Genomic DNA, 55602 nt, shown 5'->3' with positions numbered 1-55602 from the left:
TGATCGAGGCCGCCACGCTGGCCGCGGCGAGGGAGAAGCTGTGGGCAGCGCGAGCGCTCTCGAGCGCTGCTGCGAAGGACTGGGACATGGTGGACCTTTCTGAGACAACGGGTATCGCTGTCCACGCTATGGTGGCGGTTCACCCCTTGCCACGTCCTCCCGAAACGGAGACGAACAGTGACGGATCAGCACCGCTACCGCATCACCCGCGGTGGTTTCGACGTGGTCTCCGTGTTCGGCTCGCTCGGGGCGAGCGCAGTGCCGGGGCCGGTGATCACCTCGGTGCTCGCTCTCCACGGCTACAGCGAATCCGCTGCTCGCAACCAGGTCGTGCGCCTCGTCTCCCGCGGTCTGCTGCACCGGTCCCAGGTGGGCAGGATCGCCGTGTACCGCCTCGCCGAGGCCCTGCGCCCGAGCTATGGGCGGCTCGCCGGGCGGGTGGAGCACACGGAGTTCTCCGGGGCGTTCGCCGCCGTCGTCCTGTCGATCCCCGAGGCTCGTCGCTCCGATCGTGACCGCGTGCTCGACCTTGCACGGAGATCCGGCTACCGGCCGCTCCGGCCGGGAGTGCTCATCGCTCTCACCGAGGCGGTCGCCGGGTTCCGGGCCGAGGTCGGTGCGGACATCGGGGTCGAAGGCAGGGCCTGGCTCGAGTTCTGCTCCCTCGTGCCCGAGGACATGGACCAGGCCCGGCGCTGGGCCGACCGGGCATTCGGGATCGCCGCGCTGCGAAGCATGATCGGCGATGCCGAGGCGCGGGTCGCCGCAGCACTCGGCGGCTCCGAACTCGGCCTGGTCGACTACTTCGATCTCTACTATGCAGTCTCCGGCGAGCTCATGAGCGCACCGGTCCTGCCGGCAGACCTCGCCCCCGGCCTCGCCATCCACACCCGGCTGGGCCGCTGCATGGGCATGCTCAACGAGTACTACTGGGCAGCGTTCGGCCCCGCCGTGCTGAGCCGGGTGCAGGCGCTGCCGAATGCGGACCTCATCGAGTGGGATCCGCAGGCGCCTCCTGCCGGCCGTCGATCGCCTCGGCCATCCGTTCGACGATCTCCGTGAGGACCGCCCGCGGGGTCGCGGTGTTGATGCGCACGTGCCCGGCGCCGGCCTCACCGCACTCGCGGCCGTTCGTCAGCGCGATCCCGGCGGACTCGCGGAGGAACCGGGCGGGGTCCTCGCCGAGGTCGTAGGCCCGCAGGTCGACCCAGGCGATGTAGCTCCCGGCGGACGGCAGGTGTCCCGCTTCCGGCAGCCGCTCGGCGAGCAGGGCCGCGAGCGCTGCGCGGTTGTCGTCGAGGTAGGCCAGCAGCTCCGCCAGCCAGTCCCCACCCTCCCGGTAGGCCGCGGTCGTCGCGACGATGCCGGGGCTCGCCGTCGAGTGCGCGACGAACTCGCCGAGCTCGGCGAACCGGGCGGCGTCGACGCGGTTCGTGAACACCATCTGCGCGCACTTGAGGCCCGGGATGTTGAACGCCTTGGAGGCCGACAGCGCGGTGATCGAGTGCTCTGCGGCAGCCTCGGACACCGTGGCGTAGGGGATGTGGCGGGCGCCCGGGAAGACGAGCGGGGCATGGATCTCGTCGGCGAACACCCGGGACCCCGTGGCCTCGACGATCCGGCTGATGGCCTCGAGCTCGGTGCGCTCGTAGACCTTGCCGATCGGGTTGTGGGGATTGCAGAGGACGAGCAGCCCGCCGCCGGCGAGCGCGGACTCGAGGGCGGGCCCGTCGACGTCCCAGCCGTCGGCGGTGCGGATCATCGGCACCTCGCGGATCTCGCGTCCGCACAGCGGCGGCACCTTGAAGAACGGCATGTACGCCGGGGTCATGAGGACGACCGGGGTGCCCGGTGCGGTGAACAGGTCGATCATCGCGCGGTACGCGGTGATGACATCGGGCACCGCGGCGACCTGCGCGGGGGCGATGTCCCAGCCGAAGCTCCGTGCGCAGTGCTCGGCGGTGGCCTCGCGGAGATCCCGGAGCATCGCCGGCGGCGTGTAGGTGAAGAGCTCCTTCTCGGTGAGCTCGGCGAGGGCCGAGTGCACGGCCGGGGCGGTGCCGAAGTCGGCCTCGGCGATGAAGGCGCCCAGGGTCTCGGGGATCGCGGTCCACTTGAGGCCGCCGCGGGCGCGGAGCTGGTCCGGGGTGTACTCGGGAATCGTCATGCCTCCACGGTACCGCTCGGTCGGCGGGGCCTCAGCGCAGGCGGGGGCCGACATTGACGCTGATGAACGTGCGGCGGAGCTGGGCCGCGGAGAGGAACAGATCGGTGCGCCGGGGTTCGCCCTCGGTGCCGCCGAGCGGATTGTGCACATGGACCCGCAGCGGCCCGTGCGGGTCGGGCGAGCCGTCCTCGCTCAGCCGGGCGACCCGCCGCACCACGTAGACGTGGCCGTCCATGACGGCGACCGAGCGGTGCGGGTCGTCCTCCCGCGGCACCCGGAACGATCCGCCGGGTCGCACGAGCGTCGAGGCGACGACCGGACGTCCGGCCGCGAGCCAGTGCTCGATCCGCGACAGGCGCAGCGGGACCGGCCGGGCCGGGCACCACCGGCCGGTGAGGAGCCCGAGCGCGACGCCGGCGAAGTCCCCCTGGATCCGCCGGTAGGAGCCGCGCCCGTAGGTCAGTGCGGCCGCCTTCTCCACGAGCGAGGCGGCGTTCGGTCGCAGCCGGCGGTCCCCGGCGCGGTGCGCGGCGGGCACGCGGGGGCTCAGCGTCACCCAGCGGGCCCCCGGCGTGTGGAGCCGCACCTCGACGAGCCCGTTGTCGGTGGGACGGACGAGCGAGGCGGTGAATCCGGGGCGCATGTGCTCGCAGGCGGCGAGCACTGCGATGAACCAGCAGTCGCTCAGCCGTCCCTGCCGGATCGAGAGCGGTCGGACGGGCCGGTTCCGTGCCCCCTCCGCCGGCCGCGCAGCGGCGGACCCGGGGGCGGTGAGGCCGCGCAGCGGCACGGGGACCCAGCGGGCCGGCCCGCGCGGCACCGGTTCGAGCGCCGGCACGGTGTCGAGGGCGCGGGCCACCTCGGCGGCGGAGAGGTCGTGGGCGGCGGCGAGGAGCCGGGGGCCGCGCCGGCCATCGATGCGCAGGCGGCTGCGGAGGCGTCCCGTCAGGGAGGAGGGGCGGCCGCGGGCGGGACGGAGCTCGGCGGACAGGGCGCCGAGATCGGCGCGGGGGAGCGGGTCGACGGCGAGCAGCGTGCGGAGCAGACGGAGATCCTCGGCCCGGCGCGCCGCCAGGGAACGGTGCCGGCGGACGCGACGACGCTCGGTTGGCATGCGCGACCCGATTCCGGTAGAGTAGTTCACTGGTCTGTTATGGGCAAGGAATGAACCCGCCGTGTCGCACCCGAGCTTAGCGCACGGAGGCCCGCCGGCGGTGGATTCCCCACCTGCAGATCCCGGTCGAATCGGAACCCGCCCGGGAGACCGAAGAGGATCCGAGATACGAACGATGCGTGGCCGTCCTGCGGCCACGGGAAGATGAGGTTGACGAACGATATGGCCAAAAAAGAAGGGGTCATTGAGATCGAGGGCTCTGTTGTGGAGGCTCTGCCGAACGCCATGTTCCGCGTCGAGCTGACCAACGGGCACAAGGTGCTCGCGCACATCTCCGGAAAGATGCGCCAGCACTACATCCGCATCCTCCCCGAGGACCGCGTCGTGGTGGAGCTGTCTCCCTACGACCTGTCCCGCGGACGTATCGTCTACCGGTACAAGTAAACGGTCTTTTCGACAGTTTTCGCCGCTCACAGCCCCCGGGTCCTGGCCCGGGGTCTTCGCGGTGAGAAGAAGGATTAACGATGAAGGTCAAGCCCAGCGTCAAGAAGATCTGTGAGAAGTGCAAGGTCATCCGGCGCAACAGCCGCGTCATGGTGATCTGCGACAACCCGCGCCACAAGCAGCGTCAGGGCTGATTCGCTCACCTCGAGCAGATCGACACAGCTGTGCCGCACCCGCGGCGCCAGTGAGCACCACACCCAAGCAGGCCTCGCCCCCTGGACACAGGACGACACCCGCGGCTCGGAGGCCGCGGACCGGTGAGAGCACCGGACAGGTCTGAGCAAGCACCTCCGAACAACCCATGGAGTACACACAATGGCACGTCTTGCCGGAGTCGACCTCCCGCGTGAGAAGCGCGTGGAAGTCGCCCTGACATACATTTTCGGTGTGGGCCGCACTCGTGCGAGCCAGACCCTGACGGAGACCGGGATCAACCCGGACACCCGCGTGAAAGATCTGTCCGATGCCGAGCTCGTGCAGCTGCGCGACTACATCGAAGGCACATTCAAGGTAGAGGGCGACCTCCGTCGCGAGGTCGCCGCCGACATCCGCCGCAAGGTCGAGATCGGCAGCTACGAAGGCCTGCGCCACCGCCGGGGACTCCCCGTCCGCGGCCAGCGCACCAAGACCAATGCGCGCACCCGCAAGGGCCCCAAGCGCACGGTGGCCGGTAAGAAGAAGTAAGCCCTCCAGCCTTCGAATCAGGAGAATCCACACTTATGCCTCCCAAGACACGCGCAGCCTCCGCTGCCCGCAAGACCCGCCGCAAGGACAAGAAGAACGTCGTCAACGGCCAGGCCCACATCAAGTCGACGTTCAACAACACGATCGTGTCGATCACCGACCCGACCGGAGCCGTGATCTCATGGGCTTCCTCCGGTGAGGTCGGCTTCAAGGGCTCCCGCAAGTCCACCCCGTACGCTGCGCAGATGGCCGCGGAGTCCGCCGCCCGCCGCGCCCAGGAGCACGGCCTCAAGAAGGTCGACGTGTTCGTCAAGGGCCCGGGCTCCGGACGCGAGACCGCGATCCGCTCCCTCCAGGCCGCCGGCCTCGAGCTGGGCACCATCCAGGACGTCACCCCGACGCCGCACAACGGCTGCCGCCCGCCCAAGCGCCGGCGCGGCTGACCCGGACCGGCCGGACGATCCGGCGGACCCCACGGGTCCGCTGCGATCGGACGCCGGGCCACCCACCACCGCAAGCGTCACGAGTAGCGATACTCTCAAGTGCATTGCGAGCGTCATATAGCGGATGCTCGCCGAAAGGAAGCCCACGTGCTGATTGCACAGCGTCCCACGCTCACGGAAGAGGCTGTAGACACCTACCGGTCGCGGTTCGTCATCGAACCGCTCGAACCGGGCTTCGGCTACACCCTCGGCAACTCGCTGCGGCGAACCCTGCTGTCCTCCATTCCCGGTGCCGCCGTCACGAGCATCCGGGTCGATGGTGTGCTTCACGAGTTCACCACGGTCCCGGGCGTGAAGGAGGATGTCACCGAGTTCATCCTCAACCTCAAGTCCCTCGTAGTCTCCTCGGAGTTCGACGAGCCCGTCGTGGCCTACCTGCGCAAGCAGGGTCCCGGCGCCGTCACCGCCGAGGACATCTCCGCCCCCGCCGGAGTGGAGATCCACAACCCGGAACTGTTCATCGCCACCCTCAACGAGGACGGCCGCCTCGACATGGAGCTCACGATCGAGCGCGGTCGCGGCTACGTGTCCTCGGCGCAGAACAAGAACGCCGACGCCGAGATCGGCCGGATCCCGGTCGACTCGATCTACTCGCCGGTGCTCAAGGTCACCTACAAGGTCGAGGCCACCCGTGTCGAGCAGCGCACGGACTTCGACCGCCTCGTCGTCGACGTCGAGACGAAGCCCTCCATCACCCCGCGTGATGCCGTGGCCTCGGCCGGCAAGACCCTCGTCGAGCTGTTCGGGCTGGCCCGTGAGCTCAACGTCGAGGCCGAGGGCATCGACATCGGACCGTCGCCGGTCGATGCCGCCCTCGCCGCCGACCTCGCCCTGGCGATCGAGGATCTCGATCTCACCGTCCGCTCGTACAACTGCCTCAAGCGCGAGGGGATCCACACCGTGGGCGAGCTCGTCGGTCGCAGCGAGACCGACCTCATGGACATCCGCAACTTCGGTTCGAAGTCGATCGACGAGGTCAAGCAGAAGCTCAGCGAGCTTGGCCTGAGCCTCAAGGACAGCCCCGCCGGCTACGAGAGCCCGGTCGACGGCGAGGACGTGTCCTTCGTCGAGGACGAGCAGTTCTAAGAATTCCAAGGAGATAAATCATGCCTACGCCCACCAAGGGTCCCCGCCTCGGCGGCTCCCCGGCGCACGAGCGGATGCTGCTGAACAACATGGCGTCCCAGCTGTTCGAGCACAAGTCGATCACCACGACCGTGACGAAGGCCAAGCGCCTCCGTCCCGTCGCGGAGCGCCTCATCACCTTCGCCAAGCGCGGAGACCTGGCCGCACGCCGCCGCGTGCTCGGCCAGATCGCCGACAAGTCGATCGTGCACGAGCTGTTCACCTCGATCGCTCCGGCCGTGGCCGAGCGTCCGGGCGGCTACACCCGCATCACCAAGATCGGCCCCCGCAAGGGCGACAACGCCCCGATGGCCGTGATCGAGCTCGTCCTCGAGGCGTACTCGCCCAAGCAGGCGACCGTCAAGGAGGCCGAGGCGGCCACCGCCGCGGCCGCGCCCAAGGCCGAGGAGTCCCAGGACACCGGCTCGAAGGACGCGGAGTCGACCGAGGAGACTCCGGCGACCGAGCCGGACGTCACCACCGAGTCCGATTCCGAGGACGAGATGGCCGAGGCGGAGTCAGCCGAGGAGAAGTCCGAGGACAAGTGACCTGCTGATCCGCTCCCGCGGATCGACGATCGCCCCGACGGCGGTGCGTGCCGAGTGCACGCACCGCCGTCGTCGTCCTCCCCGGGGATCCGCGCTCCCGTGCGGCGGTGCGGCAGTCCGCGACGCTGTGGCGCGCCGCTGACCCGGGGCGGCATGGCGGATCCGGGATAGGCTCGGGGCAACCGAGGACAGGAGATCCCCGATGCCCCGCAGCCCCTCGCGCACCGACGTTCGCCCTGCTGCGCGCCGGCGCCGTGGACGCCTGCGGCGGATCCTCATGCTCGTCCTCGCCGCGCTGCTCGTCCTCGTCCTCGTGCTCAGCGGGGTCGCCGCCTGGTCGGTGGTGCGGGCCTTCCCGCAGACCGACGGCACCCTCGAGGTGCCGGGCCTCCAGGAGACGGTGACCGTGCAGCGCGATGCCCGCGGCGTCCCCACGATCACCGCCGCCCGCGCCGACGACCTGCTGTTCGCGCAGGGCTTCGTCCACGCCCAGGACCGCTTCTGGGAGATGGGCTTCCGCCGGCACATGACGAGCGCCCGGCTCTCCGAGCTGTTCGGCGAGTCCCAGGTCCCCACCGACACCTTCCTCCGCACACTCGGCTGGCACCGCACCGCACAGGCCGAGGTCGCCGCACTGCCCGCCGAGGAGCGCGGGTACTACGAGGCCTACGCCGCCGGGGTCAACGCCTATCTCGAGGAGCGCTCCGGCGGCGGACTCGGTCTCGAGTACTCGGTGCTCGGGCTGCAGAACCGCGGGTCCTCCCCGGAACCGTGGACGCCGGCGGACTCCGTCGCCTGGCTCAAGGCGATGGCCTGGGACCTGCGGACGAACATCGAGGACGAGACCGCCCGCGCGCTGCTGGCCGGTGACCTCGATCCGGAGCGGATCGCCGATCTCTATCCCGGCACCCCTTCGACGAGCATCCGGTGATACTGGCCGAGGATCCCAGCGGCGCCGGGATCGGCGACGGCGAGGTGCCGCAGCCCGCCGGTGCTCCGGCGGAGCCTGCGCAGCGCGGCGGTGGAACCGCCGATCATCGGGAGCCGGGGAGCGCAGCGGCACACCCCGAGGCGGGCGCGCTGTTCGCCGCGGGCGGCCTGGCGGAGATCCTCGCCGAGGTCGACGCGCTCGTCGGCGGACAGGGCGAGGGCATCGGCTCGAACTCCTGGGTGGTGTCCGGTGAGCACACCGCGACCGAAAGCCCGCTGCTCGCCAACGATCCCCACCTCGGCGCCTCCCTGCCCTCGGTGTGGACGCAGATGCAGCTCCGCTGCTCCGAGGTCACGCCGGACTGCCCGTTCGACGTCGCGGGATTCTCCTTCTCGGGGCTGCCCGGGATCGTCATCGGCCACAACGCGCCGGTCGCCTGGGGGTTCACCAACCTCACCACCGATGTCGCGGACCTCTACGTCGAACGGGTCGACGCGGACGGCTACTGGCGCGACGGCGAGAAGGTCCCCTTCGAGACCCGGGAGGAGACCCTCCGGGTGGCCGGCGGCGAGGACGTCGAGATCACCGTGCGGACGACCGGGCACGGCCCGATCGTCTCCGGGCTCACCCCGGAGTTCACCGGGATCGCGGCCTCCCCACCCACCGGAGCCGATGCCGGGGCCGATGCCGGGGCCGGGCCTGGTGCCGGGGGCGGGGCCGGAACCTCTGCCGGGGAGAGCACGGACGCCGCGGACGACTGGTCCGGCGAGCACGCGCTCAGCCTGCGCTGGACCGCGCTCGAAGCCGGTACCACCGCGCAGGCGATCTTCGCCCTCAACCGGGCCCGGGACTTCTCCGACTTCCGGGCCGCGGCCGCGCTCTTCGACGTCCCGGCGCAGAACCTCGTCTACGCCGACGTCGACGGCAACATCGGCTACCAGGCACCCGGCCGGCTGCCGATCCGCGGCGCCGGGGACGGCTGGATGCCCCAACCGGGCTGGGACAGCGCCTACGACTGGCAGGGATTCATCCCGTTCTCCGAGCTGCCGGTGGAGTACAACCCGGACTCCGGGATCATCGTCACGGCGAACAACGCGATCGTCGACGACGCCTACCGGCACCCGCTCAGCCGCGACTGGGACTACGGGGACCGTGCCGCCCGGATCGTCGATCTCCTCGACGAGGCCGTCGCCGCCGGTCCCGTGACCGGCGCGGACCTCGCCGCGATCCAGCTCGACACCGTCTCCCCGGTGGCCGCACCCCTGCAGCGCGCCTACGCCGAGCTCACGGTGGACGACCCGGACGTCACCGAGGCCCTCGAGCTCCTCGCCGGCTGGGACGGACGCAACGACGCGGACTCCGCAGCCGCGGCCTATGCGAACGTCCTCTTCGACCGCGTGACCGCCGCGCTGCTCGCCACGCAGGGCACCGACATCCCCCGTGACGACCAATCGCGCATCGCACTGGTCCTCGACCAGCTGCTCGACGACCCGGGATCCCCGTGGTGGGCCGGGGACCGGGACGCCCTGCTGCGCACCGCGGCAGCCGAGGCGCACACGGAGCTCGTCGAGCTCCAGGGGGAGGACCCGGCCGGCTGGAGCTGGGGCGAGCTCCACGCCCTCACCCTCACCCACGGCTCCTTCGGGGAGAGCGGCATCGCCCCGATCGAGGCGCTGTTCAACCGCGGCCCCTATCCCGTGGGCGGCGGGTCCGGGGTGGTCAACGCGACCGGATCGGACCTCGACGCGGGCTTCGCGACGACCACCGTGCCCTCCCTGCGGATGGTCATCGACGTCGCGGACTGGGACGACTCGACCTGGCAGAACCTCACCGGAGCGAGCGGCCACGCCTTCCACCCGCACTACACCGACCAGGCCGAGCCCTGGGCCGCAGGTGTCCAGGACCGCTGGGCCTGGTCCACGGCCGCCGTCGACACCGCGACCGAGGACACGCTCACCCTGCGCCCGCGCTGATGCCGGGCAGGCACGGCAGGTGGCCGGGTGCGGGCATCGCGGACCGGCCGCTCAGACCGGCAGGCGTGGAGCCCGGGGGACGGGCGAGCTCGAGCGGCCGGCGGAGAACACCCCGCACGGCTCACCCTCCCGCCCGCGGCGTCCCAGGAAGGCGCGGAGCCCCTCCCGGGTGTCCGGGCAGTCCTTGAGCTCGGAGTGCGCGGCCACCCGCAGACCGTGCCGGCCCAGCACGAGCCACAGCCGCAGCAGGTCCCGGCCGCGCGCGATCCCCGCTATCGGATCCGTGCCGGAATCCTCGGCGCGGCCCCACACGACCAGGCGCGCCGGCGGGCGGCCGATCCCGGGCAGCACGGCCCGGACGGCAGAGCTCGCCGCCGTCGCGGCGGGCAGGGTCTTCACGGTGTCCGCCGTGCAGAGCACCCGGCGGGCGAGCGGCTGCACCCGGGCGAGCGCTCGGGCGACGACCGGGGCCGCCCGAGCACCGAGCACCGGGGCGAGCATCCGGGTGCCGGCGGGCAGCCGCAGGCAGTCGGCGGTGAGGCCGTCGCGCTGGTAGGCGGGGTCGCGCGGGTCGAGGCGCAGCCAGCCGAGCGTCTCCGCCGCCATCGCCGGAGTGGAGAGCACATGGGTGGCCGACTGCGCCTGCAAGTGGGAGAACAGCGGTTCGGGCAGCTGGCTGAGCGCGAGGTCCGAGCACCCCGGCAGCGCGGCGAACTCCGCGACCGCGGCATCGAGCGCGCGGTCATCGGGGAGGAGCCGGCCGCGGTCCACCTGCCGGGCGCGGAGTTCGCGCACGGTGAATCCGGTGAGCGCAGGAGCGGACGTGCGGGTGAACCGGAAGTCGAGGACGAGGTCCGGCCCGACCCCGGACACCGGGCCGGTCTGCAGGGACCACCCGGACTCCGCAGCCGCGATCGCGAGCGCCTCGACCCAGCAGCCGAGCGAGAGGTGGAGGTCCTCGTGCCGGGGATCGGCCTCGGGCAGGGTGCGCGCGGGGTCGACGGTGAGCCGCACCCCGGATCCGGTGGGAACGGGCCGCCACGGCTGGGTGTTGTGGGCCGAGGGCGCGCACCCGGCGACGGCGATCCAGCGCTCGCGCAGCGCGGGAGCGGGCTGGGGGCGGGGTGCACTCATCGCAGATCCCGGACGTAGGTGGTGAGCCCGTGGAGCGGCCGGCCGCCGGCCCGGTCGAACACCGCGGCCGACCCCGGGTTGTCCCGTCCGATCGAGGTCACCCGGAGGCGCCGGTACCCGCCGGCGATGAGGTTCGCGTACACCTGCCGGAGGACGAGGGTGAGCAGCCCGGAACCGGAGTGGTCGGGGTCGGTGCCCTGGATGAGGAGGATCGCGTCGCGGCCCCGGGTGCGGTGGGACGTGAGGAGCTCCGCGACCGCCCGCGGGCCGAGCCTGCCGTCGTGCCGCTGGAGGATCGCGGTGGGGTCGGGGACCACGAGTGCGAAGCACCTCGGGGGAGCGGCGGGAGGGTCGTCGAGACCGTCGGCGGTGACGATGAGTGCCGGGTCCATGAGGGCTTCGAGGCCGGCGGTCTGCCCGGCCATCTGCGCCGGCCCGATCTCCGTGTAGTACGGCAGGGCGGCGAACGCCCGGTTGAGGGTGGGCCGCAGGCGGCGCACGAACCGGCGGGTGCCCACGCGGGAGGGGTGGCGCAGACGCACCCCGGCGGCGGCCGCCTCGGCAGCGGTGGGCGCGGTGGCGCGGGCGGCCGGGACGCCGCCGAGGTCGACGATCCAGGAATCGGCCTGAGCCCAGCGGGTGAAGCCGTGCGCCTCGTAGGCCGCGGGCACGTGTGCCGGGTTCCACGGCGAGTCGAAGAACCCGCGCTCGGCGAAGCCCGCGGTGACGACCCCGCCGGTGGTGTTCGGCAGCGGCGACACCGGACCGAACAGGTGGGTGCAGCCGGTGTTACGGGCCCGCGCGCCGAGCGCCTCGAAGAGCTCTGCGGCGGCGTGCTCGTCGGCGAACTCGGTGGCCCCGAAGCACAGGGCGCGGACCGTGGGCGCGAGCGCCTGCGGCCCGGTCGACAGGCGTGCGTCGAGCGCGGCGCAGCGGTGGGCGGTGGTGCGGCCGGTGACGGTGCCGCCGGTGCGGGCCAGCAGCAGCTCGATCGGCGCCGGGAACCACGTGCGGCCGGTGTGCCAGGACCGGATCTCCGAGCGCAGCAGCGGCACCCGCAGTCCGGACGTGCCCTCGTCCCGGCCCAAGCGGGCCGGCAGCTCGAGGAACGCCGCGAGGTCCGCGCGGGTGCGGACGGGGGAGACGGTCACGAGCGGACCGGGCGGTCTGCTGCAGAGGTGCCGGCCGGCGGGGTGCCGGCGGGTGCAGTGACGGCGGTACCCGGACCGGCCGCGGAGGTCCCGGGCCCACCGGTGGTGGGTGCGTCCGCGGACTCGCCGGTGACCGGGGAGAACCGGTCGATGAGGCCCAGGCGGCCGTCCTCGGCGCGGAACTCGCCGTTCGTGTAGCCCCACTCCTCGGCGTCGAGGATCCGGATGAAGCCGCCGCGTGCCGGTGAGGACCCGTCCCCGCCGACCAGCCAGTGCATGATCGTGTGGTGCTCCGGGGTGCGGGCGAAGCGCAGGAGGTCGTCGCGGGTGGCGAAGGCGACGAGGAGGCCGATCCGGTCGGGGAACTCGTAGTAGCTGCGGTGCCACAGGTACCCCGGTGCGTGCTTGAGCGCGCGGGCGAGCTTCGGCCAGCGGCGGATCTGGCCGAGCATCGCGAGCGGGCTGCGGTAGCGGTTGCAGCCGAGGAAGAACGATCCGGCCCGCGCCTGCGGGGGTGCTGCGGAGAAGTCGTTCGAGCGCATGTCAGGCCTCCAGGTAGACGTTCTTGATCGTCGTCGTCGGGCGGGAGAACGGGCCGGCGCCGTGGTCGTGGACGCGCACCCGCAGGTCGGCGGCGCTCGGGTCCTCCTCGAGGGATTCGGCGAAGTCCCGGGACACCGCGGTGAGGTGGGCGACGACCCCGGCCCGCACCGTGTCGGCGAGCTCGCCGCGGGCGGCGTCGTCGAGGTCGGCCGCGGGCTCCGTGGCGGGGTCGCGCAGCTGCAGGTGGAGGGTGGGGCGCTGCTCGAGCTCCCCGACGTCGTCGAGGCTGATCCGGAAGCCCTCGATGAGATGGGCGCGCGGGTTGTCGGCGTAGATCCCGTTCTCCACATCGAGCGGGTAGATGTTGGCTCCCATGTAGGAGATCGTCGAGTCCGAGCGGCCGAACAGGAGGACGAACGGCAGCTTCATCCGCTGCCGGGCGAACGCCTCCGAGCACGCCGCGGCGAGCTCCGGGCGGGTGCGGGTGAGCTCGACCATGGTGGGGAAGTCGATGAGCCGGGCCTCGTCGCCGATGTTGTAGCGCAGGCGCGGACTCATCACCGCCGCGGAGTTGATGGTGACGACGAGATCGCCGTCATCGGTGGTCTCGAGGTAGGTCTCGAGCGGGTTGTACTGGAACACCATCGGGGTGCGCGCCTCGTCCTCCCCGAGCACCTCGGCCCGGAACCCCGGGTCCTCGGCCAGCGCCCGGCGGATGACGACGGACAGGTCGGACTCCCCGGCCATCCCGATCGTGAGGTCGGAGGCGCCGTAGCCGGAGTACACCCGGGCGAAGCGCTGCTCGAGGTGGTCGCGCAGGCCCTCCGTCATCGCCTCCCCGCCGACGAAGCCGTTGAGGGTGTAGGCGTCCCACACCTCGGGCTCGGCGGCCATCCGGTCGACGACGTGCTTGAGGAAGGGCGGGTAGGCGCTGATGAGGTAGGTGAAGCCGGGGCCGAAGTGCCGCAGGGTGTCGAGGATCTTGTCGAGGTCCGGCCCGGTGTTCTTCACCATCGCCACCTTCGCCATCGCCTGCCCGGTGTTCGTGCCGGTCGCCCAGGCGCCCATCGAGAAGGCGTTGATGCAGAACAGGTTCTCGCTGCCGAACAGCATGGTGACGTAGCCGGCCACATTCTTGTGGACGGTGTCGAGCTCCTTCTTCGAGCGCATCCAGTTGAACGGCGTGCCCGAGGATCCGGAGGACTCGTCGACGACGGTGCCGGCGATCTCGATCTCCCCGTTCCAGCAGCGCGCGGCCTCCGGGTAGGTGCGGACGTAGTCGTCCTTCGAGGTCGGGGTGTAGCGCTCGAGGTCCCACCAGGCGAAGGAGTACCCGGAGCGGGCGAGGTGGTCCTGGTAGGCCGGCACGTCGAGGCTCGCGTGCTGGCAGATCATCCAGGCGTTGAGCTTCGCGAACCGCTCGAGCGCCGGGTGGTAGTGGCGGGCGGTGAGGCGCCACACCGCCGGGTGCACGCGGTAGGCCCCGTAGACCGTGGTGAGGCCGGCGTTGGCGAGCCGCAGCAGCGCCTGCCGGGCGAGGTTGACGGGGCGGCGCGGGATCGGGAGCGTCCGGAGAGGTGTCTGTGCCATGCACCCACGCTAGACCGCCGGTCGCGCCCGGCGGAAGCGTGCGAAGGCCGATGTTCCGGATCCGGTACAGCGGTGGCGGATCCGGGCAGGAGCGGGGCCGCCGGGCGAGTGCCGGGCCCGAGGTGCGGCCGGCGCCGGGGTGGCCGGCGGGTGACGGACCCGCCGGTCAGCGGAAGACGACGGTCCGGTTGCCGTCGAGGATGACCCGGCCCTGCGCGTGCCAGCGCACCGCGCGGGCGAGCACGGACGCCTCGACCTCCTGCCCCTGCTCGACGAAGTCCGCCACCGGCTGGGCGTGGGTCACCCGGGCGACGTCCTGCTCGATGATCGGGCCCTCGTCGAGGTCGCTCGTGACGTAGTGCGCGGTCGCGCCGATGATCTTCACGCCGCGGGCGTGGGCCTGGTGGTAGGGGCGGGCGCCCTTGAAGCTCGGGAGGAAGGAGTGGTGGATGTTGATCACCCGGCCGCGCATCCGCTCGCACACCGCCGGGGACAGGATCTGCATGTAGCGGGCGAGCACGACGAGCTCGACGTCGAGCTCCTCGACGAGCCGCAGCAGCTGCGCCTCGGCGTCGTCCTTGGTCTCCGGGGTGACCGGGATGTGGTGGAAGGGCACTCCGTGGAACTCCGCCAGCGCTACGAGGTCGGGATGGTTGCCGACGACGCCGACGATGTCCGTCGGCAGCGCCCCGGTGCCCTGTTGGAAGAGGAGGGTGTTGAGGCAGTGGCCGGCCTTCGAGACCATGACGAGGGTGCGCTGCCGACGCGAGGCCGGGTGGAGCTCGATCGACATGCCGAGGCGCCGCACGACCGGGGCGAGGGCCTCGCGGATGACCTCCTCGGGAGCACCCGTGCGGAACTGGAGGCGGAGGAAGAACACCTCGGTGTCCTGGGAGCCGAACTGCTGGGACTCGGTGATCGTGGCGTCGACGTCGACGAGCACGCCGGTCACCGCGTGCACGATGCCGCCGCGATCGGGGCACGAGATCGACAGCACCCATTCCTGGTCGGTGAGCATGCCTCCCATGGTAGGGGCGGGCGCCTCGGCTCCGGGAGCCGGTCCGGCAGGCGGACCGGGTGCGGGGCCGGCTGCGGGCTCGTGGCGGCGACCGGGGTGTGGACTAGGATTGGGCCCGTGCGGTCGGCCGGCCGCAGCTGCACCGTCGCAAGGAGTCACAGGAATGAATGAAGCACCCGATTCGATGACCGCCTCGCTCGGCGCAGTCGACCCGGAGATCGCCGCGGTCCTCGACCAGGAGCTCGCCCGCCAGCGCGACTCCCTGGAGATGATCGCCTCGGAGAACTTCGTCCCGCGCGCCGTGCTGCAGGCCTCGGGCTCGGTGCTGACGAACAAGTACGCCGAGGGCTACCCGGGTCGCCGCTACTACGGCGGCTGCGAGGCCGTGGACATCGCGGAGAACCTCGCGATCGAGCGGGCGAAGGCGCTGTTCGGCGCCGAGTACGCCAACGTCCAGCCCCATTCGGGCGCCTCCGCCAACGCCGCCGTCATGCACGCCTTCGCCCGGGCCGGCGACAAGCTCCTCGGCCTCGACCTCGCCCACGGCGGCCACCTCACCCACGGGATGAAGATCAACTTCTCCGGCCGCCTCTACGACATCGCCTCCTACGAGGTCGACCCCGACACCTACCGCATCGACATGGACGTCGTGCGGCAGCGGGCGCTCGAGCACCGGCCCAAGGTCATCGTCGCCGGCTGGTCGGCCTACCCGCGGCAGCTCGACTTCGAGGCCTTCCGCTCGATCGCCGACGAGGTCGGGGCGGCCCTGTGGGTCGACATGGCGCACTTCGCCGGTCTCGTCGCCGCCGGACTCCACCCGAACCCGGTGCCGCTCGCCGACGTCGTGTCCTCCACCGTCCACAAGACGATCGGCGGCCCGCGCTCGGGCTTCATCCTCAGCCGCGACCCGGAGCACGCGAAGAAGCTCAACTCCGCGGTGTTCCCCGGCCAGCAGGGCGGCCCGCTCATGCACGCGATCGCGGCCAAGGCCGTGGCCTTCAAGCTCGCCGGGACCGAGGAGTTCGTCCAGCGTCAGGAGCGCACCCTCGAGGGAGCACGCATCCTCGCCGAGCGGCTGCTCGCCTCCGACGTCGCCGAATCCGGTGCGACGGTGCTGTCGGGCGGCACCGACGTCCACCTCGTGCTCGTCGACCTGCGGAACTCGCAGCTCGACGGGAAGCAGGCCGAGGACCTCCTCCACGAGGTCGGCATCACGGTGAACCGCAACTCCGTGCCCTTCGACCCGCGGCCCCCGATGGTCACCTCGGGCCTGCGGATCGGCACCCCGGCGCTCGCCACCCGCGGTTTCGGGGCCGCGGAGTTCACCGAGGTCGCCGACATCATCGCCGAGGCGCTCAAGCCCGGCCCCGATGTCGAGGCGCTGCGGGGACGGGTCGCGAAGCTCGCCGCCGACTTCCCGCTCTACGAGGGTCTGGAGCAGTACTGATGAGCGCGCAGATCCTCGACGGGAAGGCCGCCGCGGCGGCGATCAAGGACGAGCTGCGGGAGCGCGTCGCGAAGCTCCGGGAGTCCGGTGTCGTGCCCGGCCTCGGGACCGTGCTCGTGGGCGAGGACCCCGGCTCGCAGTCCTACGTGGCCGGCAAGCACCGCGACTGCGAGCAGATCGGCATCCGCTCGATCCGGAAGGACCTGCCGGAATCGATCAGCGCCGAGGAGCTCGACGCGGTCATCGACGAGCTCAACGCCGACCCGGAGTGCACCGCCTACATCGTGCAGCTGCCGCTGCCGGACCACATCGACACCGATGCCGTGCTCGAGCGGGTCGACCCGGACAAGGACGCCGACGGCCTCCATCCGATGAACCTCGGGCGGCTCGTGCTCAACGCCAACCGGCCGATCGCCTCGCCGCTGCCGTGCACCCCGCGCGGGGTCATCGAGCTCATGGAGCGCAACGGGATCGAGCTCGCCGGGAAGCACGTCGTGGTCGTCGGCCGCGGCGTCACGGTGGGCCGGTCCATCGGATCGCTGCTCACCCGGCGGGAGCACAACGCGACGGTGACCCTGACCCACACCGGCACCCGGAACCTCGACGAGGTGCTGCGCACCGCCGACGTCATCGTCGCCGCCGCGGGGTCCGCCGGGCTCGTCACGCCCGAGGCGGTCGCCCCCGGTGCGATCGTGCTCGACGTCGGGGTGTCGCGGGTGGAGGATCCGGAGACCGGCAGGAGCCGGATCGTCGGCGACGTCGATCCCGGGGTGGCCGAGGTCGCCGCCTGGCTCTCCCCGAACCCCGGGGGAGTGGGCCCGATGACCCGGGCGCTGCTCCTGCGCAACGTCGTCGAGATCGCCGAACGGCAGGCCGGGCCGGCCTGAGAGACGCGGACGACGACAGCGGGCCCGGAACTCCCCTGGAGTTCCGGGCCCGCTGCGATCCGAAGCGATGCCGGCGTGCACGGTCGGCCGCGCACGCTCCCGCGTCAGAGCTTCATGTGGAAGAGCACGCGCGCCACACCGGGGCCGGCGTAGTCGCTCACGAGCTCGGCCTCGAAGCCGAGCGAGGAGTGGAAGGAGATCGCGTCGCTGTTCTCCGGCACCGTCGTCGCTTCGACCTCGTCCTCGCCGAGCCGGCGGGCGCGGTCGATGAAGGCGGTGTAGAGACGCCGGCCGATCCCGCGGTGGCGGAAGTCGTCGTGCGCGGCGACGAGGTGGATGTAGGACGGGCCGTCCTTGGGGAAGCAGCCCAGCAGGTACCCCACGATCTCGTTGCGGAAGCGGGCGACGAGACCCCCGGATGCCATCTGGCGGAACCAGTACGGGTCGTGCTCCTCGCTGAGATCCTTGTCGCCCCAGAAGTGCGAGGACTGCTCGGCGAGGAAATCGCGGAGCTCCATGGCATCGACCTCGTCGAGCGGATGGATGGTGAGCTGGTCCAGGTCGAATGTCGACGGCGTGTCGGTCATGGCGTCCTCCTTCGGAAGCAGTGCTGTGGACACAGTCTACGTGCTGCGGCCGACGGAGAGCAGTCGTCTCACGGAGCGTGCGAGGATTGCCCCATGATCCGAATCGCTGCAGTCAACGTCAATGGTGTGCGCGCCGCCTGGCGCAAGGGGATGAGCCCGTGGCTCGAGAGCGCGGGTGCGGAGATCGTCACGCTCCAGGAGGTCCGCGCCCCGAACGAGATCGCCGAGGGCGTGCTCGACGGGTGCGGGTACGCGGTGTACAGCGCCGACGCCGAGGCGAAGGGCCGGGCCGGCGTCGCCGTCCTGTCGCGGAGCCCGGCGGACGCAGTGCGCGTGGGGATCGGAGAGGAGTACTTCGCGCGGTCCGGGCGGTGGATCGAGACCGACCACCGACTGGCCGACGGCAGCACGCTGACCGTCGTGTCCGCCTACGTCCACTCCGGGGAGGCGGGCACCCCCAAGCAGGACGACAAGTACCGGTTCCTTGACCGGATGCTCGTCCGGCTGCCCGAGCTCCGGGCCGCCGCCGACCACGTGCTCGTCACCGGCGACCTCAACGTCGGCCACACCGAGCTCGACATCAAGAACTGGAAGGCGAACCGCAAGAAAGCCGGATTCTTGCCGGAGGAGCGGGCCTACTTCGATCGGTTCTTCGGGGAGCTCGGCTACGTCGACGTCCACCGGCGGCTGTCCGGCGAGGTGCCCGGGCCCTACACCTGGTGGTCGATGCGCGGCAAGGCCTTCGACACGGACGCCGGCTGGCGGATCGACTACCAGATGGCGACGCCTGAGCTCGCCGCCGCCGCGCGGGCCGCCCGGGTCGACCGGGCCGCGACCTGGGGCGAGCGGTGGAGCGACCATGCCCCGCTCGTCATCGACTACGACCTGCCGGGCCTCGCCGCCGGGGAATGACCCGGGCACGGCCGGACGCGACGAGGGCCGCCGAGGTGATGATCACCTCGGCGGCCCCGTGCGCGGTGCACCGGCCGGGTGACCGTCGCCGGCGGGATCAGGCGTTCGGATCGACGAGGATCTTGACGTGCTCCTCGTTGTTGTTGATGAGCTGGTCGAACCCCTCGTCCACGAGTCCGTCGAGCCCGATCCGTCCGGTGATGAACGGGGCGAGATCGATCCGCCCCTCCTGCACGAGACGGATGGTCGCAGGGTGATCGTTCGCGTAGCCGATCGTGCCGCGCAGGTCGATCTCCTTGAGCACGAGCGTCGGCATGTCGACCTCGGGCTTTCTGCCCCAGATCGAGACGTTGACGATGACGCCGTTCGGGCGCACTGCGTCCATGAGGGTGTCGAGGACCACCGGCACCGAGCTGCACTCGAAGCCCACGTCGGCGCCCTGGCCGTCGGTGAGCTCACGGACGCGCTCGGCGACGTCGACCTCGCGCGGGTCGAACACCTCGTCGGCCACCCCGGTCTCCCGGGCCTTCGCCTTGCGGGCCTCGCTGAGCTCCGAGATGTAGACGGTGAGCCCCTCGGCCTTGAGCACGGCCGCGGTGAGCAGGCCGATCGGGCCCGCCCCGCCGACGAGCGCGACATCACCGGATCCCGCTCCGCTGCGCACGAAGGCGTGGTGGCCCACGGACAGCGGTTCGATGAGAGCGGCCTGATCGAGCGGGATGTCGCCGATCGGGTGGACCCAGCGGCGCTCGACGACGATCTTCTCCGACAGCCCGCCTCCGCGGCCGCCGAGGCCGATGAAGTTCATGTCGGGGGAGAGGTGGTAGGAGCGGCCGGGGCCGACCTCGACGTCGTCGCGGATGATGTAGGGCTCGACGACGACGTTCTGCCCGACCTCGAGGTCGGTGACGCCCTCGCCGAGCGCGGTGACGGTGCCGGAGAACTCGTGGCCCATGGTCACCGGGGCCTCCTCGCCGGAGATCGGGTGCGGTGAACCCTTCGGCGGGATGAAGATCGGACCCTCGAGGTACTCGTGCAGATCGGTGCCGCAGATGCCGCACCAGGCGACATCGATGGCGACTGCTCCGGGTTTCAGCTCCGGCTCGGGGATCTCCTCGATCCGGATGTCCTTACGGTCGTAGTAGCGGGCAGCTCTCATAGTGATTCTCCCATCGGAAAGTGTGCGGCGCGGTCCGCGCCGCACTTCTTACGGTAGTGGAGGCAACCCGGGGTGCGGGAGATCGAGATCGCAGAGGATCGCGGATCCGCTCTCAGGAACCTTCGGAAATCGAGTTCTGGGGCCGGGACGCGACGAGGGCCGCCGAGGTGATGATCACCTCGACGGCCCTCGTGGGCGGCCCGGTCAGAGCCGATGGCTCAGCAGCACCGGACCTTGGGGTTGCGGTCCTGCTCGTCGGTCAGATCGCGCCAGAACTCGCGCTCGCCCATGGCCCCGTCGCGCGTGCCGTGACGGCGCTCGAACGACTCGAGGTAATGGAGGTAGGCGTTCTCCCCCATGACCTCCTTGAGGTACCAGTGGACGGCCCGGAACGGTGCGGCGATCCGGTGGACGACGGTGCTCGCAGGGGTCGCGGTGCCCGAGGTGCTCGTGCTCATGAGTGCTCCCGTTGGCGGACGGCGGAGGGCTCCAGCTTATCCCACTGGGCCTGGACCTCCTTCTCCGCCTTGGTCGCGATGAGCCCGGCCGGCGCGAACCGGCGGGTCGGCCGGTAGGGCTCCTCCGTCGTCGGCAGCGGCTCGCGCGCGGTGATCGACTTGAAGGCCGCCCACAGCGCCATGACCACGACCATGAGCACGACCACGGCGAAGATGATCGACAGGGTGCCCTGGATGAAGGTGTTGCGGACGACGGCGTTCATCGCCTCCACACCCTCGGTGGTGCCGAGCGAGGTCTCGCCGGCGGCCACGGCATCGCGGTAGGCGAAGTGCTGCGCCCAGTAGCCGAGCTTGGGATCCGAGGAGAAGATCTTCTGCCACGACGCGGTCATCGTCACCGCGAGGTCCCAGACGAGCGGGATGCCGGGGATCCACGCGTACTTCGCGTACCCCGACTTGCAGACCAGGGCGAACACCACCGCCAGTGCGATCGCCGCCAGCAGCTGGTTGGAGATGCCGAACAGCGGGAACAGCGTGTTGATGCCGCCGAGCGGATCCGTCACGCCCATGAGGAGGATCGACCCCCAGGCGCCGACCATGACGATGGTGGTGATCCAGGCGCCGATGTTCCACGAGGGATCGCGGAACTTCGGGATGAAGTTGCCGAGCGCATCGCCGAGCATGAAGCGGGCCACGCGGGTGCCGGCGTCGATCGTGGTGAGGATGAAGAGCGCCTCGAACATCACCGCGAAGTGGTACCAGAACGACATCCAGGCCGGACCGCCGAACACGTTGTGGAGGATGTGCGCCATGCCCATCGCGAGCGTCGGGGCACCGCCGGTGCGCGAGATGATCGACTCCTCGCCGACGTCCTTCGCGGCCTGGTCGAGGTACTCCGCCGAGGTCTGGACGCCGGACATGCCGAGCGAGTTGTTGATGAAGTCGGCGGCGCCCTGCGGGGTGCCGCCGGTGAGCGGCTCCGCGGCGTTCATCGCGAAGTAGATTCCCTTGTCGAGGCAGACCGCGGCGACGAGCGCCATGATCGCGACGAAGGACTCCATGAGCATGCCGCCGTAGCCGATGAGGCGGGCCTGGCTCTCCTTCTCGATGAGCTTCGGGGTGGTGCCCGAGGAGATCAGCGCGTGGAAGCCGGAGAGGGCGCCGCAGGCGATGGTGATGAAGAGGAACGGGAACAGGGCGCCGGCGAAGGCCGGTCCCGAGGTGTTCGAGGCGAATTCGGTGACGGCGGGCATCTGCACGGTCGGGTTGACCACGAGGATGCCGACGGCGAGCAGCACGATGGTGCCGATCTTCATGAAGGTCGAGAGGTAGTCGCGCGGGGCGAGCAGCACCCACACGGGCAGGACCGCGGCAAAGAAGCCGTAGATCATCAGGCACCAGGCGAGCGTGGTCTTGTCGAGGTGGAACACCTCGGCCCAGACCGGGTTGTTGTGCACCCAGCCGCCGGCGATGATCGCGAGCACGAGCAGGGCGACGCCGATGACCGAGGTCTCGATGACCCGGCCGGGGCGCAGGTAGCGCATGTAGACGCCCATGAACACGGCGATCGGGATGGTCATCGCGATCGAGAACACGCCCCAGGGGGACTCGGCGAGGGCGTTGATGATGACGACGCCGAGCACCGCGATGAGGATCGTCATGATGAGCAGGATGCCGACCGAGGCGATGAAGCCGCCGACCCGGCCGAGCTCGTCGCGGGCCATCTGGCCGAGCGAGCGGCCGTTCCGGCGCATCGAGAAGTAGAGGACCATGTAGTCCTGCACGCCGCCGGCGATGATGACGCCGAAGATGATCCATAGCGTGCCGGGCAGGTAGCCCATCTGGGCGGCGAGGATCGGGCCGACGAGCGGACCGGCGCCGGAGATCGCGGCGAAGTGGTGGCCGAAGAGCACGCGGCGGTCGGTCGGGGTGAAGTCGCGGCCATTGTCCTTGAGCTCGGCCGGGGTGGCGCGGCTCGGGTCGGGGCGGCAGATCTTCCACTCGATGAACTTGGCGTAGAACCGGAAGGCGATGAGGTAGCTGCCGACGGCGGCGGCCACGAACCAGCTCGCGCTGAGGTTCTCGCCCCGGACGAAGGCGACCATGACCCAGCCGATCGCGGCGATGAGGGCGATGGCGACCCAGATGACGATCTTCGTCGGGGTCCAGCGCGGCCTCTCAACGACCGCCACGGGCGGCAGGGTCTCATCGGTCTTGACGTACTCAACCGACATGCGTGCTCCTTAACGGGAAATGATGTGTGCGGAACGATGCGCGGCGACCGCGGTCTGCACTGACCTGCGGGTGCTGCGGTTCTGCGGTGCGGGCGTGGTGCGGCCTGCACGCTCTTGGGGAGCCTGGCAGTTCGCACCACTGTGTCTGTGCGGTCGCTGACAGACAGTCCAGGGTGCACCCGCCCCGTACCGTTTGTCCAACCGAGCCGGCCGGGAAACCGAGAATGACGTCCGAATCGTTATCGAACAGCGCCCAGGGAGGCGGCGTAGGGGGTCGGGCCGAGTCCGCGCCCGGGCGAGCGCAGTGGCACAATGGGCACCATGACGCAGACCTCCGAATCGCAGCACCGTCCCCGTTCCCTCTCCGGGATCCAGGCCACCTCGGACTCCCTCCACCTGGGCAACTACATCGGGGCGCTGCAGCAGTTCGTCGAGCAGCAGGAGACGCACGACGCGTTCTTCTTCATCGCCAACATGCATGCGATCACCGTCGAGCAGGACCCCGTCGAGCTGCGGGAGCGCACCCTGCGCACCGCCGCGCAGTTCATCGCCTCCGGGCTCGACCCGGAGAAGTCGACGATCTTCATCCAGTCCCACGTCCCGCAGACCACTCAACTGGGCTGGGTGCTCGAGTGCACCGCCTCGCTCGGCGAGGCGCAGCGGATGACCCAGTTCAAGGACAAGGCCGCGAAGAACGAGCACATCTCCCTCGGACTCCTCACCTACCCCGCGCTGATGGCCGCCGACATCCTGCTCTACCAGGCCAACGTCGTGCCGGTGGGGGAGGACCAGCGGCAGCACCTCGAGCTCACCCGCAACCTCGCCGGGCGCTTCAACCAGCGCTACGGGCAGACCTTCACCGTGCCGGAGCCCGGGATCCTCAAGCAGACGGCGAAGATCTACGACCTCCAGGACCCGGGGGCCAAGATGTCGAAGTCCGCGGCGAACCCGGCCGGGCGGATCGACGTCCTCGACGAGCCGAAGGCGCTGACGAAGAAGTTCAAGTCCGCCGTGACCGACAACGACACCGTCATCGCCTACGACCCGGAGACCAAGCCCGGCGTCTCCAACCTCCTCACCATCTACTCCTCCTTCTCCGGGGAGCCGATCGAGTCGATCGTCGCGCAGTTCGAGGGGAAGATGTACGGCCACCTCAAGGTCGCACTCGCCGAGCTCGCCGTCGAATCGCTGACCCCGGTGCGCGAGCGCACGCACGAGCTGCTCGACGACCCGGCCGAGCTCGAGCGGATCCTCCACGCCGGCGCGGACCGCGCCGAGGCGATCGCCCGTCGAACCATCGAGGACGTGTACGCCCGTGTCGGATTCCTCTCCCGCTGAGACCGTCGGCCCCCGCTGGGGCGCGCCCCCGGACGCCCCGGCGATGCCGGCTCCCGATGCGGACGGAATGGTCGCCCTCGGCATCACCCTCGACGTCCCGGACCCCTATGCCACCGAGCTGCGCACAGCGCGGCTGGGGTACGGGGACGAGCGGGCGGCGACCGTGCCCACCCACATCACCGTGATCCCGCCGATGGAGATCCCCGGTGATTCCTGGCCGGTGGTGCGCGCCCACATCCGCGCCGTCGCCAACGACACCTCGCCGTTCGTCATCGAGCTGCGCGGCTCCGGCACATTCATGCCGACCTCGCCGGTGGTGTTCATCTCCGTGGCCCGCGGCATCTCCGAGTGCCAGACCCTGTCGAGCCGGCTGCGCCACGGCGTGCTCAACCAGCACCTCGCCTTCCCCTACCACCCGCACGTCACGATCGCCCAGGACGTGTGCGAGGAGGAGCTCGAGCGCGCCTACCGCGAGTACGCCGGATTCGAGGCCCGATTCATGGCGCACGGCTTCGGGGTGTACTTCCACGATGCGTCCGGGCAGTGGCGGCTGTTCGACAAGGTGCCTTTCGGTCCGTGAGCGCGGTCCCCGAGTTCCCCGGCGGGCGCGGCGCACGCCGTGATCCGTGGGACAATGCACTCGTGGCCATGAAGAATCAGACTCCGCTCAATCTGTCCCCCGAGGTCTTCCACACCGCAGCCCGGTGGGAGGACCGCTATCACGAGTGGGCGCGCGGTGTGGTCCGCAAGCGCGACTGGCGCCCCACCGTCATCGCCTACGACTCCTACGGCACGCAGACGAGCATCCGCGTGCTCGCCCGGGTCGTGCTCACCAAGACCGGGCAGCCGGCCGCGGACACGAAGGCGAGCATCCGCGGCTGGCGCTCCTTCGGCAACGTGCCGCTGTCGGACGAGACCGCGTGGGTGCGGGTCGGCGACACCGAGCACATGGTGACCGCCGACCGCGGCGGGATCGTCGATGCGGTCATCCCCGGGGACTTCGCCCCGGGTCCGGTGGAGATCGAGATGTGGACGACCGACTCCCTCGTCGACCGTGCGACGGTGCGCATCATCGGGCAGGAGCAGACCTTCGGGATCATCTCCGACATCGACGACACGGTCATGGTGACCGCCCTGCCGCGTCCCATGCTCGCGGCATGGAACACCTTCGTGCTCGACGAGCACGCCCGCAATCCCGTGGCGGGCATGTCGGTCCTCTACGACCGGCTCACCTACATGCGGCCGAACTCGCCGATCATCTACCTGTCGACCGGCGCCTGGAACGTCGCACCCACCCTCAAGCGGTTCCTCGGGCGCAACCTCTACCCGGACGGCCCGCTGCTGCTCACCGACTGGGGCCCGACAGCCACCCGGGCGTTCCGTTCCGGGCAGGAGCACAAGCGCTCCACGCTCGAACGGCTCGCCCGCGAGTTCCCCACCATGAAGTGGCTGCTCGTCGGCGACGACGGCCAGCACGACGAGGCGATCTACGGCGAGTTCGTCGAGAACCACCCGGACAACGTCGCCGCCGTCGCGATCCGGCAGCTCACCGTCGGCGAGGCGGTGTGGGCCGGCGGTCGCTCGCAGCAGGGCGGCCGCGGCACCGGGGTGCCCTGGGTCTACGCCAGCGACGGCGCGGGGCTGGCCTCGAAGCTCACCGAACGCGGGATCATCTCCGCGATCTGAGCCGGGCCGCGCTCAGCACTCGGTCCGGCCCTGAGACGGCCCGCCTCGAAGTGGAGTGTGGGGCTTGTGGAGGAGAGCCGGGCGAACAGCGCCACCACATGCTGCCGAGAGCCCCACACTCCGAACCGGGGTCAGGAGTGTGGCGCGCGGGCGGTGCTGCGGCGGCGCAGCAGCACGAAGCCGAACGTGCCGAGGAGCAGCACCGCGCCGGCGGCCGCGAACAGGATGCGCGCATCGAAGGCACCGGAGTCCGACGCCTCGGCCCCGCCGGTGACGTCTGCGGCCGGGGCGGCGGTGGACTCCGTCGGCGTCGGCCCGGCGGTCGGCTCCGGAGTGAGGCGGACCTCGGCGACGGGTTCGGGGTCATCCTGGTTGAAGGCCCACTCGATGAGGTCGAGCGCGGCCCGGCGGGTGCCGTTGTCGCTCGTCAGCACCGCCGAGGCATAGGTCTTCCCGTCGCGCTCGACGACGGCGACGAAGGAGCCCTTCGCGGCCTCCGTGTAGCCGTTCTTCAGTCCCAGCCCGCCGTCGACTTCACCGACGACCCGCGTGTGGTTGCCGATCTCGTAGCCGGCGACCTTCTCACCGGTGTCGGGGTCCGTGGCTCCGGGGAAGTCGTAGGTCTCCGTGCGCAGGATCCCCATGAGGTAGTCGTCGCGGAGGACCGCGCGGGCCACGATCATCTGGTCGGCGACCGTCGTCACCTGCCCCTCCGCATCGAGGCCCGAGGTGTTGCGCGCCACCGTGCCGGTGAGACCGAGCTCCGCGGCCTTCGCGTTCATCAGCCGCACCGCCTCGTCCTGCCCGCCGACGGCGTTGCCGAGCGCGTGCGCGGCGTCGTTCGCACTCGACATGAGCATCGCGTGGAACAGGTCGTCGACCGTGTACTCGTTCTGCTGGACGATCCCCGCCTTCGTGCCGTCGACGGCCATGTCCGCGAACACCGGCTCGTAGACCTGCTCGGGGTCGTCGAGCACCTCGACGAGGGCGAGCGCGGTGAGGAGCTTGATCACCGAGGCCGGCGCCCGGCCGGCGTCGATCTCGTGGGCGGCGAACGCCTCCCCGGAGTCGAGGTCGGCGACGATCCACGCCTCGGCGACGGGTTCGGGAGCCGGGGTGCCGGGGCCGAGGTCGGGGGAGGCGTAGATCGGCTCGGACTCCTCCGGCGCGGGCTCGGGGGCGGCGAGCGCAGGCACCGGCCCGGCGCCGAGGAGCCCTGCCGGCCCGGCGGTGGACAGCGGTCCGGCCGCGGGCGCGAGGAGCAGGACGGCGGGGAGCAGGAGGGCGGCGGGGCCGCGGAGAGCATCGAACACACGAGAAGTCTATGCGCTGCGTCCGCGGACCGGGGTGGATGCACGAAGCGCCCGGAGCGGGGTCCGGGCGCTTCGGCTGCGCTGTGCGGGTGCGGGCGGTGCCGGTCCGGCGGGCCCGCCGGGGTCAGAAGGCGCGGGTGAGGAGCGCCCGCTTGACCTCGGCGATCGCTTTGGTCACCTGGATGCCGCGCGGGCACGCCTCGGTGCAGTTGAAGGTCGTGCGGCAGCGCCACACGCCCTCCTGGTCGTTGAGGACCTCGAGGCGCAAGTCCGTGCCCTCGTCGCGGCTGTCGAAGATGAACCGGTGGGCGTTGACGATCGCGGCCGGGCCGAAGTACTGGCCGTCGGTCCAGAACACCGGGCACGAGCTCGTGCACGCGGCGCACAGGATGCACTTCGTGGTGTCGTCGAAGCGCTCACGGTCCTCCGCGGACTGCAGGCGCTCACGGGTGGGCTCGATGCCGTCGGTGATGAGGAACGGCATGACCTCGCGGTAGGACTGGAAGAACGGCTCCATGTCCACGATGAGGTCCTTCTCCAGCGGCAGACCCTTGATCGCCTCGACCGTGATGGTCTTGTCGGTGTCGAGGTCCTTGAGCAGGGTCTTGCAGGCGAGCCGGTTGCGGCCGTTGATCCGCACCGCGTCGGAACCGCACACGCCGTGCGCGCACGAGCGGCGGAACGACAGCGAGCCGTCGATCTCCCACTTGATCTTGTGGAGGGCGTCGAGCACGCGGTCGGTCCCGTGCATCGTGACCGTGTAGTCCTCCCAGTGCGGCTCGGAGTCCTTCTCGGGGTCGAAGCGGGCGATCCGGATGGTGCAGTCGAACGACGGGATCTCGCCGCCGCCCCCGCCCAGGTGATCGGGGATGTCGACCTTGGATGCCGGTTCTGCGGTGGTGGTCTCGGGATTCGCACTCATCAGTACTTACGCTCCATCGGCTGGTAACGGGTCATGACGACGGGCTTGGTCTCCAGACGCATGCCCTTGATGCCCTCGGACTCGCTGTCGGGGTCGAGGTAGGTCATCGTGTGGTGCATGAAATTCTCGTCGTCGCGATCGGGGAAGTCCTCGCGGAAGTGACCGCCGCGCGACTCCTTGCGGTGGATCGCGGCGACCGCCACGACCTCGGCGATCTCGAGCAGGAAGGCAAGCTCGATCGCCTCGAGCAGGTCGAGGTTGTAGCGCTTGCCGCGGTCCTGGATCCCGACGTTCGCGTAGCGCTCCCGCAGCGTCGCGATGACGTCGAGGGCGTTGCGGAGGGTCTCGTCGGTGCGGAATACCTGCACGTCGGCGTCCATCACGTCCTGCAGGTCCTTGCGGATCGCGGCCACCGACTCGGTGCCGTCGGCGGTGCGCATCGACTCGATCATGTCGACGACGCGGGCCTCCGGGCCCTCCGGGAGCTCCGGCATGACGGCGGTCGCGGCGTACTCCGCGGCGGCGATGCCGGCGCGCTTGCCGAACACGTTGATGTCGAGCAGCGAGTTCGTGCCGAGACGGTTGGAGCCGTGCACGGACACGCAGGCGCACTCGCCAGCGGCGTAGAGGCCGGGGACGACGTCGGTGTTGTTCGACAGCACCTCGGCCTTGATGTTCGTCGGGATGCCGCCCATCGCGTAGTGGGCGGTCGGGAACACCGGCACCGGCTCGGTGTAGGGCTCCACGCCGAGGTAGGTGCGCGCGAACTCGGTGATATCGGGCAGTTTGGCGTCGATGTGCGCCGGCTCGAGGTGGGTGAGGTCGAGGAGCACGTAGTCCTTGTTCGGACCGCAGCCGCGTCCCTCGCGCACCTCGTTGGCCATCGACCGGGCGACGATGTCGCGCGGGGCGAGGTCCTTGATGGTGGGGGCGTAGCGCTCCATGAAGCGCTCGCCGTCGGAGTTGCGCAGCACCGCGCCCTCGCCGCGGGCGGCCTCGGACAGGAGGATGCCGAGGCCGGCGAGGCCGGTCGGGTGGAACTGGAAGAACTCCATGTCCTCGAGGGGGAGGCCCTGGCGGTAGGTCACCGCGACGCCGTCGCCGGTCAGGGTGTGGGCGTTCGAGGTGGTCTTGAAGACCTTGCCGAAGCCGCCGGTGGCGAACACCACGGCCTTCGACCGGAAGACGTGGATCTCTCCGGTGGCGAGCTCGTAGGCGACGACGCCGGCGGGGCGGCGCACGCCGTCGACCTCGGTCATGACGAGATCGAGCACGTAGAACTCGTTGTAGAACTCGACGCCGTGCTTGACGCAGTTCTGGTAGAGCGTCTGGAGGATCATGTGGCCGGTGCGGTCCGCGGCGTAGCAGGCGCGGCGCACCGGGGACTTGCCGTGGTCGCGGGTGTGCCCGCCGAAGCGGCGCTGGTCGATCCGGCCCTCGGGCGTGCGGTTGAAGGGCAGACCCATCTTCTCGAGATCGAGGACGGCGTCGATCGCCTCCTTGGCCATGACCTCCGCGGCATCCTGGTCGACGAGGTAGTCGCCGCCCTTGATGGTGTCGAAGGTGTGCCACTCCCAGTTGTCCTCCTCGACGTTGGCGAGGGCCGCGCACATGCCGCCCTGGGCCGCGCCGGTGTGCGAACGCGTGGGGTAGAGCTTGGTCAGCACCGCGGTTCGGGCCCGCTGCCCGGACTCGATGGCCGCTCGCATGCCCGCGCCGCCGGCGCCGACGATGACGACGTCGTACTCATGTACCTGCATAGAATTCAGTTCTCCTTGTAGTGCCTGCGTCAGCCGGCGGTGCAGAAGGAAGCGAGCAGAGCCGGGTCGGCGCCGACGGGGCAGGGCTCGAAGGTGAAGATCACGAGGGTGCCGAGCGTGATGATGATCGCGGAGGCGACGTAGAGCACCACCTGCAGCGCGATCCGGGTGCCCGGGCGCTCGGCGTAGTCGGCGATGATCGTGCGCATGCCGTTGGTGCCGTGAACCATCGCCAGCCACAGCAAGACGAGGTCCCAGATCTGCCAGAACGGATTGGCCCACTTGCCGGCGACGAAGCCGAAGTCGATGGCGTTGACGCCGTCGCCGAGCCACAGGTTGACGAACAGGTGGCCGAAGATCAGGACGACGAGCACGATGCCGGACAGGCGCATGAAGAGCCAGGCGAAGAGCTCGGTCTTCGAGCGCGTCGAGGCGTGGCGCGTGTAGCCTGTGCGGGGTGCGGGAATGGTCGAAGCAGTCATTCTCATCAGCCTCCGAAGACGTGCATGAGGTGGCGGGGGAGGAAGCCGATCATCACGACGAGCCACAGGATCATGGCTCCCCAGAACAGCTTCCGCTGGTTCTTCGGGCCGCCCTTCCAGAAGTCGACCAGGATGACCCGCAGGCCGTTGAAGGCGTGGTACACGATGGCGGCGACGAGGCCGATCTCCGCGAGTCCCATGAGCGGGGTCTTGTAGGTCGCGATGACGGCGTTGTACGCCTCCGGCGAGACGCGAACGAGTGCTGTGTCGAGCACGTGCACCAGCAGGAAGAAGAAGATGCCGACGCCGGTCACGCGGTGCGCGACCCAGGACCACATCCCTTCGTTCCCTCGGTACAGAGTGCCCGTAGACGCTTTGGCCACGGGGCATCCTCCAAGTGGATACGAGCATTTGGGTTACCTCATGAAGTTACGCCGGTTTTCCCAGCGGTGCCAATCGAAACGCACGCTTCCTGCGCATTTCATGAGAGAACCGCGCACCGCGCTGACCAGCATTCGGACTCCTCGCGTCCGAAAGATATATACCGGACAGAAGTGTGCGGTATTCATCACGGACTATCCGCTGCGACTCTCCGCCGCGCATCGGCGCTGTGCGGGGCGGCCGCGGGCCGGGGAGCCGCGCTGCGCCCCGGGCGCGGGATCCGGTGCGCGGCGGGTCGCTCAGCGGACCCGTGCGGGGAGTCGACCACAATGGGTGGGATGATCGCCGATGCCCCTGCCCCTGAACCTGCCCCTGAACCTGTCGCCGGCGCGCCCGCCGCTCCTGCTGTGCCGCTCGCGGACCCGCACTTCCACGCGGTGATCCCCGCCGGGGGATCCGGCACCCGGCTGTGGCCGGTGTCGCGGGCGCACGCCCCGAAGTTCCTCCACGACGTCCTGGGCGTGGGCCGCTCGCTGCTGCAGTCGACCTGGGACCGGGTCGAGGCGCTCGTCTCCCCGGACCGAATCACCGTGGTGACCGGCGCACCCCATGTCCAGGCGGTGCGGGAGCAGCTGCCGCGCCTCGGGGCGGACCGGATCCTCGCCGAACCCAGCCCCAAGGACTCGGCCGCGGCGATCGGGCTGGCCGCCATGCTCATCGCCGACGAGGACCCTGATGCGATCATCGGCTCCTTCTCCGCCGACCACTCGATCACCAACGTCGACGAATTCACCGCGGTCATCGCCCAGGCGTGCGCCGCGGCGACCGGCGGGGACATCGTCACCATCGGCATCACCCCCACCTACCCCGCCACCGCCTACGGCTACATCCGGACCGGGCCGCTGCTCGCGCTGCCCGCCGCGCCCGCCGCCCGCCGCGCCCTCGCATTCGTCGAGAAGCCCGCGGCCGGCCGGGCCCGCGAGTACACGTACTCCGGCTCCTACCGCTGGAACGCGGGGATGTTCATCGCCCGTGCGGATGCGCTGCTCGCGGTCATGGCGGAGCAGGCCCCGGAGCTCCACGCCGGACTGCGGGAGATCGCCGACGCCGCCCCCGGCGCGGAGCGCGAGCGGGTGCTCGCAGAGGTGTGGCCGGGGCTGGAGAAGAAGGCGATCGACTACGTCGTCGCCGAGCCCGCCGCGGCGGCCGGCCGGGTCGTCGTCATCCCCGGGGACTTCGGCTGGGACGACGTCGGGGACTTCGACTCGGTGGCGAAGCTGCGCCAGCCGGTGCGCGGCGAGGAGCACGGGGTGTTCTCGGTCGGCCGCGAGGTCGACGTCGTCGACATCGATGCCTCCGGCGTGGTCATGTCCGATCAGGACCGGCTGATCGCGATCGTCGGCCTCCACGACGTCGTCGTCGTCGACACCGCCGACGCCCTGCTCGTCGCCGCGCGCTCGCACGCGCAGGACGTCAAGCGCGCCGTCGCCCGCGCCGCGGAGATCGGGCGGGAGGACGTGCTGTGACGCACCTCCGCGCGGCGTCCGGCGCTCGGCTGTCACGGAACGTCATCCGGTGTCATGTGCGCTCGTCATCGGGACTAGAATCGGGGATCACCCCGTCGTCCACCGCGATGTCTCCGGTGCCGTCCGTCCGTTCGTCGTCCATCCGAAAGACCGAGTGCGCGTGATCCGATCCGCCCTGGCTCCCCACCTCGACTCCCTCGTCGGGTTCCGACGCGACATCCATGCGCACCCCGAGCTGTCCTTCCAGGAGTTCCGCACCACCGACCGGATCGTCGCAGCGCTCACCGCCGCCGGGCTCCGGCCGCGGCGGCTCGAGGGCTCCGGGGTCGTGTGCGAGGTGGGCTCCGGGCCGCTCGCGCTCGCGCTGCGCGCCGACATCGACGCCCTCCCGCTCGACGATCTCACCGGCACCGACTTCGTCTCCACCGTGCCCGGCGTCGCCCACGCGTGCGGGCACGACATCCACCTCAGCGCCCTCGTCGGCGCCGGGATCGTGCTGGCCGACATGCACCGCAGCCGGCCCGGCGGGCTCGGCGGCACCGTGCGCCTGATCTTCCAGCCCGCGGAGGAGGTCACGCCCGGCGGAGCGCTCACCGTGATCCAGCAGGGTGCGCTCGCCGACGTCCCGCAGGTGTTCGCGATCCACTGCGATCCGAACGTCGACGTCGGGCACGTGGGATCGCGCATCGGGGCGATCACCGCGGCCGGCGACACCGTCATCGTGCGGCTGCGCGGCCACGGCGGCCACACCTCGCGCCCGCACCTCACCGAGGACCTCGTCTACGCGCTCGGCAAGGTCGCCACCGACCTGCCCGCCACCCTCCACCGGCTCATCGATCCGCGCCACGCGATCTCGCTCGTGTGGGGCGCGATCGAGGCCGGGCACGCGGCCAACGTCGTGCCCAACGAGGGCTCGATCATGGGCACCCTGCGGTGCCTCGACGTCGACGGCTGGAATCAGGTCGCCGAGGTGCTCCCCGGGCTCGTCGACCGGATCACCGGGCCGTTCGGGGTCGAGGTCGAGCTCACCCACCGGCGCGGCGTGCCCCCGGTGGTCAACACCGAGCCGGAGGTCGCGCTCATCGAGGCCGCCGTCAAGGAGGAGCTCGGCGAGGACAGCGTGCAGCTCACCCCGCAGTCGATGGGCGGGGAGGACTTCGCCTGGTACCTCACCCACTGCCCAGGAGCCCTCGTGCGACTCGGCACCCGGACGCCCGGCGGCGTCACCTACGACATCCACCAGGGGGACTTCCTCGTCGACGAGGGCGCTCTCGAGATGGGGGTGCGCGTGTTCGCCTCCACCGCCCTCAAGGCGCTGGGACTGCGATGACGACCGCACGCCGGGCTCCGGGCGCGGCGGCGGGTCTCGCCGCGGCCGCGCTGCTCACCGCGTGCGGGGCGCAGCCGCAGGAGGCCGCTCCGGCGACGACGACCGGCTGCATGGTCTCCGCCCCGGCGGGCTTCGCCGACCGGTCGATCGGCCAGCTGAGCTTCGGTGAGCTGTCCCATGCGCAGTCCGCAGGGTTCCTCGCCTCGACGTCCTCCCAGCGCGTGAGCACGCTCGCCGGCACCGAGGAGGCGCTCGGCCGCTACGCCGGCGGGGACTGCTCGCTCGGCGCGCTCGTGGGCCCCGGCGGGGCCGAGGCGCTCGCTGCCGTCGCCGCCCGGGCCCCCGACACCGCGTGGCTCGCCGTCGCCACCGGCGGCACCGACTACCCGGACAACGTCGTCACCATCGACTTCGACCTGCGCGAGCCCGCGTTCATCGCCGGCTACGCCGCGGCGGCGAGCTCGGAGACCGGCACCGTGGCGATGTTCGTCTCCCGCGGGTTCGCCGGCGGCGAGGAGCTCCTCGCCGCCTTCGATGCCGGGGTCGAGCAGCGCGGCATCGACACCGGGTCCGAGGTCGCCGGGCTGCGGGAGGGCTCGGTGTCCCGTCGCACCGTCGACGACACCCCGGCGGCCGGGCGCGAGTATACCGAGGCCGCGCTCGAGGCCGGGGCCGACGTCATCGTGCCCTTCGCCTCGGGTGCGGCGAGCGGGGTGCTCGACGTGTTCGCCGAGCACTACGCGCCGAGCGACGAGGCGGCCGCGGACGGCGCCGAGGGCACCGACGGCACAGCCGGGCCCAGCACGGCGGCGGCGGGAGTCGGCGGGCCGGAGATCGGCGAGGGCGACGGCGGGTCCGACGAGGACCCGGAGGAGACGATCGACCCGACCCTGATCTGGTACGGCACCGACGGCGCGCGCACGCTCGACGACGGTCTGGGCGAGCACGTCATCGCCTCGACCGTGCCGAACGTCGCGGCGGGCTTCCAGTCGACGGTCGCCGGCTGGCCGGAGACCGGGTTCGCCGGCGAGATCGAGGAGCCTGCGGGGGAGGAGCGCACGATCGGCGAGATCGGCGTGCGCACCCCGGAGTACACCGGCACGATGGACAACGGCGGGGTCGAGGTCGTCGCCTCCGACGGCCTGCTGAGCACCGTGGCCGGGCTGTCGCGCGACATCGCCGAGGTCCGCGACCGGATCAGAGCCGGCGAGATCGACGTCCCCGGCGCCGACTGAGCAGACCCGGCCCATGAGGCTCCGCACCTGATCGGGGGACCCGGGGCAGTGGCGTAGGCTGGTCGCGTGGACCAGACACTCTTCCCGACTCCCCACGGAGTCGACGCCGATGACCCGATTCTCCGACTCCCCAAGGTGTCGCTGCACGATCACCTCGACGGCGGGCTGCGGCCCGCGACGATCGTCGAGCTCGCCAGCGAGGCCGGCCACACGCTGCCGGCCGACGACCCGGCCGATCTCGCCGCGTGGTTCTCCGCGTCTGCGAACTCCGGTGACCTCACCCGCTACCTCGAGACCTTCGAGAACACCATCGCGGTCATGCAGACCGCGCCCGCCCTCACCCGGGTGGCCCGCGAATGGGTGCTCGACCAGGTGGCCGACGGCGTGTTCTACGCCGAGGCGCGCTGGGCGCCCGAGCAGCACCTGCGCGCCGACCTCGACATGGATGCCGCCGTGATCGCGGTCCAGGCCGGCCTCGACGAGGGCGAGGCGATCGCCGCCGAGGCCGGGCGCGTCATCCGCACCGGGCAGATCCTCACCGGCATGCGGCACGCGAACAACTCGCTCGCCGTCGCCGAGCTCGCGATCCGCCACCGCGACACCGGCGTGGTCGGCTTCGACATCGCCGGCGGCGAGGCGGGCAACCCGCCGGCCGCCCACCTCCAGGCCTTCGACTTTCTCCACCGCGAGTGCTTCCCGGTCACCATCCACGCCGGCGAGGCCGCGGGTGTGGAGTCGATCCTCGAGGCCGTGCAGGTGTGCGGCGCGCAGCGGATCGGCCACGGCGTGCGGATCGTCGAGGACATGGACGTCGTCGACGGCAACGGCACGCTCGGCCGGCTCGCCGCCTGGATCCTCGACCACCAGGTGCCGCTCGAGCTGTGCCCCTCGTCGAACCTCCAGACCGGGGCCGCCGGCTCGATCGCCGACCACCCGATCACCGGGCTCAAGGACCTCGGGTTCGCCGTCACCGTCAACCCCGACAACCGGCTGATGTCGGCGACCTCGGTGACCCGCGAGATGCGCCTCCTCGTCGACGAGGCCGGCTGGGACCAGAGCGACCTCGAGTGGGCGACGGTCAACGCGCTCGGCTGTGCGTTCATCCCGCTCGACGCCCGCGAGCGCTTCATCGATGAGATCCTGATCCCCGGATTCGAGCGGATCACTCTGTGACCGAGCGGCCCGAGCCCACCGCGGTCCGCCGGCCGTGGACGGTGTGGGCCGCACTCGCGATGGTGGCCGTCGAGGTCGCCGCCCTCCTCGTGTCCGCCGGATTCTTCGTCGTGCTCTCGCGCTCCGGGAGCACCGATGTCGCAACCTCGCTGCTGTCGCTCGCGGTGATGTTCGGCGTGCTCGCGCTCGGCCTCGTCGCCGTGATCATGGGGCTCTACCGGATGCACCGCTGGGCGCGGCCGGCGACGGTCGCCTGGCAGGTGCTGCTCATCCTGTTCGGCCTGTCGGTGCTCGGCTCCGGCTGGTTGCTGCCCGTCGGTTCGATCGTGCCGGCAGTGCTGTGTATCGTCGCGCTGTTCGCCCCGCCCTCGCTGCGCGCCTACGGTGCCGCGATCACCGAGCACGAGGCGCAGGCCCGGGCCGCCCAGGACGCACTGTCCGCGAAGGTCGCCGCCGCGAGCGGCGAGGGCACGGACGGCGAAGTCGGCGTGGACGGTGCGGGGAGTGCTGAGCGCGCGGAGGGCGCGGGGCGCTCCAGCCGTTCCACGCGCAGGAGCGGTCCGACGAAGAGCGTGGGCGGTTCGAAGAAGAAGTAGGGCTCAGCCCAGGTGCTGTCCGCAGGCCTCGGTGAGGAAGTCGCCGGCCGCCTCGCCCTCGGAGTCCCCGAGCGTCGCCGCCGTGCGCTGGATGCCCCACCACACCTCGGGCGCGCTCGCCCACAGCAGCCGCAGCTCCTCCCGGGATCCCGGGTCGTCGGCGAGCTGCTGGGCGGCCTGCTCGATCCGCTCGTTCGCGTCCTCGGCCGTGCACCGCTCCTCGGTGCTCGGACCGGTGGGCCTGACCTCGGCGATCTCGTCCGTGCTCACGGACTCGAGGGTGTACGCCGAGGACCCGACCTCGGTGACTGCGAAGGTGCCGAGGATCCGGTAGAACGGCGCCCGCTCGGCATCGACCGCCTCGGCGGGGAGGGTGATGCTCACACTGTCCGGGGTCGACGGCGTGAGCGTGACCTCGCCCTCCGCGCTGGGCTCCTGGTAGCTGTGGACGTAGACGTCGAGGTAGGCGTCCTCGCCGTCCGCCGAGGCGGTCTGCAGCCCGGACCACACGGGATCGCCCTCGACGGGCCCGCCGGGAGACACGTCGACGAGCGTGATCGCGGGAGCGGAGTCCGGGGTCTCGACGGGGGTCGCCACCTCGGGGCTCACCGAGGGCCGCGGGTCCGGGCGCTCGGTGCCGGTCGCCTCGCAGCCGGTGAGGGCGAGCAGCGCGCACGCAGCGGCTGCGGGAACGGTCAGGAAGCGCTGGCGCACACTCATCACCTTCAGCTGGGGGACGTCGACGGTCACGTGCAGTCTAGGGGTGAGCGGCGGCGCGGTCAGGGAGCAACGCCGCAGGGCAGGTCCGCACGGTAGTGCCCGATCGACCCGCGGGGCTCATCCGGCGGACGGCGCGCACCCGGCGGATGGTGCTCATCCGGCGGGCGGCGCCGGCCGGGAGCCCTGCGGGGCGAGGAGGGAGGCGAGAGCGGCCACCTCGTGCGCGGTCAGCCCGAGCCGGGGGAGCACCTCGGCGGCGGGGTGCGCCGCGAGGAACTCGGCGAGTGCCTCGGTGCGGGAGCGGGCCCAGGGCTCGAACACCGCGGGCGGCTCGTACTTCTCCACCGGGTGGCCGGAGGTGCGGTGGTACTCGTTGACCCGGTCGAGGGAGCGCCGGTAGTCGGCGATGATGTCGCGGTCGGCGACGCCGGCGAGCTGCAGCAGCCACGCGGAGACCAGCCCGGTCCGGTCGCGGCCGGCCGAGCAGTGGATGCAGACGCCGGGGCGGGGCGAGTCGGGAGAGGCCTGAGCGGCCGGGAGCCGGGCGATCCGGGCGAGCGCGCGCATGACCGCGGCGAGCTCGGCGGGGAAGTGGTCGAGGAGCAGGGGGTAGTGCTTGGGGTGGTTGAGATAGGGGTGGTCGAGCGCGTCGACGTAGTCCGCGACCGCGAAGTCCTCGACCGGCAGCTGGAGGATGTCGAAGGACTCCCAGGCGGTCGCGGGAACGGGCGGGTCGCTGGGGCGGCGGTGCACCTCGGCGGGGGTGCGGAGGTCGATGACGTGCCCGATCCCGTACGCCGCGAGCTGCCGCCAGCCCTCCGCGGTGAGGCGTTCGCGCCGGCCCCCGCGGACCACCCGGCCGAACCGGGTGGGGCCGTGAGCGGTCGGGAGCCCGCCGAGGTCGCGGAGGTTGAGCGCGCCGTCGAACGCGAGCTCGCGGCGATCGGACTCGGTGCGGTGCCGGTCGCTCATTCGTCCTCGCCGTCGAACCCGGTGGAGAGCTGGCGCAGGAGCTCGCTGAGCTTGCGGCGCTGCGGGGCGGAGAGCTGCGCGAGGAGCTCGGCCTCGAGGACGAGGAGCTCCGCGAGCGCTCCGTCGACCTTGGCCTGCCCGGCCGCGGTGAGCCGCACGAGCACGCCGCGGCGGTCCGCGGGGTCGGGGTGCCGGGAGACCCAGCCGGCGGTGACGAGGCGGTCGATCCGATTGGTCATCGTCCCCGAGGTCACCATCATCTCGCCGATGAGGCGGGAGGGGGAGAGCTGATACGGCGCGCCGGAGCGCCGGAGCGCGGACAGCACGTCGAAGGCCCACACCTCGAGTCCGTGGTTGTGGAAGGTGACCTTGCGGGCCTTGTCGAGCTGCTTCGACAGGCGCGACACGCGCGACAGGACCTCCATCGGGGACACGTCGAGGTCGGGGCGCTCATGGCGCCACGCCGCGACGATCCGGTCGACCTCATCCATGCCCCCATGATACGTCGCCGTCAAGATACCGGTGCTTCAAGATTCTTGACGGCGAGGCCGGCGTGGTTTCGGGCGGGACCGGCGCGGGGCCGGGGCGACGCCGCCGTGGGGCCGGCGCGGGGCCGGGCGACGGGGAGCGGCAGGCGGGCTGCGTGCGGGCGACGGGAGCGCGGTTCGGGTGCGGCGGGCGCCTCGGGCCGGGGCCGGCGTCCACGTTCGGCCGGGTCGCTTGTGTCCGCACTCGGATGAGCGACTAGTGTGGGAAGCGGTTGATTCGCTTCATACCCACCCGCAAGCGGCGCGCCCGCAGGGCCACGGTCGATCCGGACCCGGACCGGGCGCGCACGGACGTAAGGAACACACGTGGATCTTTTCGAGTATCAGGCGCGTGACCTCTTCGAGAAGCACGGGGTGCCCGTGCTCCGCGCACAGGTCGCCGACACCCCCGAACAGGCGCAGGCCGCGGCCGAGGCGCTCGGCGGCGGCACCGTCGTCGTCAAGGCGCAGGTCAAGATCGGCGGCCGCGGCAAGGCCGGCGGCGTCAAGCTCGCCCACGACCCGGCCGAGGCCAAGGAGAAGGCCGAGGAGATCCTCGGCCTCGACATCAAGGGCCACATCACCAAGAAGGTCATGATCGCCGAGGGCGCGGACATCGCCGAGGAGTACTACTTCTCGATCCTCCTCGACCGCGCCAACCGCACCTACCTCGCCATGTGCTCCAGGGAGGGCGGCGTGGACATCGAGACCCTGGCCGAGGAGCGTCCCGAGGAGCTCGCCCGGGTCGCCGTGTCCCCGCTCACCGGGATCGACGCCGCGAAGGCCCAGGAGATCGTCGCCGCCGCCGGGTTCGAGGGCGACGTCGCATCCAAGATCGCCGTGGTGCTGCAGAAGCTGTGGACCGTGTTCGACGCCGAGGACGCCACCCTCGTCGAGGTCAACCCGCTCGTGTCGACCGCGGCCGGCGACATCATCGCGCTCGACGGCAAGGTCTCGCTCGACGAGAACGCCGACTTCCGCCACGAGGACCACGCGGACCTCCACGACATCGATGCCGAGGACCCGCTCGAGCTCAAGGCCAAGAAGCTCGGCCTCAACTACGTCAAGCTCGACGGCGAGGTCGGCGTGATCGGCAACGGCGCGGGACTCGTCATGTCGACCCTCGACGTCGTCGCGTACGCCGGGGAGGACCACGGCGGCGTGAAGCCGGCGAACTTCCTCGACATCGGCGGCGGCGCCTCGGCCGAGGTCATGGCCAACGGCCTCGACGTCATCCTCGGCGACGAGCAGGTCAAGAGCGTGTTCGTCAACGTGTTCGGCGGGATCACCGCCTGCGACGCCGTCGCCAACGGCATCGTCAAGGCCCTCGAGATCCTCGGCGACCAGGCCACCAAGCCGCTCGTCGTGCGCCTCGACGGCAACAACGTGGAGGAGGGCCGCGCGATCCTCGAGCAGGCCGGACACCCGCTGGTGACCCTCACCGACACGATGGACGGCGGAGCCGACAAGGCCGCCGAACTCGCCGCCGCGAACTGATAGCCCGAAAGGTCGTATAACACCATGTCGATTTTCCTCAACCAGGATTCGAAGATCATCGTCCAGGGCATCACCGGCGGTGAGGGAACCAAGCACACCGCGCGGATGCTCGCCGCCGGCGCCAATGTGGTCGGCGGCGTCAACGCCCGCAAGGCCGGCACCACCGTGAGCCACAAGGACGCCGCCGGCGCGGACGTCGAGCTGCCGGTGTTCGCCTCCGTCGGCGAGGCCATGGAGGCCACCGGCGCGAACGTGTCCGTCGCCTTCGTGCCCCCGGCGTTCTCCAAGGACGCGGGCTTCGAGGCCATCGATGCCGGCATCGAGCTCCTCGTCATCATCACCGAGGGCATCCCGGTGCAGGACTCCGCCGCGATCTGGGCGCACGCCACCGAGAAGGGCAACGCGACCCGGATCATCGGCCCGAACTGCCCGGGCATCATCTCCCCCGGGGAATCGCTCGCGGGCATCATCCCGTCGAACATCACCGAGAAGGGCAAGCTCGGCCTCGTGTCGAAGTCGGGCACGCTGACCTACCAGATGATGTACGAGCTGCGGGACCTCGGCTTCACCACCTGCATCGGCATCGGCGGCGACCCGGTCATCGGCACCACCCACATCGACGCGCTCGCCGCGTTCGAGAAGGACCCGGAGACCGAGGCGATCGTGATGATCGGCGAGATCGGCGGCGACGCCGAGGAGCGCGCGGCCGAGTTCATCAAGGCCAACGTCACCAAGCCGGTCGTCGGCTACGTCGCGGGCTTCACCGCGCCGGAGGGCAAGACGATGGGCCACGCCGGCGCGATCGTGTCCGGCTCGTCGGGCACCGCGCAGGCGAAGAAGGAGGCCCTCGAGGCCGCCGGCGTCAAGGTCGGCAAGACGCCTTCGGAGACCGCGCAGCTGATGCGCGATCTCCTCGCCTGATCTCCAGGCGACAGGCCGCGGGGCTGCCTTGCGGCAGATGCCCGCGAAAGCTGCAGTGGCCCGCACCACCTGAACAGGTTGTGCGGGCCACTGCAGGTTCTGCGGGAGTTTCGTGATTCGGACCGGGTGGTCAAGCGGCACTGCGGGTTGCGAGGTGCCGAGCGATGCGTGCGCACAGGCGTCGCATCGCCGCCGGGTCGAAGAGATCGCGCCATTCGACGCGGATGACCTCCCAGCCGGCGGCGCGCAGGTCGGCTTCCCGCCGACGCTCCTGCTTCAGCGCCGCCCGGCCGTCCGCATCATCGAGGAAGTACTTCCCGTAGCCGTCGAACTCGATCGCGAGCTTCGTCCCGGAGTGGGCGAAGTCCACACGTGCGACGAACCCGTGCTCGTCGTACACCGAATACTGCTCGACCAGGTCGCCGAGCAGCCCGGCACGATCGAGACGGATCTTGAGGAGTGCTTCGCCCGCGCTCTCGCTGCGCCCGCTGAGGAGGCGGAGCAGCGCGTCATCGACGTGCAGTCGCCTGCCGGGATGCGAGTCCCGAGAGACGATGAGGTCCTCGGCGGTGAGCGCTCCGCTGCGAAGGGCGGCCTCGGCCATCGGCAGCCCTTGGTCGAGGCCCCGGGTGCGTGCGATGTCGAGGACGGTCCGTGCGGGCGAGGTGGTGCGCAGTCCCGAGACCTCCACGATCTGATCGGCACCGACCTGCATCGGTCGGAGCCGGGTGTACCCCTTCTGCCTGCTCTTGCCCGGTCGCTGCACCTCGACCAGCGGTCTCTCGTCGATCGCGAAGGGGAGGGCATGGAGATGGGCGGCACTGCCGTGCGAGAATACCGCAGCTCCGCTCGAGACGAGCCGGCCCCCATGCCGGGTTGCGGTGAACGCCTCGATGAGGAGGGCACGACCGGCGGCGTAGCGGATGTGCGCGGTGTTCGACCCGAGTGATGCCAAGCGGTCGTCATCGATCGGTTCGATCATCCGGGTGCCGGGGCGGTGGAGCGGTTCGGTGCATCGGCGGTGCAGCAGGTACACGCCGGGCATCAGTCGCTTGAGGCAGCACGCCGTCATGGCGGATATCGTGCGCCAGTGCGCCCCATGATCGAACAGATCCTGCTGAGTGACGATGAGGCTCATGGCACCAGGCTCCATCGCCCGGCAGCCCCGGACAAGACCCCCTCCACTGCCTGTGGACGACTGCCCGTCCTCAGGTCACAGGGCTCCATGAGGGGAAAGTCCCGCAATTCCTGCACTCACCCCTTCGACCTGAACAGGTTGTGAGGGGGATTGCAGGAATCGCGGGACTTTCGGGGAAGGCCGGGGCGGCCGCGCCAGGGTCAGGCCTTGACGGAGACCACGGGGACGGGGGAGCCGAGGATGATCCGCTGCGCGGACGAGCCCATGATGAGCTTGCCGACGGCCGAGCGCTTGCGGGAACCGATGATGATCATCGAGACCTCGGGGGACGCCTCCGCGAGCGCGAGGATCTCCTCGACGGCGTCGTTGCCGCGCAGGAACTGCTTGAGCTCGTACTTGATGCTCGCGGACTGGAGCTTCTTCACGATCTCGGCGAGCTGCTCCTCCGAGGCGACGCCGCGCTCGTCCTTCGATTCGCCGATCCCGGCGTTGAGCACGAGCAGGGTGTCGTCGAATGCGCGGGCCTGGCGGATGCCGAATTCCACTGCTGCGGTGCCTTCGGGGTTCGGCGTGTAGCCGACGAGAATGGTCATGGGGGATCTCCTCAACGGGGCCGGTCGTCCCTGTCCACCATAGTCGGCGCCGGCCGGACCGTGCACGAGGCGTCCGCCCCGGTCGGCCCGCCCCACCTGCGCCTCTGCGGTGGGGTGCGCACATCGGCGGCGTCGTCCCGACCTGCCGGGGTGCTCCTCCCCGCGGCGCGCAGCCTCCCTGCCGCACCGTCTCCGTAGACTGTCGCCATGCCCGCCTCCCTCCTGCCCGAAGCCCTGCTCCGCCCCGACGGACCGATCGCGGCCACCGACCGGGAGCTCGCCGCAGTGTTCGCCGGCTGGCCGCTCGGTCACCCCGATGCGCGCCTGGTCCAGGAGTACCTGACGGGCCGCGCTGCCGGGGTGCTCGACGTCTCCGGCCGACCGGCGGCGGGAAGCGGTGCGGAGGCCGCCACGATGGGGACGGACGGAAACGGCACGGACGGAGCGGGCACCGACCGAACTGACGGGGTTGACACTCCGGCACCCGGCTCGATCGTCCTCGACGACGCGAGCGGCGCCCTCGCTCTCGTGGTCGCACTCACCGGGGCCGGCCCGGTCGTCGCCTACGCGGACTCGATCGCAGCCGAGGAGTCCGCGCGCCGGGCCGTCGACGCGGTCGAGGCGGTCGGATCACGCATCCAGCGGATGGCATCCGTGCAGCCCACCCCCGGGTTGCGGGCGCTCGCCGAGGCATCGCGCTCCCTCCCCGGGCCCTGCCGGGTGATCCTCTCCGCACCGAAGGCGGTGCGGGTGCTCGACGAGTACCTCGAGGTGCTCGCCCCGGTGGCCGCGGAGTTCGTCGTCGTCGGACGCGACAAGCACATGAGCCGGGGGCTCAACGCCGAGCTCGCGAAGTTCTACGACCGCGTCGATGTGTCGCCCGGCCGCGCGAAGTCCCGACTCCTCATCGCCTCGCGACCGCGGAGCGCGGCTTCGCAGGGAACCGCATCGCACGCTCCGGTCCCGGGTGCCTCCGATCGGATCCCCGCCCCGCGGACCGCTGCCGTGAGCACGCGGGTCCCCGGCATCCCGGACATCCGGGTGAGCGCGTTCGGCGCCTGCTTCGGCGGCCCGACATCCGACCCCGGATCCGAGCTCCTCCTCGACGCCGTCCGCAGCCACCTCGGCCCGGCGGCACCGGCGACGGACCTGCCCGAAGCCGACGGCTCCCCGCCCGCGGCAGCGGAACCCGTTCCCACGGACGCCGACCAGCCGGTGGCGCCCCGCCGTATCCTCGACCTCGGCTGCGGCAACGGCTGGCTGCTCGCCGCGCTCGGCGCGCTCCACCCCGGAGCGGCACTCACCGGTGTGGACGTGTCCCGGGCGGCGATCGCCTCGGCCGCGGTGACCTGCGCCGCCGGGACGCCTGACGGGAACGGCTCACGGGCGCGTGCCGCCGACCCGCACCACTCGCAGCCGACCTGTCCGCGGCTCCTCCTCCAGGACGCGACCGCTCCGCTGCCCTGGGGCGCGGGAGCCGAGGCAGTCGCGGCCGGCATGTTCGACCTCGTCGTCCTCAACCCGCCGTTCCATGACGGGACGACCATCGAGACGGGCACCGCGCGGACCCTCATCCACCGGGCGCACGAGCTGCTCGCCCCCGGCGGGCGCCTCGTCTGCGTCTTCAACACGCACCTGCGGTACCGTCCGATCGTCGACCGCGTCTTCGGGACCTCCGTGCAGTGGGCGCGCGACCGCCGATTCACCGTGGTGAGCGCCGCAGCCCCGACCTGACGGCACAGGCCGCCTTGCCGCGACCGGGACCAGCTCGGCTGTCCTCGGCGGAGCCGCCGTGACCTCGCCCGCCTTCCCCGTCCGCCCGCACCGGCACCGTGCCCGAACCGATAGGATGAGAATCCGGGTCAGTCCCGGGACGCCGACGAGATGAGGATGTGAGAGGCCATGTGCGGAATCTGTGGTGAGATCGGGACGGTCCACGCGCCGGACAGCGCCGCTGTCGAGGCGATGAGCCGGACCATGACGGACCGCGGTCCCGACGGCCAGGGCACCTACGCGAAGGACAACGTCGTCTTCGGCCACCGCCGGCTCGCGATCATCGACCTCTCCGACGCCGGCGCCCAGCCCATGCACGACCCGGACACGCGCCTGAGCATCGTCTTCAACGGCTGCATCTACAACTACCCGGAACTCCTCGAGGAGCTCCGCGGCCTCGGCCACTCCTTCCGCGGCCACTCCGACACCGAGGTCATCCTCAAGGCCTACGCGCAGTGGGGAGAGGACTTCGTCCACCGCCTCAAGGGCATGTTCGCCTTCGCGCTGTTCGACGAGCGCACCGGCCGCGTGCTCGCAGGCCGCGACCGGCTGGGCATCAAGCCGTTCTACTACGCCGAGGTCGACGGCAGCTTCCGCTTCGCCTCCACCCTCCCGGCGATCCTCGCCGGTGGGGGAGTCGACACCCGGATCGACCCCGTCGCCCTCCACCACTACATGACCTTCCACGCCGTCGTGCCCGCGCCGTACACCATGCTCCAGGGCGTGCGGAAGCTCCCGCCGGCCACCCTCATGTGGATCGAGCCCGACGGCACCCGCACGCAGAAGACCTACTGGGAACCGATCTACGAGGGCGATCCGGCGAAGGCCGACTGGTCGGACAACGACTGGGAGGACGCGATCCTCGAGAGCCTGCGCACCGCGGTGCGCCGCCGCCTCGTCGCCGATGTGCCCGTCGGCGTGCTGCTCTCCGGCGGACTCGACTCGAGCCTCATCGTCGGCCTGCTCGCCGAGGAGGGCCAGCACGGGCTCAACACCTTCTCGATCGGCTTCGAGGCCGCCGGCGGCGAGGAGGGCGACGAGTTCAAGTACTCCGACGTCATCGCCGAGCACTTCGGGACCCGCCACCACCAGATCCGGATCGACACCGCCCGCATGCTGCCGGCGCTCGGGAACGCGATCCATGCGATGTCCGAGCCCATGGTGTCCCACGACGCCGTCGCCTTCTACCTCCTCAGCGAGGAGGTCGCCAAGCACGTCAAGGTCGTCCAGTCCGGGCAGGGTGCCGACGAGGTGTTCGCCGGCTACCACTGGTACCCGCCGATGTACGCCGCCGGGACCGACCCGGAGGCCGCGCTCGCGAGCTACCGGGGCGCCTTCTTCGACCGCAGCCACGAGGAGATGGCGCAGCTCGTCAGCCCCCGGTTCCTCGCCGGCTCGGACGTATCCGGCGAGTTCGTCGACGCCCACTTCCGGCACCCGGGCGCGTCGAGCGCGATCGACAAGGCGCTGCGGATCGACACCCAGATCATGCTCACCGACGACCCGGTCAAGCGCGTGGACAACATGACGATGGCGTGGGGCCTCGAGGCGCGCGTGCCGTTCCTCGACCACGACCTCGTCGAGCTCGCCGCGCAGTGCCCGGCCCGCCTCAAGACCGCGCAGGACGGCAAGGGCGTGCTCAAGGAGGCCGGTCGCAGGGTCATCCCGGCCGCCGTCATCGACCGGCCGAAGGGCTACTTCCCGGTGCCGGCGCTCAAGCACCTCGCCGGCCCCTACCTCGAAATGGTGACCGACGCCGTGACCGGGCAGACCGCACGGGACCGCGGGCTGTTCCAGCAGGACTCCGTGGCGCAGCTGCTGCAGGATCCGAACGGGAACCTCACTCCGCTGCGCGGCAACCGCCTGTGGCAGATCGCGCTGCTCGAGCTGTGGCTGCAGAGCCATGGCATCACGGGGCCGGCCGCCTGAACCCATGCCCCAGCCCACCGCCCACCCCGGCCCGGACCCGACCGGCACCGGCGAACAGGAGACACCGATGAAGACCGACGTGATCCAGGAGCTGGGCTGGGGCCGACTGGTCTTCGGCCAGACCTTCTCGGAGATCGAGGAGATCGGCCGCGTGCTGCGCGACGAGGCCGGCGGCACGCGCGACATCTGCATGTACCTCAAGGATCCGCACGTGCTCGTGGCACTCCACCCGGAGGAGTACTTCATCGACCCGAGCCACACGTACCGGCTCGACCTCACCGGGGAGATCCCGGAGTCGACCCCGATCCCGGGGATCGAGATCCGCCCCGTCCGCACGAAGGACGAGGCCGAGCGGATGAACCGGATCTACGTGCTCCGGCAGATGGTGCCCGCCGATGTCGAGGTGATGTGGGACAACCACAACCACAACCCCGCGGTGCAGTACCTCGTCGCGGTCGACACCGCCGACGGGGAGATCATCGGGACCGTCACCGGCGTGGACCACCGGGCGCTGTTCGACGACCCGGACCGCGGTTCCTCGCTGTGGTGCCTCGCCGTCGATCCGGCGACCGTCCACGCCGGGCTCGGCAAGCAGCTCGCGATCACCCTCGCCCATCGGATGCGCGATGCCGGCGCGGCGTTCATGGACCTGTCGGTGATGTGGGACAACGAGGGCGCGATCAAGCTCTACGAGCGGCTCGGCTTCGACCGCACCCCGGTCTACGGCATCAAGCGCAAGAACGCGATCAACGAGAAGCTGTACGCGAAGCGGCAGATCGAGGGACTCGAGGAGCTCAACCCGTACTCGCGGATCATCGCCGACGAGGCGATCCGCCGCGGCATCCGCGTCACCGTGCTCGACGCCGACACCGGCTACATCCAGCTCGAGCACGGCGGCCGCACCGTCATCACCCGGGAATCCCTGTCGCAGTACACCACCGCGGTGGCGATGAGCCGGTGCGAGGACAAGCGGGTCACCCGCAAGATCGTGGAGAAGGCCGGGGTGCGCGTGCCCCGGGGCCGCAGCGCCACCTTCGATCAGGAGGATGTCGAGTTCCTCGACGAGGTCGGCGCTCTCGTCGTCAAGCCGGTGCGCGGTGAGCAGGGCGCCGGGATCACCATCGGGGTGCAGACGGAGAAGCAGCTCAAGGACGCGCTCCGGCGCGCCGGGGGCGAGGGCTCCGAGGTGCTCCTCGAGGAGTTCGCCGAGGGCGACGACCTGCGGATCCTCGTCATCAACGGCCGCGTGTCGGCGGCGGCGATCCGCCGGCCGGCGACGATCGTCGGCGACGGCGAGACGCCGATCCACGAACTCATCCGCCGCCATTCGAAGCGGCGCGCCGCCGCGACCGGCGGGGAGTCGAAGATCCCGCTCGACGACGCGACCGAGGCGACCGTGCGCGAGGGCGGCTACACCTTCGACGACGTGCTCGAGGCGGGGGAGCGGCTGCAGGTCCGCCGGACCGCGAACCTCCACACCGGCGGCACCATCCACGACGTCACCGACCGGCTCAGCCCAGCCCTCGCCCAGGCGGCGCTCACCGCCACCAAGGCGATCGACATCCCGGTGAGCGGCATCGACCTGCTCGTGCCCGACGTCGAGGGCGAGGAGTACGTGTTCATCGAGGCCAATGAGCGTCCCGGGCTGGCGAACCACGAACCGCAGCCCGTGCCGGCGGAGTTCATCGACTACCTGTTCCCGAACTCCGCCCGCACCCCGTGGACCTGGCAGCCGGAGAAGCCGCAGGACCCCGTCAACTGAGGTCCCCGCGCGCCGCCGCCCGAGACCGTTTCACCGGCGGTTCGTCGAGCCGCTACTCTTGCCGTGAGCAGTGAGAACGCAGCAGGAGGCACCATGAAGGACCATACGGACGACCTCGCCGGGATCGATGCGGTCGGCACCGACACCGCAGGAACGGACACGACCACCACCGGCACCGCCCGGGCCGGCACCGCACCGAGCGACGACCGGACGATCGACGTGCAGGAGCTCGGCAAGGCGAACCTCACCGGGTTCCAGGACCTGTCGACCGGTGAGATCGACACCGAGTGGATGGTCGACATCCTGTTCCGGCTGCTGCGCACCCCCAGCCCGTCCGGCCGCACGGACGCCGTCATGCAGTACATCGGCGACATCGTCAACGACCTCGGACTCGACTCGACGGTGACCCGGCAGGGCACCCTCATCGTCGACCTGCCGGGGGAGACGGAGACCTTCGACCGCTCGCTCGTCGTGCACGCCGACACGATCGGCTGCATGGTGTCGGGTCTCAAGCCCAACGGGCGCCTCTCAGTGGTGCCGGTCGGCACCTTCTCCGCACGCTTCGCCGAGGGCGCCCGGGTGCAGATCGTCACCGAGTTCCCCGACGTCGTCTACACCGGCACCATCCTGCCGCTCAAGTCGAGCGGGCACGCGTTCGGCGACGAGATCGACACGCAGGGCGTCGGCTGGGAGCACGTCGAAGTCCGCGTCGACGAGCGCGTCGAGTCGAGGGAGGGGCTCGAGGAGCTCGGCATCGAGATCGGGAACACCGTGGCGCTCATGGCCGGGCCGCAGCGGTCCCGCTCCGGGTACATCAACTCCCGCCACCTCGACGGCAAGGCCGGGGTCGCGATCGCGCTCGCCGCGGCGAAGAGCGTCAAGGAGGGCCGTCTGCGCCTGCCGCACCGGACGAGCATCATGGTGACGATCTTCGAAGAGGTCGGCCACGGTGCCTCGTCCGGGGTGTCCGACGACGTCGCAGAGCTCGTGTCGATCGACAACGCGGTGTGCGCGCCGGGTCAGAATGCGATCGAGTACGGCATCACGATCCCGCTCAAGGACATGCACGGGCCCTTCGACTACCACCTCACCCGCAAGCTCATCACGCTGGCCCAGCGCCACGAGCTGCCGGTGGCCCGCGACATCTTCCACTTCTACCGCTCCGATGTCGCCGCCGCGCTCGAGGCCGGTGCCGGGGCGCGCGCGGCGCTCCTGGCGTTCGGACTCGATGCCTCGCACGGCTGGGAGCGCACGCACGTCGACTCCCTCAGGGCCTGCGCGGAGCTCGTCACGCTGTGGCTGCAGACGCCGCTCACCCTCGAGGAGTGGGACGCGAACAAGACCGGAGACCTCAAGGACTTCCCGTCCCAGCGGCAGCCGGCGATCGGGGAGCGGCCCGGCGACATGCAGCACGAGGGCAAGATCTCCAACGTCCCGCGCTACCGGCCCGACGAGGACCCGGGCACGGACCTGCAGCCCGACCAGGGCTGAGATCGGTCGCTCCCCGGCGCTGCGGTGCCGGGGGGAGCGGGCCGGGGCCGAGGTGTGCGCGAGAGGGGACTTGAACCCCTACGTCCGAAGACACTGGAACCTAAATCCAGCGCGTCTGCCGATTCCGCCACTCGCGCGAGTCGCACCGAGATCCTATCCCACGAGCAGGTGGAGCCGTGCTCGAGGTGCCCCGGTGCGACGGCAGCGCTCAGTCGAGGCCGAGCTGCTTGCGGAGCCGGGCGACGTGCCCGGTGGCCTTGACGTTGTACTGAGCGTGCTCGACCGTGCCCTCGGCGTCGATCACGACAGTGGAGCGGATGACGCCCTGCACGACCTTGCCGTAGTTCTTCTTCTCGCCGAACGCGCCCCACTCCTTCATCATCTCCTTGTCCGGATCGGACAGGAGCGGGAAGTTCAGCCCCTCCTTCTCGACGAACTTCGCGAGCTTCTCCGGGGAGTCAGGTGAGACCCCGAGCACTGCGACGCCGGCGGCCTCGAGCGCGGCGAGGGAGTCGCGGAAGTCGCATGCCTGGGTGGTGCAGCCCGGGGTCATGGCCGCGGGATAGAAGTACACGACCACACGGCGGCCGCGGTAGTCCGACAGCGTAACGGGGGTGCCGGTGGAATCGGGCAGGGTGAAGTCCGGGGCGGTGTCGCCGATCTCGAGGCGGGGCACGATGGAGTCCTTTCTCTGGCGGTCTGTCCGGTTCAACCATAGCCGCCGGGATTCGGTAAGCTCAGGGGCGAAGGATACGGTGCGGCACCCGGGCGCAGCAGCGGCGACTGCAGGCTCTGGGCGCGGGGCGCGGCACCGCCACACCCGCCGACCCGAGGACACATCACCATGAGCAGCAACGTCTACACCTCCGACGTCACCGTCGACTCCGCCGACAAGGCCCAGCTCGTCGAATCGATCCGCCTGCGCGAACAGCGCCTCGCCGCGAATGTCGACGAGCTCATGGGGCGGGTGCACCCCTCGGCGCTGGCGAACCGCGCGGCGGAGAGCGCCAAGTCCGTGCTCGTGGCCGACGACGGCTCGGTCAAGTCGGATCGCGCGGCGCTCATCGGCGGTGTGATCCTCAGCGTCGCCGCACTCGTCACCTTCCTCGCCATCCGGAAGTCGCGTGCCTGATTCCGCAGGCCTCCCGATCCGGATGCTCCACGACCGGATCCTCGTCCAGCCGGGTCGGGAATCGGGCGAGCGGAAGTCCCGCGCCGGGATCGTCATCCCCGCCACCGCGGCGGTGGGCCGCCGGCTCGGCTGGGGAGAGGTCGTCGCCGCGGGTCCGCACGTCCGCCAGGTGAGCCTGGGCGACATGATCCTCTTCGATCCCGAGGACCGCGCCGAGGTCGAGTTCGAGGGCAGTGCGTACACGCTCCTGCGGGAGCGCGACGTCCACGCGATCGGACAGCAGGCCGGCGACGAATCGACCGGGCTCTACCTCTGATCCGGTGCCCGGAGTGAAACGTGCCACATTCTCCGGATTCGAGTTCTCGTCGGCCTCGGAGTGAGTGTATAGTGGTGACTCGTTGCGCACCTCTAGCTCAATTGGTAGAGCAACTGACTCTTAATCAGTGGGTTCCGGGTTCGAGTCCCGGGGGGTGTACCACCGAAAGCGTCCGTCCAGGTCTGATGACCAGGGCGGGCGCTTTCTCATGTGCCGGGCACCTGCGCGGTGCCCATGTGCGGGGTCCGGGAGCTGGGGGCGCGACAGCCCGGTGAAGCCTCGACGGCAGTCCGGTTCGGGGTGGTTCGGTCGGGGCCGCGGGGGCTTCAGTGCTCGTCGGAGCCGCGACGGCCGATGACGAAGGCGATGAAGGCCAGGCATAGCAGGCCGATGGCGATGAGCGCTGCGAGCGGCCAGCTGAAGCCGAACCCGGTGGCGTCACCGGCGGCATCGATATCGGAGTCGGTGTCGGGATCAGGGGTCGCGTCGTCGGTCCCGTCGCTGATGACGTCCTGGTCGTCCTGGGAGCCCGGAGCCTGCGGCACCGGGTCGGAGTAGTCCTCGTTCAGCGCCTGGCCCGAGTTCCCCGCCTGCGGAGCCCAGTCGGTGCCGGCCCTGTTGGGGACCTCGGTGCCCGAGGAACCGCCGCTGCCGGTCACCGGATCGTTCGTCCGCGGTCGCCGGTCGCCGGATCCGGAACCGCGGTCGTCCGCTCCCGGACCGGAGTCGTCGGACTCGGGGTCGGCCGGCTCGTCACCGCTGTCGTCGGGGTCATCGGATTCGTCGCGCGGTCCGGAATCGTCGCGCCCCGGGTCATCCGGGGTCGGTTCGGGCTCAGGGGAGCTCGGAGTCGGGGTGGGTTCCGGGGTCGGTTCGGGCTCAGGGGAGCTCGGAGCCGGGGTGGGTTCCGGGGTGGGGGTGCCGCTCGGAGTCCCCTCATCCGGATCGGTTCCACCATCGCCGGGGTTCTCCGGGTCGCCCGTGGGAGTCGGGGTCGGCGTGGGCGCCGGCGTCGCCGACGGAGAAGAGGTGTCCGTGGGAGTGGGGCCCGGTGTCGGGGAGGCGGTCTCCGTCGGACTGGGGTCGGGCGTCGGCTCGGACGTCGGCGTATCCGTCGGCTCCGGTGCCGCGGTCGGGCCCGGCGTCGGATCTGCGGTCGGTTCCGGTGTCGGATCTGCGGTCGGATCGACCGGCCCCAGGCCGGGGTCATCGCTCGGGTCCGAGCCCGGTTCGCTCGGGCCGATCTCCGGGTCCTCAGCGGGCGCCTCGGCATCGGTGCCGCTGTCCTGCGGAACGTCCTGCGGGGATTCCTGCTGCGGAGCCTCCGGCGCCGGTTCCGTCGGGATCGCGGCGGGGCCCGGAACGTTCGTGGGCTGCGGTGAGGGGGCGGGCGCCTCGGCGGCGGGTGCCTCGGGAGCGGCAACGGGCGCCTCGGGTGCGGTGTCGGACTCGGATGCCGGGGGAGCGGGTGCGGGCCCGGCCGTCGGAACGGCTGCCGCCCCGATCGCGGAACCGCCGGCGAGGAGCGCAGCGACGCCCACGGCGGCGGCGGTGCGGCCGATCATCGGGCTGGGGCGCACGTGCGGTCCTCGGGGTCGACATCGAATGGAGGAGTTCCGGGGTGTGGCCCGGGGTCGTCGTCGCCGGCGTTCGATCAGGGTGGTGGCCGAGCGGGGGACGGCTGTGACGCTCCTGTGTTCATCGTAACGACTACGGTGCGTAGAAGACGAAAGCGACGCTTACACAACGACCGCAATTCGTGCGCGGCGCGGTTCGCGCCCATGCGGCGCCGGGTTCACTGGGCGGGGTAGCCGACGACCCGGTCCTGGCCGGTGCGCACGATCGCGTGGGAACCGGAGTCGGTGACGGCGAGCAGATTCGCGTCCGAGCGCCACGCGGTGTTGCCGTGGAGCAGGTACCGCGTGTCGTCGATCGACGAGGGCACGATCTCCCCGCGCGGCTCGGCCATGCGCAGGTGGTGCGCGGTGGCGTTGCGCACGAGCAGCCCGCCGTCGACGGTGAAGAGGTAGGGGCCGATGACGGCCAGGCGGTATCCCTGCCCGCGCACCCAGTTCGCCTCGCCCACCGCGTCGGTCGTGGTCGACACGGTGGAGAAGATGCGACCGTCCGCGGCGGAGTGGACGACGAGCTGGATCCGGTGGCCGCTCGTCGCGCTCGCGCCCGGTTCGCCCCACAGCGACACGATCTTGCCGTGCCCGGCGGTCACCCAGCGGAAGATCTGCAGGTCGTCGGACGGGCTCTCGAGGAGGATCTCGGAGCTCTCGGCGGTGTCGACGTCCGTCGTGGTCACCGTGCCGGAGAACTCCGCGCTGATGAGCGCGGTGCCGTCGAGCGCCATCGGTGTGTACCCCGGGTCCGGGGTGGGGATCGCGGTGAGGCCGTCGCGGGTGAAGGTCGACAAGGAGTTGCCCTCCTTGATGAGCACGCTCGTGCCGGCCGAGGAGATGCGGGCGTCGTCCGGGATCGTGTACTCGATCGGGGCGGTCTCGCCGTCGAACAGGGCCTGGGCGCGGTCTCCGGTGCGCCACACGAGCGCGCGCTCGCCATCGATGACGGTGTCGACCGCGAAGCTGATCGGCGCGTCGATGTCCTCCGTGTACCGGGACTCGCCGGTTTCCGGGTCGAGGACGGCGAGGGCGTTGCCGTCGACGACGAGCACGCCGCGGCCCGTCGCCGTGACCGAGGCGGTCGCCGGCACCTCGGACTCCCACGTCGGCTGGGCGGCGAAACCGGGGACCGGGGTCCGGCCGTCCTCGAGGGCGAGCGAGTCCTCCGAGGTGTTCGTGCTGCCGGCCGGGATGCTCTGCGGGGTCAGCCCGTCGGGGGAGCCGATGATCCGGGGCAGGAAATAGGCGCCGAGCGCGACGACGAGCATGACCGCGAGAACGATCGTCGGTGCGGTGAGACCGCGCACCCGCGACCGACGGGGGTGATGCCGAGCGGCCCCGCTGTCGGGGGCCTTCGAGCGGGTGGGCGCACTGCGCGCGGACTGCGCCGCGGTCCGGCGGTCGGCCTGGCGCTGGGCCCGGCGGCGGGTGCGCGCATTCGCGCCGGGAGCGGCCGGACCGGAGTACGGGGTGCCGATCGGATAGCCGTCGGGCGTGCTGGCGCGCGGCGGCGAGGCGGCGGCCGGGTCTGTCTCCTCGGGCGCGGGGGGCTCCTCCGGTGCGGCGGCCGGGATCTCGGACTGCTGCGAGGGCGCGGCCGGCTGCGAGGGTGCGGATTGCTGCGAGGGTGCGAGCGGTGCGGCCTGCATGGAGACGCGGCCGCTCGGATCGATGTGGAGCGTGCGCACGGTGCCGTCGTCGTGGATCTCGAGGGTGACGGGCTGACCGCCCTCGCGGGCGAGCGCGGTCAGCCGGGTCATGGCAGCACCCAGGTCGGGATGGTGGGAGGTGGCACCATCCACGGTCGCTTCCGCCGAGCGATCGGCGGAGACGTGCACCTGGGCGATGGGCATGGAGCGGGTGACCTCGGTTCGGGATTCGGAGACGGGGAGGCGTGCGGCGACGACGACGGAGACAAGCATACGAACGTGCTCCGGGCATGACTGCGTCCGAGTCCGAATAGTTACCCTTCGGCGACCCAATCGTTGCGTTCCTCAGCGTTCGTGGAGGAACCGTCGGGGCGGGGGCGGGCAGGCATTGTTCCTGCTGTCGGCGGCGAGTGCAGGGCAACAGCGGCCCAGGTGCGAGGCACAGGCTGCGCGGCGCCGGTGGAGTGCGGGATTCATCACACCCACCCGGTTTGCCCCCCGGCCTGGGACCGCCCTAGAATGGTCGATGCTGCCTGCTGGCAGCGATGGTGGCTATAGCTCAGCTGGTAGAGCACCGCGTTGTGGTCGCGGGGGTCGCGGGTTCAAGTCCCGTTAGCCACCCCAAACGGGTCAGGTTTGAACTCGCGGCCAAGGGTCCGCCCTTGGTCGAGGGTTCAGCCTGGCCCATCTTCTTTGCCTCGGCGGCCCAGCTCAGCGCGTCGGCATGGAGGCCGGGGATGCTCAGCCCGTCGTACGGGTTGCGGTAGCCGACGCGCACGTCGTTGTCCTCGTCGATGTAGATCGTCTTGACCAGCGCCTGGTTGAGGAGCCGACGGTTCGCATCGTCGGCATGCTCGTAGATGTCGGCGGCGTTGGAGAGCAGTTTCAGGGAGTNTGTCCTCGAGCTCGACGGGTGGGATCATGCCGATATCGCCGTGGAGACGTCGGTGGTTGAACCAGTCGATGTACTCAGCGGTCGCGATCTCAAGCTCGTCGATGCCCGTCCAGGGGCCGTGGTTACGGTTCAGCTCGGCCTTGAACAGCGAGTTGAAGGCCTCGGCCAGGGCGTTGTCGTAAGAATCGCCGGTCGAGCCGACCGAGGCCACGGCCCCGGCTTCGGCGAGGCGCTGGGTGTAGCGGACG

The 55602-nt window shown here is 71.0% G+C and carries 53 protein-coding genes, 3 tRNA genes and 1 pseudogene (1 of these 57 only partly in view); 30 read left to right on the top strand and 27 right to left on the bottom strand.

The features are described 5' to 3' along the window. A protein-coding gene (locus tag ABD883_RS03530) for a hypothetical protein (protein WP_247618323.1) crosses the window boundary here: on the bottom strand, positions 1 to 88 show its 5' end (the start). Its footprint begins 179 nt before the window's first position; only the first 88 of its 267 coding nucleotides appear in the window; it begins with the start codon at positions 86 to 88; its stop codon lies off the left edge, out of view. An 89-nt stretch (positions 89 to 177) separates the two neighbouring features. Between ABD883_RS03530 and ABD883_RS03525 the strand changes: the two genes are divergently transcribed. Beyond that, a complete protein-coding gene (locus tag ABD883_RS03525) occupies positions 178 to 1062 on the top strand; it encodes a hypothetical protein (protein ID WP_345029889.1) in 885 nt (294 codons plus the stop codon). Here the strand turns inward: ABD883_RS03525 and ABD883_RS03520 are convergent. Together ABD883_RS03520 and ABD883_RS03515 are read right to left on the bottom strand one after the other, a co-directional pair. Continuing rightward, positions 989 to 2167: a MalY/PatB family protein gene (locus ABD883_RS03520; protein WP_345029886.1), complete on the bottom strand. Its 1179-nt coding sequence runs from the start codon at positions 2165 to 2167 to the stop codon at positions 989 to 991. The genes ABD883_RS03525 and ABD883_RS03520 overlap by 74 nt on opposite strands. Before the next feature lie 31 nt (positions 2168 to 2198). Next, on the bottom strand, positions 2199 to 3281 hold the full coding sequence (locus tag ABD883_RS03515) for a C2 family cysteine protease (RefSeq protein WP_345029884.1): 1083 nt from the start codon (positions 3279 to 3281) through the stop codon (positions 2199 to 2201). 222 nt (positions 3282 to 3503) lie between these two features. Here ABD883_RS03515 and infA point away from each other — a divergent pair, with 222 nt between their 5' ends. From infA to ABD883_RS03475, 8 genes are all read left to right on the top strand, one after another. Then, positions 3504 to 3725 (top strand): translation initiation factor IF-1, encoded by a 222-nt coding sequence (infA, locus tag ABD883_RS03510; RefSeq protein WP_137317958.1) that lies wholly within the window; start codon positions 3504 to 3506, stop codon positions 3723 to 3725. Between the two features lie 80 nt (positions 3726 to 3805). Beyond that, positions 3806 to 3919: a 50S ribosomal protein L36 gene (gene rpmJ / locus ABD883_RS03505; RefSeq protein ID WP_101652107.1), complete on the top strand. Its 114-nt coding sequence runs from the start codon at positions 3806 to 3808 to the stop codon at positions 3917 to 3919. Positions 3920 to 4100: 181 nt separating this feature from the next. Continuing rightward, entirely contained in the window at positions 4101 to 4469 is a 369-nt protein-coding gene (rpsM, locus tag ABD883_RS03500) for a 30S ribosomal protein S13 (RefSeq protein WP_137317957.1), read from the top strand. 35 nt (positions 4470 to 4504) lie between these two features. Continuing rightward, positions 4505 to 4912: a 30S ribosomal protein S11 gene (rpsK, locus tag ABD883_RS03495; protein WP_137317956.1), complete on the top strand. Its 408-nt coding sequence runs from the start codon at positions 4505 to 4507 to the stop codon at positions 4910 to 4912. Between the two features lie 147 nt (positions 4913 to 5059). Next, positions 5060 to 6058, top strand: a complete 999-nt coding sequence (locus ABD883_RS03490; protein ID WP_137317955.1) for a DNA-directed RNA polymerase subunit alpha — start codon at positions 5060 to 5062, stop codon at positions 6056 to 6058. Positions 6059 to 6078: 20 nt separating this feature from the next. Beyond that, positions 6079 to 6645, top strand: coding sequence for a 50S ribosomal protein L17 (rplQ, locus tag ABD883_RS03485; protein WP_137317954.1), 567 nt, complete (start codon positions 6079 to 6081; stop codon positions 6643 to 6645). A gap of 202 nt (positions 6646 to 6847) precedes the next feature. Continuing rightward, positions 6848 to 7576, top strand: coding sequence for a penicillin acylase family protein (locus tag ABD883_RS03480; protein ID WP_345029881.1), 729 nt, complete (start codon positions 6848 to 6850; stop codon positions 7574 to 7576). After that, positions 7573 to 9549 carry a penicillin acylase family protein gene (locus ABD883_RS03475; protein WP_345029879.1) on the top strand — a complete coding sequence of 659 codons (1977 nt, stop codon included), beginning with the start codon at positions 7573 to 7575 and terminating at the stop codon, positions 9547 to 9549. The genes ABD883_RS03480 and ABD883_RS03475 overlap by 4 nt, the downstream gene beginning before the upstream one ends. 51 nt (positions 9550 to 9600) lie before the next feature. On the opposite strand, the gene ABD883_RS03470 is transcribed toward ABD883_RS03475, so the two are convergent. The 5 genes from ABD883_RS03470 to purU form a co-directional block, all read right to left on the bottom strand. Continuing rightward, entirely contained in the window at positions 9601 to 10683 is a 1083-nt protein-coding gene (locus tag ABD883_RS03470; RefSeq protein ID WP_345029877.1) for a hypothetical protein, read from the bottom strand. Further along, a complete protein-coding gene (locus tag ABD883_RS03465; protein WP_137317952.1) occupies positions 10680 to 11834 on the bottom strand; it encodes a hypothetical protein in 1155 nt (384 codons plus the stop codon). The genes ABD883_RS03470 and ABD883_RS03465 overlap by 4 nt, the downstream gene beginning before the upstream one ends. Next, positions 11831 to 12376, bottom strand: a complete 546-nt coding sequence (locus tag ABD883_RS03460) for a hypothetical protein (protein ID WP_254668836.1) — start codon at positions 12374 to 12376, stop codon at positions 11831 to 11833. The genes ABD883_RS03465 and ABD883_RS03460 overlap by 4 nt, the downstream gene beginning before the upstream one ends. Position 12377: 1 nt before the next feature. Continuing rightward, positions 12378 to 13967 (bottom strand): phenylacetate--CoA ligase family protein, encoded by a 1590-nt coding sequence (locus tag ABD883_RS03455; RefSeq protein WP_137317951.1) that lies wholly within the window; start codon positions 13965 to 13967, stop codon positions 12378 to 12380. Positions 13968 to 14133: 166 nt separating this feature from the next. Beyond that, positions 14134 to 14985, bottom strand: a complete 852-nt coding sequence (gene purU / locus ABD883_RS03450) for a formyltetrahydrofolate deformylase (protein ID WP_137317950.1) — start codon at positions 14983 to 14985, stop codon at positions 14134 to 14136. A gap of 163 nt (positions 14986 to 15148) precedes the next feature. On the opposite strand from purU, the gene glyA reads away from it, so the two are divergent. Continuing rightward, the gene (glyA, locus tag ABD883_RS03445; protein ID WP_137317949.1) at positions 15149 to 16432 is read left to right on the top strand and encodes a serine hydroxymethyltransferase; all 1284 of its coding nucleotides are present in this window, start codon (positions 15149 to 15151) and stop codon (positions 16430 to 16432) included. Continuing rightward, positions 16432 to 17319 carry a bifunctional methylenetetrahydrofolate dehydrogenase/methenyltetrahydrofolate cyclohydrolase gene (locus tag ABD883_RS03440; protein ID WP_137317948.1) on the top strand — a complete coding sequence of 296 codons (888 nt, stop codon included), beginning with the start codon at positions 16432 to 16434 and terminating at the stop codon, positions 17317 to 17319. The genes glyA and ABD883_RS03440 overlap by 1 nt, the downstream gene beginning before the upstream one ends. Before the next feature lie 104 nt (positions 17320 to 17423). Here the strand turns inward: ABD883_RS03440 and ABD883_RS03435 are convergent, their stop codons facing one another. After that, complete coding sequence (locus ABD883_RS03435; protein WP_137317947.1) at positions 17424 to 17906, bottom strand: GNAT family N-acetyltransferase; 483 nt, start codon at positions 17904 to 17906, stop codon at positions 17424 to 17426. Between the two features lie 93 nt (positions 17907 to 17999). Here ABD883_RS03435 and ABD883_RS03430 point away from each other — a divergent pair, with 93 nt between their 5' ends. Continuing rightward, the gene (locus ABD883_RS03430; protein WP_137317946.1) at positions 18000 to 18818 is read left to right on the top strand and encodes an exodeoxyribonuclease III; all 819 of its coding nucleotides are present in this window, start codon (positions 18000 to 18002) and stop codon (positions 18816 to 18818) included. Between the two features lie 97 nt (positions 18819 to 18915). Here ABD883_RS03430 and ABD883_RS03425 read toward each other — a convergent pair whose 3' ends face one another. From ABD883_RS03425 to ABD883_RS03415, 3 genes are all read right to left on the bottom strand, one after another. Further along, positions 18916 to 19977: a 2,3-butanediol dehydrogenase gene (locus tag ABD883_RS03425; RefSeq protein ID WP_137317945.1), complete on the bottom strand. Its 1062-nt coding sequence runs from the start codon at positions 19975 to 19977 to the stop codon at positions 18916 to 18918. Positions 19978 to 20195: 218 nt separating this feature from the next. Then, on the bottom strand, positions 20196 to 20435 hold the full coding sequence (locus ABD883_RS03420; protein WP_137317944.1) for a CstA-like transporter-associated (seleno)protein: 240 nt from the start codon (positions 20433 to 20435) through the stop codon (positions 20196 to 20198). Next, on the bottom strand, positions 20432 to 22669 hold the full coding sequence (locus ABD883_RS03415) for a carbon starvation CstA family protein (RefSeq protein ID WP_137317943.1): 2238 nt from the start codon (positions 22667 to 22669) through the stop codon (positions 20432 to 20434). The genes ABD883_RS03420 and ABD883_RS03415 overlap by 4 nt, the downstream gene beginning before the upstream one ends. A 321-nt stretch (positions 22670 to 22990) precedes the next feature. Between ABD883_RS03415 and trpS the strand changes: the two genes are divergently transcribed. The 3 genes from trpS to ABD883_RS03400 all read left to right on the top strand — a co-directional run bounded on the left by trpS (position 22991) and on the right by ABD883_RS03400 (position 25693). Continuing rightward, complete coding sequence (gene trpS / locus ABD883_RS03410) at positions 22991 to 24007, top strand: tryptophan--tRNA ligase (protein WP_425548414.1); 1017 nt, start codon at positions 22991 to 22993, stop codon at positions 24005 to 24007. Further along, positions 23985 to 24587: a 2'-5' RNA ligase family protein gene (locus ABD883_RS03405; protein ID WP_137317941.1), complete on the top strand. Its 603-nt coding sequence runs from the start codon at positions 23985 to 23987 to the stop codon at positions 24585 to 24587. Before trpS ends, ABD883_RS03405 begins: the two co-directional genes overlap by 23 nt. Positions 24588 to 24655: 68 nt before the next feature. After that, positions 24656 to 25693 carry an App1 family protein phosphatidate phosphatase gene (locus ABD883_RS03400; protein ID WP_137317940.1) on the top strand — a complete coding sequence of 346 codons (1038 nt, stop codon included), beginning with the start codon at positions 24656 to 24658 and terminating at the stop codon, positions 25691 to 25693. Between the two features lie 131 nt (positions 25694 to 25824). Here ABD883_RS03400 and ABD883_RS03395 read toward each other — a convergent pair whose 3' ends face one another. The 5 genes from ABD883_RS03395 to sdhC all read right to left on the bottom strand — a co-directional run bounded on the left by ABD883_RS03395 (position 25825) and on the right by sdhC (position 30553). Continuing rightward, positions 25825 to 27006 (bottom strand): D-alanyl-D-alanine carboxypeptidase family protein, encoded by a 1182-nt coding sequence (locus ABD883_RS03395; protein ID WP_247618337.1) that lies wholly within the window; start codon positions 27004 to 27006, stop codon positions 25825 to 25827. Between the two features lie 124 nt (positions 27007 to 27130). Then, positions 27131 to 27928 carry a succinate dehydrogenase iron-sulfur subunit gene (locus tag ABD883_RS03390; RefSeq protein ID WP_137317938.1) on the bottom strand — a complete coding sequence of 266 codons (798 nt, stop codon included), beginning with the start codon at positions 27926 to 27928 and terminating at the stop codon, positions 27131 to 27133. Continuing rightward, the gene (sdhA, locus tag ABD883_RS03385; protein WP_137317937.1) at positions 27928 to 29688 is read right to left on the bottom strand and encodes a succinate dehydrogenase flavoprotein subunit; all 1761 of its coding nucleotides are present in this window, start codon (positions 29686 to 29688) and stop codon (positions 27928 to 27930) included. Before sdhA ends, ABD883_RS03390 begins: the two co-directional genes overlap by 1 nt. Positions 29689 to 29717: 29 nt before the next feature. Then, on the bottom strand, positions 29718 to 30170 hold the full coding sequence (locus ABD883_RS03380; protein ID WP_137317936.1) for a succinate dehydrogenase hydrophobic membrane anchor subunit: 453 nt from the start codon (positions 30168 to 30170) through the stop codon (positions 29718 to 29720). Between the two features lie 5 nt (positions 30171 to 30175). Then, a complete protein-coding gene (gene sdhC / locus ABD883_RS03375) occupies positions 30176 to 30553 on the bottom strand; it encodes a succinate dehydrogenase, cytochrome b556 subunit (RefSeq protein WP_137317935.1) in 378 nt (125 codons plus the stop codon). Between the two features lie 336 nt (positions 30554 to 30889). On the opposite strand from sdhC, the gene ABD883_RS03370 reads away from it, so the two are divergent. From ABD883_RS03370 to ABD883_RS03350, 5 genes are all read left to right on the top strand, one after another. Continuing rightward, on the top strand, positions 30890 to 32077 hold the full coding sequence (locus ABD883_RS03370; RefSeq protein ID WP_345029855.1) for a mannose-1-phosphate guanylyltransferase: 1188 nt from the start codon (positions 30890 to 30892) through the stop codon (positions 32075 to 32077). Positions 32078 to 32237: 160 nt separating this feature from the next. Continuing rightward, positions 32238 to 33407 carry an amidohydrolase gene (locus ABD883_RS03365; protein WP_137317934.1) on the top strand — a complete coding sequence of 390 codons (1170 nt, stop codon included), beginning with the start codon at positions 32238 to 32240 and terminating at the stop codon, positions 33405 to 33407. After that, positions 33404 to 34642, top strand: a complete 1239-nt coding sequence (locus ABD883_RS03360; protein ID WP_137317933.1) for a BMP family ABC transporter substrate-binding protein — start codon at positions 33404 to 33406, stop codon at positions 34640 to 34642. Before ABD883_RS03365 ends, ABD883_RS03360 begins: the two co-directional genes overlap by 4 nt. A gap of 66 nt (positions 34643 to 34708) precedes the next feature. After that, a complete protein-coding gene (locus ABD883_RS03355; protein ID WP_345029851.1) occupies positions 34709 to 35815 on the top strand; it encodes an adenosine deaminase in 1107 nt (368 codons plus the stop codon). Next, positions 35812 to 36411 carry a hypothetical protein gene (locus ABD883_RS03350; RefSeq protein WP_345029849.1) on the top strand — a complete coding sequence of 200 codons (600 nt, stop codon included), beginning with the start codon at positions 35812 to 35814 and terminating at the stop codon, positions 36409 to 36411. The genes ABD883_RS03355 and ABD883_RS03350 overlap by 4 nt, the downstream gene beginning before the upstream one ends. Before the next feature lie 3 nt (positions 36412 to 36414). Here ABD883_RS03350 and ABD883_RS03345 read toward each other — a convergent pair whose 3' ends face one another. The 3 genes from ABD883_RS03345 to ABD883_RS03335 all read right to left on the bottom strand — a co-directional run bounded on the left by ABD883_RS03345 (position 36415) and on the right by ABD883_RS03335 (position 38594). Further along, complete coding sequence (locus tag ABD883_RS03345; protein ID WP_345029847.1) at positions 36415 to 37161, bottom strand: hypothetical protein; 747 nt, start codon at positions 37159 to 37161, stop codon at positions 36415 to 36417. 123 nt (positions 37162 to 37284) lie between these two features. After that, entirely contained in the window at positions 37285 to 38103 is an 819-nt protein-coding gene (locus ABD883_RS03340) for a tyrosine-protein phosphatase (protein ID WP_345029846.1), read from the bottom strand. Continuing rightward, entirely contained in the window at positions 38100 to 38594 is a 495-nt protein-coding gene (locus ABD883_RS03335) for a MarR family winged helix-turn-helix transcriptional regulator (protein ID WP_137317928.1), read from the bottom strand. Before ABD883_RS03335 ends, ABD883_RS03340 begins: the two co-directional genes overlap by 4 nt. 363 nt (positions 38595 to 38957) lie before the next feature. On the opposite strand from ABD883_RS03335, the gene sucC reads away from it, so the two are divergent. Both sucC and sucD read left to right on the top strand, forming a co-directional pair. Next, positions 38958 to 40127 carry an ADP-forming succinate--CoA ligase subunit beta gene (gene sucC / locus ABD883_RS03330; protein ID WP_345029842.1) on the top strand — a complete coding sequence of 390 codons (1170 nt, stop codon included), beginning with the start codon at positions 38958 to 38960 and terminating at the stop codon, positions 40125 to 40127. Between the two features lie 24 nt (positions 40128 to 40151). After that, complete coding sequence (sucD, locus tag ABD883_RS03325; protein ID WP_345029839.1) at positions 40152 to 41048, top strand: succinate--CoA ligase subunit alpha; 897 nt, start codon at positions 40152 to 40154, stop codon at positions 41046 to 41048. A 130-nt stretch (positions 41049 to 41178) separates the two neighbouring features. Here the strand turns inward: sucD and ABD883_RS03320 are convergent, their stop codons facing one another. Together ABD883_RS03320 and ABD883_RS03315 are read right to left on the bottom strand one after the other, a co-directional pair. Beyond that, positions 41179 to 42186 carry a hypothetical protein gene (locus tag ABD883_RS03320; RefSeq protein ID WP_345029836.1) on the bottom strand — a complete coding sequence of 336 codons (1008 nt, stop codon included), beginning with the start codon at positions 42184 to 42186 and terminating at the stop codon, positions 41179 to 41181. 200 nt (positions 42187 to 42386) lie between these two features. Then, on the bottom strand, positions 42387 to 42779 hold the full coding sequence (locus tag ABD883_RS03315) for a universal stress protein (RefSeq protein ID WP_137317924.1): 393 nt from the start codon (positions 42777 to 42779) through the stop codon (positions 42387 to 42389). 207 nt (positions 42780 to 42986) lie between these two features. Here ABD883_RS03315 and ABD883_RS03310 point away from each other — a divergent pair, with 207 nt between their 5' ends. The 4 genes from ABD883_RS03310 to ABD883_RS03295 all read left to right on the top strand — a co-directional run bounded on the left by ABD883_RS03310 (position 42987) and on the right by ABD883_RS03295 (position 49734). After that, on the top strand, positions 42987 to 44513 hold the full coding sequence (locus ABD883_RS03310) for a class I SAM-dependent methyltransferase (protein WP_345029834.1): 1527 nt from the start codon (positions 42987 to 42989) through the stop codon (positions 44511 to 44513). 168 nt (positions 44514 to 44681) lie between these two features. After that, the gene (locus ABD883_RS03305) at positions 44682 to 46481 is read left to right on the top strand and encodes an N-acetylglutaminylglutamine amidotransferase (RefSeq protein ID WP_345029832.1); all 1800 of its coding nucleotides are present in this window, start codon (positions 44682 to 44684) and stop codon (positions 46479 to 46481) included. A 4-nt stretch (positions 46482 to 46485) separates the two neighbouring features. After that, positions 46486 to 48243: an N-acetylglutaminylglutamine synthetase gene (gene ngg, locus ABD883_RS03300; protein ID WP_345029830.1), complete on the top strand. Its 1758-nt coding sequence runs from the start codon at positions 46486 to 46488 to the stop codon at positions 48241 to 48243. Between the two features lie 93 nt (positions 48244 to 48336). Continuing rightward, complete coding sequence (locus ABD883_RS03295; protein ID WP_217494872.1) at positions 48337 to 49734, top strand: osmoprotectant NAGGN system M42 family peptidase; 1398 nt, start codon at positions 48337 to 48339, stop codon at positions 49732 to 49734. A gap of 55 nt (positions 49735 to 49789) precedes the next feature. Here the strand turns inward: ABD883_RS03295 and ABD883_RS03290 are convergent. Together ABD883_RS03290 and bcp are read right to left on the bottom strand one after the other, a co-directional pair. Next, positions 49790 to 49871, bottom strand: a tRNA-Leu gene (locus ABD883_RS03290). A 71-nt stretch (positions 49872 to 49942) separates the two neighbouring features. Further along, positions 49943 to 50410: a thioredoxin-dependent thiol peroxidase gene (gene bcp / locus ABD883_RS03285; RefSeq protein ID WP_345029826.1), complete on the bottom strand. Its 468-nt coding sequence runs from the start codon at positions 50408 to 50410 to the stop codon at positions 49943 to 49945. A 168-nt stretch (positions 50411 to 50578) separates the two neighbouring features. On the opposite strand from bcp, the gene ABD883_RS03280 reads away from it, so the two are divergent. The 3 genes from ABD883_RS03280 to ABD883_RS03270 all read left to right on the top strand — a co-directional run bounded on the left by ABD883_RS03280 (position 50579) and on the right by ABD883_RS03270 (position 51344). Continuing rightward, positions 50579 to 50866, top strand: coding sequence for a DUF3618 domain-containing protein (locus tag ABD883_RS03280; RefSeq protein ID WP_137317919.1), 288 nt, complete (start codon positions 50579 to 50581; stop codon positions 50864 to 50866). A gap of 22 nt (positions 50867 to 50888) precedes the next feature. Next, a complete protein-coding gene (locus ABD883_RS03275) occupies positions 50889 to 51182 on the top strand; it encodes a GroES family chaperonin (protein WP_425548416.1) in 294 nt (97 codons plus the stop codon). Positions 51183 to 51268: 86 nt separating this feature from the next. Then, positions 51269 to 51344 (top strand) — tRNA-Lys (locus ABD883_RS03270). A gap of 164 nt (positions 51345 to 51508) precedes the next feature. Here the strand turns inward: ABD883_RS03270 and ABD883_RS03265 are convergent. Next, positions 51509 to 52762 (bottom strand): MSCRAMM family adhesin, encoded by a 1254-nt coding sequence (locus ABD883_RS03265; RefSeq protein ID WP_345029820.1) that lies wholly within the window; start codon positions 52760 to 52762, stop codon positions 51509 to 51511. Positions 52763 to 52977: 215 nt separating this feature from the next. After that, complete coding sequence (locus tag ABD883_RS03260) at positions 52978 to 54732, bottom strand: hypothetical protein (protein WP_345029818.1); 1755 nt, start codon at positions 54730 to 54732, stop codon at positions 52978 to 52980. A 275-nt stretch (positions 54733 to 55007) separates the two neighbouring features. On the opposite strand from ABD883_RS03260, the gene ABD883_RS03255 reads away from it, so the two are divergent. Beyond that, positions 55008 to 55083: transfer RNA gene (locus ABD883_RS03255), tRNA-His, on the top strand. Positions 55084 to 55358: 275 nt separating this feature from the next. Here the strand turns inward: ABD883_RS03255 and ABD883_RS03250 are convergent. Beyond that, positions 55359 to 55602: pseudogene (locus ABD883_RS03250) on the bottom strand (integrase core domain-containing protein); the annotation flags it as partial.

Origin of the sequence: Brevibacterium pityocampae (assembly GCF_039541555.1) — a bacterium.
In the GTDB taxonomy this organism is placed as follows: Bacteria; Actinomycetota; Actinomycetes; order Actinomycetales; family Brevibacteriaceae; genus Brevibacterium; species Brevibacterium pityocampae.
This window is presented reverse-complemented; position numbering and strand designations above follow the sequence as displayed.

Coding starts and splice junctions, on each gene's coding strand:
- ABD883_RS03520 (WP_345029886.1), bottom strand. CDS start 2,167: ATGACGATTCCCGAGTACACCCCGGACCAGCTCCGCGCCCGCGGCGGC.
- ABD883_RS03515 (WP_345029884.1), bottom strand. CDS start 3,281: ATGCCAACCGAGCGTCGTCGCGTCCGCCGGCACCGTTCCCTGGCGGCG.
- infA (WP_137317958.1), top strand. CDS start 3,504: ATGGCCAAAAAAGAAGGGGTCATTGAGATCGAGGGCTCTGTTGTGGAG.
- rpmJ (WP_101652107.1), top strand. CDS start 3,806: ATGAAGGTCAAGCCCAGCGTCAAGAAGATCTGTGAGAAGTGCAAGGTC.
- rpsM (WP_137317957.1), top strand. CDS start 4,101: ATGGCACGTCTTGCCGGAGTCGACCTCCCGCGTGAGAAGCGCGTGGAA.
- rpsK (WP_137317956.1), top strand. CDS start 4,505: ATGCCTCCCAAGACACGCGCAGCCTCCGCTGCCCGCAAGACCCGCCGC.
- rplQ (WP_137317954.1), top strand. CDS start 6,079: ATGCCTACGCCCACCAAGGGTCCCCGCCTCGGCGGCTCCCCGGCGCAC.
- ABD883_RS03480 (WP_345029881.1), top strand. CDS start 6,848: ATGCCCCGCAGCCCCTCGCGCACCGACGTTCGCCCTGCTGCGCGCCGG.
- ABD883_RS03470 (WP_345029877.1), bottom strand. CDS start 10,683: ATGAGTGCACCCCGCCCCCAGCCCGCTCCCGCGCTGCGCGAGCGCTGG.
- ABD883_RS03460 (WP_254668836.1), bottom strand. CDS start 12,376: ATGCGCTCGAACGACTTCTCCGCAGCACCCCCGCAGGCGCGGGCCGGA.
- ABD883_RS03455 (WP_137317951.1), bottom strand. CDS start 13,967: ATGGCACAGACACCTCTCCGGACGCTCCCGATCCCGCGCCGCCCCGTC.
- purU (WP_137317950.1), bottom strand. CDS start 14,985: ATGCTCACCGACCAGGAATGGGTGCTGTCGATCTCGTGCCCCGATCGC.
- glyA (WP_137317949.1), top strand. CDS start 15,149: ATGAATGAAGCACCCGATTCGATGACCGCCTCGCTCGGCGCAGTCGAC.
- ABD883_RS03440 (WP_137317948.1), top strand. CDS start 16,432: ATGAGCGCGCAGATCCTCGACGGGAAGGCCGCCGCGGCGGCGATCAAG.
- ABD883_RS03435 (WP_137317947.1), bottom strand. CDS start 17,906: ATGACCGACACGCCGTCGACATTCGACCTGGACCAGCTCACCATCCAT.
- ABD883_RS03430 (WP_137317946.1), top strand. CDS start 18,000: ATGATCCGAATCGCTGCAGTCAACGTCAATGGTGTGCGCGCCGCCTGG.
- ABD883_RS03425 (WP_137317945.1), bottom strand. CDS start 19,977: ATGAGAGCTGCCCGCTACTACGACCGTAAGGACATCCGGATCGAGGAG.
- ABD883_RS03420 (WP_137317944.1), bottom strand. CDS start 20,435: ATGAGCACGAGCACCTCGGGCACCGCGACCCCTGCGAGCACCGTCGTC.
- ABD883_RS03415 (WP_137317943.1), bottom strand. CDS start 22,669: ATGTCGGTTGAGTACGTCAAGACCGATGAGACCCTGCCGCCCGTGGCG.
- trpS (WP_425548414.1), top strand. CDS start 22,991: ATGACGCAGACCTCCGAATCGCAGCACCGTCCCCGTTCCCTCTCCGGG.
- ABD883_RS03400 (WP_137317940.1), top strand. CDS start 24,656: ATGAAGAATCAGACTCCGCTCAATCTGTCCCCCGAGGTCTTCCACACC.
- ABD883_RS03390 (WP_137317938.1), bottom strand. CDS start 27,928: ATGAGTGCGAATCCCGAGACCACCACCGCAGAACCGGCATCCAAGGTC.
- sdhA (WP_137317937.1), bottom strand. CDS start 29,688: ATGCAGGTACATGAGTACGACGTCGTCATCGTCGGCGCCGGCGGCGCG.
- ABD883_RS03380 (WP_137317936.1), bottom strand. CDS start 30,170: ATGACTGCTTCGACCATTCCCGCACCCCGCACAGGCTACACGCGCCAC.
- ABD883_RS03370 (WP_345029855.1), top strand. CDS start 30,890: ATGATCGCCGATGCCCCTGCCCCTGAACCTGCCCCTGAACCTGTCGCC.
- ABD883_RS03360 (WP_137317933.1), top strand. CDS start 33,404: ATGACGACCGCACGCCGGGCTCCGGGCGCGGCGGCGGGTCTCGCCGCG.
- ABD883_RS03340 (WP_345029846.1), bottom strand. CDS start 38,103: ATGAGCGACCGGCACCGCACCGAGTCCGATCGCCGCGAGCTCGCGTTC.
- ABD883_RS03335 (WP_137317928.1), bottom strand. CDS start 38,594: ATGGATGAGGTCGACCGGATCGTCGCGGCGTGGCGCCATGAGCGCCCC.
- sucD (WP_345029839.1), top strand. CDS start 40,152: ATGTCGATTTTCCTCAACCAGGATTCGAAGATCATCGTCCAGGGCATC.
- ABD883_RS03320 (WP_345029836.1), bottom strand. CDS start 42,186: ATGAGCCTCATCGTCACTCAGCAGGATCTGTTCGATCATGGGGCGCAC.
- ABD883_RS03315 (WP_137317924.1), bottom strand. CDS start 42,779: ATGACCATTCTCGTCGGCTACACGCCGAACCCCGAAGGCACCGCAGCA.
- ABD883_RS03310 (WP_345029834.1), top strand. CDS start 42,987: ATGCCCGCCTCCCTCCTGCCCGAAGCCCTGCTCCGCCCCGACGGACCG.
- ABD883_RS03305 (WP_345029832.1), top strand. CDS start 44,682: ATGTGCGGAATCTGTGGTGAGATCGGGACGGTCCACGCGCCGGACAGC.
- ngg (WP_345029830.1), top strand. CDS start 46,486: ATGCCCCAGCCCACCGCCCACCCCGGCCCGGACCCGACCGGCACCGGC.
- ABD883_RS03295 (WP_217494872.1), top strand. CDS start 48,337: ATGAAGGACCATACGGACGACCTCGCCGGGATCGATGCGGTCGGCACC.
- ABD883_RS03280 (WP_137317919.1), top strand. CDS start 50,579: ATGAGCAGCAACGTCTACACCTCCGACGTCACCGTCGACTCCGCCGAC.
- ABD883_RS03275 (WP_425548416.1), top strand. CDS start 50,889: ATGCTCCACGACCGGATCCTCGTCCAGCCGGGTCGGGAATCGGGCGAG.
- ABD883_RS03260 (WP_345029818.1), bottom strand. CDS start 54,732: ATGCTTGTCTCCGTCGTCGTCGCCGCACGCCTCCCCGTCTCCGAATCC.